This is a genomic window from Streptomyces sp. NBC_01116, from assembly GCF_041435495.1.
Taxonomy (GTDB): Bacteria; Actinomycetota; Actinomycetes; order Streptomycetales; family Streptomycetaceae; genus Streptomyces.
The window spans coordinates 4,356,124-4,413,794 of record NZ_CP108644.1 but is presented as its reverse complement, the minus strand read 5'-3'; the positions used below and the strand labels follow the sequence as shown (position 1 = coordinate 4,413,794).

General features: G+C 72.7%; 48 protein-coding genes, 3 tRNA genes and 1 pseudogene (2 of these 52 only partly in view). 27 read left to right on the top strand and 25 right to left on the bottom strand.

Features of this window, described 5'->3' with window-relative positions; genetic code table 11:
* The 9 genes from cas6e to OG245_RS19185 form a co-directional block, all read left to right on the top strand.
* Window positions 1–151: the 3' end of a type I-E CRISPR-associated protein Cas6/Cse3/CasE gene (gene cas6e / locus OG245_RS19225; RefSeq protein WP_371624727.1), read on the top strand. 584 nt of this gene lie to the left of the window's left edge; 151 of the gene's 735 nt are visible here — the last part of the coding sequence; its start codon lies off the left edge, out of view; it ends in the stop codon at window positions 149–151.
* The gene (cas1e, locus tag OG245_RS19220; RefSeq protein ID WP_371624726.1) at window positions 148–1,107 is read left to right on the top strand and encodes a type I-E CRISPR-associated endonuclease Cas1e; all 960 of its coding nucleotides are present in this window, start codon (window positions 148–150) and stop codon (window positions 1,105–1,107) included. The genes cas6e and cas1e overlap by 4 nt, the downstream gene beginning before the upstream one ends.
* Window positions 1,104–1,469 (top strand): type I-E CRISPR-associated endoribonuclease Cas2e, encoded by a 366-nt coding sequence (gene cas2e / locus OG245_RS19215; RefSeq protein WP_371624725.1) that lies wholly within the window; start codon window positions 1,104–1,106, stop codon window positions 1,467–1,469. The genes cas1e and cas2e overlap by 4 nt, the downstream gene beginning before the upstream one ends.
* 555 nt (window positions 1,470–2,024) lie before the next feature.
* Window positions 2,025–2,594, top strand: coding sequence for a Uma2 family endonuclease (locus OG245_RS19210; protein ID WP_371624724.1), 570 nt, complete (start codon window positions 2,025–2,027; stop codon window positions 2,592–2,594).
* Between the two features lie 342 nt (window positions 2,595–2,936).
* Window positions 2,937–3,101, top strand: coding sequence for a hypothetical protein (locus OG245_RS19205; protein ID WP_007446295.1), 165 nt, complete (start codon window positions 2,937–2,939; stop codon window positions 3,099–3,101).
* 10 nt (window positions 3,102–3,111) lie between these two features.
* On the top strand, window positions 3,112–3,405 hold the full coding sequence (locus tag OG245_RS19200) for a Dabb family protein (protein ID WP_371624723.1): 294 nt from the start codon (window positions 3,112–3,114) through the stop codon (window positions 3,403–3,405).
* 221 nt (window positions 3,406–3,626) lie between these two features.
* Window positions 3,627–4,490, top strand: a complete 864-nt coding sequence (locus OG245_RS19195) for an RNA polymerase sigma factor SigF (RefSeq protein ID WP_371624722.1) — start codon at window positions 3,627–3,629, stop codon at window positions 4,488–4,490.
* Between the two features lie 234 nt (window positions 4,491–4,724).
* Window positions 4,725–5,591 (top strand): RNA polymerase sigma factor SigF, encoded by an 867-nt coding sequence (locus OG245_RS19190; protein WP_018958648.1) that lies wholly within the window; start codon window positions 4,725–4,727, stop codon window positions 5,589–5,591.
* A gap of 83 nt (window positions 5,592–5,674) precedes the next feature.
* Complete coding sequence (locus OG245_RS19185) at window positions 5,675–6,529, top strand: hypothetical protein (RefSeq protein WP_371624721.1); 855 nt, start codon at window positions 5,675–5,677, stop codon at window positions 6,527–6,529.
* A gap of 321 nt (window positions 6,530–6,850) precedes the next feature.
* On the opposite strand, the gene OG245_RS19180 is transcribed toward OG245_RS19185, so the two are convergent.
* Window positions 6,851–7,066 carry a hypothetical protein gene (locus tag OG245_RS19180; protein WP_371624720.1) on the bottom strand — a complete coding sequence of 72 codons (216 nt, stop codon included), beginning with the start codon at window positions 7,064–7,066 and terminating at the stop codon, window positions 6,851–6,853.
* 224 nt (window positions 7,067–7,290) lie between these two features.
* On the opposite strand from OG245_RS19180, the gene OG245_RS19175 reads away from it, so the two are divergent.
* The 5 genes and pseudogenes from OG245_RS19175 to OG245_RS19155 all read left to right on the top strand — a co-directional run bounded on the left by OG245_RS19175 (window position 7,291) and on the right by OG245_RS19155 (window position 13,280).
* The gene (locus OG245_RS19175; RefSeq protein ID WP_371627923.1) at window positions 7,291–7,803 is read left to right on the top strand and encodes a MarR family winged helix-turn-helix transcriptional regulator; all 513 of its coding nucleotides are present in this window, start codon (window positions 7,291–7,293) and stop codon (window positions 7,801–7,803) included.
* 31 nt (window positions 7,804–7,834) lie between these two features.
* A complete protein-coding gene (locus OG245_RS19170) occupies window positions 7,835–10,423 on the top strand; it encodes an MFS transporter (RefSeq protein WP_371624719.1) in 2,589 nt (862 codons plus the stop codon).
* A 262-nt stretch (window positions 10,424–10,685) separates the two neighbouring features.
* Window positions 10,686–11,491: pseudogene (locus tag OG245_RS19165) on the top strand (YceI family protein).
* A gap of 222 nt (window positions 11,492–11,713) precedes the next feature.
* The gene (locus tag OG245_RS19160; protein ID WP_371624718.1) at window positions 11,714–12,184 is read left to right on the top strand and encodes a PPOX class F420-dependent oxidoreductase; all 471 of its coding nucleotides are present in this window, start codon (window positions 11,714–11,716) and stop codon (window positions 12,182–12,184) included.
* Between the two features lie 112 nt (window positions 12,185–12,296).
* Window positions 12,297–13,280 (top strand): NAD(P)-dependent oxidoreductase, encoded by a 984-nt coding sequence (locus OG245_RS19155; RefSeq protein ID WP_371627922.1) that lies wholly within the window; start codon window positions 12,297–12,299, stop codon window positions 13,278–13,280.
* Between the two features lie 69 nt (window positions 13,281–13,349).
* Here OG245_RS19155 and OG245_RS19150 read toward each other — a convergent pair whose 3' ends face one another.
* Together OG245_RS19150 and OG245_RS19145 are read right to left on the bottom strand one after the other, a co-directional pair.
* Window positions 13,350–14,234: a TetR/AcrR family transcriptional regulator gene (locus tag OG245_RS19150; RefSeq protein ID WP_371624717.1), complete on the bottom strand. Its 885-nt coding sequence runs from the start codon at window positions 14,232–14,234 to the stop codon at window positions 13,350–13,352.
* 128 nt (window positions 14,235–14,362) lie between these two features.
* The gene (locus OG245_RS19145; RefSeq protein ID WP_371624716.1) at window positions 14,363–16,012 is read right to left on the bottom strand and encodes an MFS transporter; all 1,650 of its coding nucleotides are present in this window, start codon (window positions 16,010–16,012) and stop codon (window positions 14,363–14,365) included.
* 342 nt (window positions 16,013–16,354) lie between these two features.
* Between OG245_RS19145 and OG245_RS19140 the strand changes: the two genes are divergently transcribed.
* Entirely contained in the window at window positions 16,355–17,242 is an 888-nt protein-coding gene (locus OG245_RS19140) for an endonuclease/exonuclease/phosphatase family protein (protein ID WP_371624715.1), read from the top strand.
* Between the two features lie 293 nt (window positions 17,243–17,535).
* On the top strand, window positions 17,536–18,699 hold the full coding sequence (locus tag OG245_RS19135) for a serine hydrolase domain-containing protein (RefSeq protein ID WP_371624714.1): 1,164 nt from the start codon (window positions 17,536–17,538) through the stop codon (window positions 18,697–18,699).
* Between the two features lie 31 nt (window positions 18,700–18,730).
* On the opposite strand, the gene OG245_RS19130 is transcribed toward OG245_RS19135, so the two are convergent.
* The 7 genes from OG245_RS19130 to OG245_RS19100 form a co-directional block, all read right to left on the bottom strand.
* Window positions 18,731–20,911, bottom strand: coding sequence for an ArnT family glycosyltransferase (locus OG245_RS19130; protein ID WP_371624713.1), 2,181 nt, complete (start codon window positions 20,909–20,911; stop codon window positions 18,731–18,733).
* Window positions 20,908–22,296, bottom strand: a complete 1,389-nt coding sequence (locus OG245_RS19125) for a glycosyltransferase (protein ID WP_371624712.1) — start codon at window positions 22,294–22,296, stop codon at window positions 20,908–20,910. Before OG245_RS19125 ends, OG245_RS19130 begins: the two co-directional genes overlap by 4 nt.
* Window positions 22,297–22,321: 25 nt before the next feature.
* Window positions 22,322–24,088, bottom strand: coding sequence for a sensor histidine kinase (locus OG245_RS19120; RefSeq protein WP_371627921.1), 1,767 nt, complete (start codon window positions 24,086–24,088; stop codon window positions 22,322–22,324).
* 19 nt (window positions 24,089–24,107) lie between these two features.
* Window positions 24,108–24,854: a response regulator transcription factor gene (locus OG245_RS19115; protein ID WP_371624711.1), complete on the bottom strand. Its 747-nt coding sequence runs from the start codon at window positions 24,852–24,854 to the stop codon at window positions 24,108–24,110.
* Between the two features lie 88 nt (window positions 24,855–24,942).
* The gene (locus OG245_RS19110; protein WP_371624710.1) at window positions 24,943–25,824 is read right to left on the bottom strand and encodes an amidohydrolase family protein; all 882 of its coding nucleotides are present in this window, start codon (window positions 25,822–25,824) and stop codon (window positions 24,943–24,945) included.
* 23 nt (window positions 25,825–25,847) lie between these two features.
* Window positions 25,848–26,840, bottom strand: a complete 993-nt coding sequence (locus OG245_RS19105) for a DUF2797 domain-containing protein (protein ID WP_371624709.1) — start codon at window positions 26,838–26,840, stop codon at window positions 25,848–25,850.
* Window positions 26,841–26,979: 139 nt separating this feature from the next.
* Window positions 26,980–27,522 (bottom strand): hypothetical protein, encoded by a 543-nt coding sequence (locus OG245_RS19100; protein WP_371624708.1) that lies wholly within the window; start codon window positions 27,520–27,522, stop codon window positions 26,980–26,982.
* A gap of 105 nt (window positions 27,523–27,627) precedes the next feature.
* Here OG245_RS19100 and sigJ point away from each other — a divergent pair, with 105 nt between their 5' ends.
* A complete protein-coding gene (gene sigJ / locus OG245_RS19095; RefSeq protein WP_371624707.1) occupies window positions 27,628–28,572 on the top strand; it encodes an RNA polymerase sigma factor SigJ in 945 nt (314 codons plus the stop codon).
* Between the two features lie 93 nt (window positions 28,573–28,665).
* On the top strand, window positions 28,666–29,877 hold the full coding sequence (locus OG245_RS19090; RefSeq protein WP_371624706.1) for an NAD(P)/FAD-dependent oxidoreductase: 1,212 nt from the start codon (window positions 28,666–28,668) through the stop codon (window positions 29,875–29,877).
* Here the strand turns inward: OG245_RS19090 and OG245_RS19085 are convergent.
* The 3 genes from OG245_RS19085 to OG245_RS19075 form a co-directional block, all read right to left on the bottom strand.
* Window positions 29,837–30,406 carry a hypothetical protein gene (locus OG245_RS19085; RefSeq protein ID WP_371624705.1) on the bottom strand — a complete coding sequence of 190 codons (570 nt, stop codon included), beginning with the start codon at window positions 30,404–30,406 and terminating at the stop codon, window positions 29,837–29,839. The genes OG245_RS19090 and OG245_RS19085 overlap by 41 nt on opposite strands.
* 609 nt (window positions 30,407–31,015) lie before the next feature.
* Window positions 31,016–31,088, bottom strand: a tRNA-Arg gene (locus OG245_RS19080).
* 239 nt (window positions 31,089–31,327) lie between these two features.
* Window positions 31,328–31,418, bottom strand: a tRNA-Ser gene (locus tag OG245_RS19075).
* Between the two features lie 298 nt (window positions 31,419–31,716).
* Here OG245_RS19075 and OG245_RS19070 point away from each other — a divergent pair.
* A complete protein-coding gene (locus OG245_RS19070; protein WP_371624704.1) occupies window positions 31,717–32,292 on the top strand; it encodes an SSI family serine proteinase inhibitor in 576 nt (191 codons plus the stop codon).
* Between the two features lie 303 nt (window positions 32,293–32,595).
* On the top strand, window positions 32,596–36,849 hold the full coding sequence (locus tag OG245_RS19065; RefSeq protein WP_371624703.1) for a PAS domain-containing protein: 4,254 nt from the start codon (window positions 32,596–32,598) through the stop codon (window positions 36,847–36,849).
* Window positions 36,850–36,962: 113 nt separating this feature from the next.
* On the opposite strand, the gene OG245_RS19060 is transcribed toward OG245_RS19065, so the two are convergent.
* From OG245_RS19060 to OG245_RS19025, 8 genes are all read right to left on the bottom strand, one after another.
* Entirely contained in the window at window positions 36,963–38,615 is a 1,653-nt protein-coding gene (locus tag OG245_RS19060; RefSeq protein WP_371624702.1) for a long-chain fatty acid--CoA ligase, read from the bottom strand.
* 179 nt (window positions 38,616–38,794) lie between these two features.
* The gene (locus OG245_RS19055; RefSeq protein WP_012380021.1) at window positions 38,795–39,358 is read right to left on the bottom strand and encodes a SigE family RNA polymerase sigma factor; all 564 of its coding nucleotides are present in this window, start codon (window positions 39,356–39,358) and stop codon (window positions 38,795–38,797) included.
* 169 nt (window positions 39,359–39,527) lie between these two features.
* Window positions 39,528–40,694: a lipid-transfer protein gene (locus OG245_RS19050; protein WP_371624701.1), complete on the bottom strand. Its 1,167-nt coding sequence runs from the start codon at window positions 40,692–40,694 to the stop codon at window positions 39,528–39,530.
* Complete coding sequence (locus tag OG245_RS19045) at window positions 40,691–41,119, bottom strand: MaoC family dehydratase (RefSeq protein ID WP_371624700.1); 429 nt, start codon at window positions 41,117–41,119, stop codon at window positions 40,691–40,693. The genes OG245_RS19050 and OG245_RS19045 overlap by 4 nt, the downstream gene beginning before the upstream one ends.
* Entirely contained in the window at window positions 41,116–42,159 is a 1,044-nt protein-coding gene (locus OG245_RS19040) for an acyl-CoA dehydrogenase family protein (protein WP_371624699.1), read from the bottom strand. Before OG245_RS19040 ends, OG245_RS19045 begins: the two co-directional genes overlap by 4 nt.
* 1 nt (window position 42,160) lies before the next feature.
* Window positions 42,161–43,243, bottom strand: a complete 1,083-nt coding sequence (locus tag OG245_RS19035) for a bifunctional MaoC family dehydratase N-terminal/OB-fold nucleic acid binding domain-containing protein (RefSeq protein WP_371624698.1) — start codon at window positions 43,241–43,243, stop codon at window positions 42,161–42,163.
* On the bottom strand, window positions 43,240–44,445 hold the full coding sequence (locus OG245_RS19030) for an acyl-CoA dehydrogenase family protein (protein WP_371624697.1): 1,206 nt from the start codon (window positions 44,443–44,445) through the stop codon (window positions 43,240–43,242). Before OG245_RS19030 ends, OG245_RS19035 begins: the two co-directional genes overlap by 4 nt.
* Before the next feature lie 237 nt (window positions 44,446–44,682).
* Window positions 44,683–44,997 carry a hypothetical protein gene (locus OG245_RS19025; RefSeq protein ID WP_371624696.1) on the bottom strand — a complete coding sequence of 105 codons (315 nt, stop codon included), beginning with the start codon at window positions 44,995–44,997 and terminating at the stop codon, window positions 44,683–44,685.
* A 335-nt stretch (window positions 44,998–45,332) separates the two neighbouring features.
* On the opposite strand from OG245_RS19025, the gene OG245_RS19020 reads away from it, so the two are divergent.
* Window positions 45,333–46,292 (top strand): bifunctional DNA primase/polymerase, encoded by a 960-nt coding sequence (locus OG245_RS19020; RefSeq protein ID WP_371624695.1) that lies wholly within the window; start codon window positions 45,333–45,335, stop codon window positions 46,290–46,292.
* Between the two features lie 181 nt (window positions 46,293–46,473).
* Entirely contained in the window at window positions 46,474–47,553 is a 1,080-nt protein-coding gene (locus OG245_RS19015) for a hypothetical protein (protein ID WP_371624694.1), read from the top strand.
* Between the two features lie 126 nt (window positions 47,554–47,679).
* On the opposite strand, the gene OG245_RS19010 is transcribed toward OG245_RS19015, so the two are convergent.
* From OG245_RS19010 to OG245_RS19000, 3 genes are all read right to left on the bottom strand, one after another.
* The gene (locus tag OG245_RS19010) at window positions 47,680–48,057 is read right to left on the bottom strand and encodes a hypothetical protein (RefSeq protein WP_371624693.1); all 378 of its coding nucleotides are present in this window, start codon (window positions 48,055–48,057) and stop codon (window positions 47,680–47,682) included.
* Between the two features lie 111 nt (window positions 48,058–48,168).
* A tRNA-Ser gene (locus OG245_RS19005) sits at window positions 48,169–48,258 on the bottom strand.
* 86 nt (window positions 48,259–48,344) lie between these two features.
* Entirely contained in the window at window positions 48,345–50,033 is a 1,689-nt protein-coding gene (locus tag OG245_RS19000) for a S1C family serine protease (RefSeq protein ID WP_371624692.1), read from the bottom strand.
* A 201-nt stretch (window positions 50,034–50,234) separates the two neighbouring features.
* Between OG245_RS19000 and OG245_RS18995 the strand changes: the two genes are divergently transcribed.
* From OG245_RS18995 to OG245_RS18985, 3 genes are all read left to right on the top strand, one after another.
* Complete coding sequence (locus OG245_RS18995) at window positions 50,235–51,071, top strand: glycerophosphodiester phosphodiesterase (RefSeq protein ID WP_371627920.1); 837 nt, start codon at window positions 50,235–50,237, stop codon at window positions 51,069–51,071.
* A gap of 94 nt (window positions 51,072–51,165) precedes the next feature.
* The gene (locus tag OG245_RS18990; RefSeq protein ID WP_371624691.1) at window positions 51,166–51,840 is read left to right on the top strand and encodes an ATP-binding protein; all 675 of its coding nucleotides are present in this window, start codon (window positions 51,166–51,168) and stop codon (window positions 51,838–51,840) included.
* Between the two features lie 149 nt (window positions 51,841–51,989).
* Window positions 51,990–52,955, top strand: a complete 966-nt coding sequence (locus OG245_RS18985; protein ID WP_371624690.1) for a DUF5926 family protein — start codon at window positions 51,990–51,992, stop codon at window positions 52,953–52,955.
* Between the two features lie 804 nt (window positions 52,956–53,759).
* On the opposite strand, the gene OG245_RS18980 is transcribed toward OG245_RS18985, so the two are convergent.
* The gene (locus OG245_RS18980) at window positions 53,760–54,503 is read right to left on the bottom strand and encodes a bifunctional DNA primase/polymerase (protein ID WP_371624689.1); all 744 of its coding nucleotides are present in this window, start codon (window positions 54,501–54,503) and stop codon (window positions 53,760–53,762) included.
* 629 nt (window positions 54,504–55,132) lie between these two features.
* Here OG245_RS18980 and OG245_RS18975 point away from each other — a divergent pair.
* Entirely contained in the window at window positions 55,133–56,620 is a 1,488-nt protein-coding gene (locus OG245_RS18975; protein ID WP_371624688.1) for a PP2C family protein-serine/threonine phosphatase, read from the top strand.
* A 214-nt stretch (window positions 56,621–56,834) separates the two neighbouring features.
* Window positions 56,835–57,671: the 5' portion of an aminopeptidase P family protein gene (locus OG245_RS18970; protein WP_371624687.1), read on the top strand. It continues 642 nt past the right edge of the window; 837 of the gene's 1,479 nt are visible here — the first part of the coding sequence; it begins with the start codon at window positions 56,835–56,837; its stop codon lies off the right edge, out of view.

The window sequence follows — 57,671 nt, the reverse complement described above, 5'->3', positions numbered from 1 at the left end:
ACAGATCACCAAGGTCACCTTCGACGGCCGCCTGCGCGTCACGGATCCGGACCTCTTCCGCCGCACGCTCACCCACGGCCTGGGCAAAGCCAAGGCGTACGGCTGCGGCCTGATGACGCTGGCCCCGGTACGGGTGAAGGGGGAAGGTTGAGCACGGTCGGCCGTCGAGGAGCCTCCACTCCTCGCGAGCTCACACGGGTCGGCGATCGGCTTTCGTTCGTCTACCTGGAACGGTGCACGGTGCACCGGGACTCCAACGCGATCACCGCCGAGGACGCGGACGGTGTCACTCACATCCCGTCTGCCACGATCGGCACGCTCCTGCTCGGCCCGGGCACCCGCGTCACCCACCAGGCGATGGCCCTTCTCGGCGACAGCGGTGCCGGCGTGGCCTGGGTCGGCGAGCACGGAGTCCGGTATTACGCGGGCGGCCGGGCGCTCACCCGGTCCTCGGGCCTGATCGAGGCCCAGGCCACCTCCTGGGCGAACCGGCGCACCCGGCTGGACGTGGCACGCGCCATGTACCGGCTGCGGTTTCCCGGCGAGGACACCACGGGCCGCACCCGAAAGGAACTCCTCGGCATGGAGGGCACGCGGCTGCGGGAGTGCTACAGACGGGAGTCCCAGCGTACGGGCGTCCCCTGGCGCAAGCGGGAGTACCACCGCGACGACTTCTCGGCGGGCGATGCCCCCAACCAGGCCGTCACCGCTGCCGCGCAGTGCATGTACGGCGTATCCCATTCCGTCGTCGCGGCCCTTGGCTGCTCGCCGGGGCTGGGCTTCGTCCACTCCGGACACGAACGCTCGTTCGTCATGGACGTCGCGGACTTCTACAAGACGGACATCGCCATTCCCGCCGCCTTCGACGCGGCGGCCGAGGGCATGGACGACATCGCGGCCCGGACCCGCCGCATGCTCCGGGACCGGATCAACCGCATGGGCCTGCTCGACCGCTGTGTCCGGGACATCAAGGACCTGCTCGGCTACGACGGCACCCGCGACACGACCCAGGCGGACGGCACGCCGTCGGACCGGGTCACGCTCCAGTCCGACGGAGACGTCATGGTCGAGGGCGGGCGCAACCACGGGGACGAGATCATCTGGTGACCGTCATCGTCCTCACCAACTGCCCCGTCGGCCTCCGCGGCTTCCTCACCCGCTGGCTGCTGGAGATCTCGCCGGGCGTCTTCCTCGGCTCTCCGTCCACCCGCATCCGCGACCTCCTGTGGGCCGAGGTCCGCGAGTACGCCGGCCAGGGCCGCGCCCTGCTCGCCTATCAGACGGACAACGAGCAGGGCTACGCCTTCGAAACCCACGACCACACCTGGCACCCGACCGCCCACGAGGGCCTCACGCTGATCCACCGCCCGAGCAACCGCGCCCCGCAGGCGGGGAGCGCGGGGGCCGATGTTCCCCGCCAGGGCTGGAGCAAGGCGTCGAAACGGCGGCGGTTCGGGGGCGGGAGGTAGGTAGGTGCGGCTTCGGGGGCAGAGGCGGGTCGGCGTACGCCACAACGAAGTCGTCCCCGCGCGTGCGGGGTTGTTCCCGGGTCGTTGATGCTGATCGGGCCGTGCTCGTCGTCGTCCCCGCGCGTGCGGGGCTGTTCCCAGCGGATTCGGCCGCGGGCCGAGCATGCCGAGGTCGTCCCCGCACGTGCGGGGTTGTTCCCGACGAGCGCGTCTAGCCGGTGCGGTCCTCGTCGTCCCCGCACGTGCGGGGTTGTTCCCGAGAAGACCGTCCTGTGGCAGATGGGCGAGTCGTCCCCGCGCAGGCGGGGCTACTACCACGGCCCCGTCCAGGGCGGGGCCGTCACGCTGGTCGTCGACGCGGTGCGGGATGCAGCCCTGCTTTACAGTGTCGAAAAGGTGAGGGCAGGGCCTTCCCCCGCGCGCGCGGGGGTGACCGTCAGCTCGCAGAGCCCTCGAACGGGTGACAGACGTGGTTCCCGCACACCCGCTGGTTGCGCTCGGCCACGGCGGGATGCGTCACAACCCTGTCTCGGACCTTGACGGAAGCAGGATGTAATGACCAGTGCGCCGGACTACAGCCAGGGCATCGACACCGAGCGCGCCCTCAAGTTCGCCGTGCAGCGCATTCGCGGGGACCGTGTCCAGATCATTGAGGGGATCATCGAACCGGTGTCACCGACGTGGGACCACGAGCGCGCTGCCAAGCTCGTACGCCGCCAGATCGAGAGGCGAGTCGACGAACTCGGGTGCGTGGAAGGGTCCGGGAACCTGGATCTGCCCGGGTCCTCCAACTGGTACGTCCCGGACATCGCGGTTGTGCCGGAGGATCTGGCCAGAGGTGGCAGCGCCCTTCTTCCCGACCAGACCCTGCTGATCGTGGAAGTGACATCCGAATCGAACGCGGAGACGGACCGGGTCGTCAAGCGGCGTAGGTACGCCGAGTACGGGGCACCGCTGTACCTGCTTGTCGACCGCGTCGATGGCAGCATCACGCTCTTCTCAGAGCCGCAGAAGCTGGGGTACACGCGCGTGCAGGGTCCCTACCCGTTCGGCGCCGTCGTGCGGCTTCCCTCGCCGTTCGACCTCGACATCGACACGAGCGGGCTCGTCCGAACGACGGCGTGACCGCCGGAAAAGCCAGGTCGGGGGAAGCGGCATCGGGGGGACAAGCCGCTTCCCCCGGTGAGAACAGGGCCTGCTGGTCCTCCGCCGCGGTCAGGGGGGATCGCGCGGCGGGTGACCCCACAGAGAGGCCCTGTTCCGGCCCTCCGGGTCCTGCCTGGTCCCGTTGGGCTCGGTATCCATTGTGCCGCGCGGCAGGATGCTCGGGGTCGGGCAAAAGACCTTGATGGCGGGGTCATAGGTCCTTAAAGGCCGCATCAGTGATCAGAAACAGCCACCCGGATACGACCATGCGTGCGGATACAATCGCCCGATCGCACGTGGGGTCGATGGAGGGGCAGGATTGTGGCCAAGGCAAAGACGATCATCATCTACATATTGGTGGTCTTCGTGCTGTACACGATCATCATGTCTCCGCAGCGGGCCGCCGAGCTGGTCCAGGTAGGGTTCGAGGGCATTTCCACCGCCGCGCAGAGCGTCGGTGACTTCATGTCAGAGCTGGTGAAGTAGGAGTAGTGCGATGATCCGCCACCTGGTCCTTTTCAAGCTGAACGAGGGCGTCGAGCGGGACGACCCGCGGGTCGTCGCCGGGGACCTGGCCTTCCGGGAGCTGGAGGGGCGGGTTCCGGAGCTGGAGTTCTGGGAGTGCGCCTGGAACATCACCGACCGGCCGATCGCGTACGACTACGCCATCAACTCCGCCGTCGCCGACGAGGACGCGCTCAAGCGGTACATCGAGCACCCGGCCCACCAGGCCGCCGCGGGACAGTGGCGGGAATTCGCCACTTGGGTGATCGCCGACTATCCCTTCTGACGCCCCCCGGCACCGGTTCGTCCCGGTTCCAGCGACCCCTCGCCTGTCAGGCGAGGGGTTTCTTTGTTCTTTTTAAACCCTTATGACCTCAACACGGCACTATGAGGTGCTTGCACACAGTGGACATGTCTTGTGATGCTATGACCGCTTTTGACGGATGAGTTGACCGTAGTTGACCGCGAAGGGGTGGCGTCACCGTGCCGGCCAGTACAGCGCCTCAAGTGCCTCCCCAGACCGCACAGACCGTCCAGACCGCGCAGACCGTCCGGGCCGAGGACATCCAGACCGAGACCCCGGACCCCTCGGACAGGCCCGCCAGGGCCCGCGGTGCCGATACCAGGGCGCTCACGCAGGTCCTCTTCGGCCAGCTCAAGAACCTGGAGGCGGGCTCTCCGGAGCACCGCCGGGTCCGGGCCGCCCTCATCGAGGCGAACCTGCCCCTCGTGCGGTACGCCGCGGCGCGGTTCCGCAGCCGCAACGAACCGATGGAGGATGTCGTCCAGGTCGGCACCATCGGCCTGATCAACGCCATCGACCGGTTCGACCCGGACCGCGGGGTCCAGTTCCCGACGTTCGCGATGCCCACCGTGGTCGGCGAGATCAAGCGGTACTTCCGCGACAACGTGCGCACCGTCCACGTCCCCCGCCGGCTCCACGAGCTGTGGGTCCAGGTCACCGGCGCCACCGAGGACCTGACGACCGCCCACGGCCGGTCCCCGACCACCGCCGAGATCGCCGAGCGGCTGAGGATCTCCGAGGACGAAGTCCTCGCCTGCATCGAGGCGGGGCGTTCGTACCACGCCACCTCCCTGGAGGCGGCCCAGGAAGGCGACGGACTGCCCGGCCTCCTCGACCGGCTCGGCTACGAGGACCCCGCACTCGCGGGCGTCGAACACCGCGACCTCGTCCGGCACCTCCTCGTCCAGCTCCCCGAGCGCGAGCAGCGCATCCTCCTCCTGCGCTACTACAGCAACTTGACCCAGTCTCAGATCAGCGCGGAACTGGGCGTTTCCCAGATGCATGTGTCAAGGCTTCTCGCCAGAAGTTTCGCCCGACTGAGATCCGCAAACAGGATCGAGGCGTAACCGGAACGGGTAGACCGTCCAGAGAGCAGTTCTGACGGCATAAAAGGCCTACACCCCCTGTTTCCAGGGCGGATTCGGCGCTGACTTGTCGACATGTCACTACAGCGTGTTGCCGACATGTGACATTCTGCTCGAAGCGCGTTTGCCGCAGCCCCGCCTCCGGTATTCAGGTGGAGGCTGCGTTCCTCCGATGGTCGCGGCCACCGCGACCGTCCGCGACCTCAAGGGGGTGGCATGTCCGAAGAACAGGGCAGCTCGAAGGTGCTCACGCTCACGAAGAGCGTGCCGGCACCCGCCGTGCTCACCAGCTCGCCGGAAGCCATCGACACCCGCACGCTGTCCCGCTCCCTGTTCCTGCGGCTCGCCGCGCTCGGCCCCGCCTCGGGCCCCGAGGGAACGGACAGTCCGGAGCGGACCTACGTGCGGGACACGCTGATCGAACTGAACCTCCCGCTGGTGCGGTACGCCGCGGCGCGGTTCCGCAGCCGCAACGAGCCGATGGAGGACATCGTCCAGGTCGGCACGATCGGCCTGATCAAGGCGATCGACCGGTTCGACTGCGAACGGGGCGTCGAATTCCCGACGTTCGCGATGCCCACCGTCGTCGGCGAGATCAAGCGCTTCTTCCGCGACACCTCCTGGTCCGTGCGGGTCCCCCGTCGCCTCCAGGAGCTGCGGCTCGCCCTGACCAAGACCAGCGACGAGCTCGCGCAGAAGCTCGACCGCTCGCCGACCGTGCCGGAGCTGGCCCGCGCGCTCGGGGTCTCCGAGGAGGACGTGGTCGACGGCCTCGCCGTCGGCAACGCCTACACCGCCTCCTCCCTGGACTCCCCCTCCCCCGAGGACGACGGCGGCGAGGGCTCCCTCGCGGACCGCCTCGGGTACGAGGACTCGGCGCTGGAGGGCGTCGAGTACCGCGAGTCGCTCAAGCCGCTGCTGGCCAAGCTCGCCCCGCGCGAGCGCCAGATCATCATGCTGCGGTTCTTCGCGAACATGACGCAGTCCCAGATCGGCGAAGAGGTCGGCATCTCCCAGATGCACGTCTCCCGGCTGCTGACCCGCACGCTCGCGCAGCTCAGGGAAGGACTCATCGCGGACTGAGGCCGGTCGGCGGAGTTCGGCCGGACTCCGCCGGTCCCTGCACCAGGGTTCAGATTTGACGGACCGTCAGCCACACTGGCGCGATGCGACGTCAGACATTCGGCTCCACCCGCCGCCGAGGCACCGTCATCGTCGCCTCGGCGGCCGCGCTGTGTCTGGGCGGCGGCCTCCTGGCCGCCTGCGGCAGCGGACCGGGCGACGACGGATACGTGGCCGTGGGCGCCGCCGCCGATGGCGGGGAGCGGTCTTCGGGCGGCGACGGGAAGCCCCCGGGCAAGGTGACGCTGGTCCCGCTGGACGGGAACGGCGGCAGCGGCGGCGGTGAGCGCGAACCCGGCGGTCACGGGCCCGGCAGCCCCCCGTCCGCGCCCTCCTCCCCGGGTGCGAGCGAGCCTGGGCGCGCCCAGGACGGCCCCGGCGGGGCCCGTACGGAGACGCCGGGCGGCCAGGGGGGCGGATCATCCGGCGGGCCGGGCGCGAGGCCCTCGAAGCCCGCTGAGTCCTCGAAGCCCGCTGAGTCCTCGAAGCCGGGCAGCGGCTCCCGGCCACCGTCCCCCAACGGGCCCGGTACCCCTTCACCACCGGGCGACGGTGGTCCCGGAACCCCGGAACCTCCGGCTCCGCCCGCCACCCCGGCCGCACTGACGCTGAGCGCCCCGCAGCGAGCGGCGGCGGACAAGCGGTGGTGCGAGAAGGTGACCGTGGAGTTCCGCAACACCGGCGGTTCCCCGGCCCGCTCGGGGACCGTCACCTTCGCCACGCACATCATCGGCACCCTCGGCGTCGACTGGGCGACCATCACCTCCGCCCAGCCCCTGCCCGCCCCGATCGGCGCGGGCTCGGCGCGCTCGGAGACGTACACCGTGTGCGTGGAGTCCTGGCGGGTCCCCCCGGGGATGCGCGTCGAGACGCAGGACGTCTCCGCCGTGTGGAAGTGACCTGCCCTGTCTGACCGGTCTGACCTGCTGACCCTCTGACCTGCTGGCCTATCGACCGGACGGCGGGAAGCCCGTCACGCACGACGGCCGCCCGGAGGTGGAGCGGCGGCCGGCTGCGCGGCTCCGCTTCCCGTCCCCCGTGCGGCCGGATCGTACGGTCGTACGCGTTCGCATCAGTCGTACGCGTTCGCGTTCGCATGGTCGCACGCGAGCGTGCGGTCGCACTCGTACGTGCGGTCCTGCTCGTACCTACGTCGTACCTGTTGTGCGTGTCGTGGGCGCGCACGCACCGTTCCCCCGGCGCGGCCGTGCGAGCGCGGGTCAGCCCAGGGCGAGCCAGGCCACCGCGCCGAGGACGACGACGACCGCGATCACCGCCGCGATCACCCCGGTCTTCGGCCCGGAAGAGGTCGCCGCGGGCTGCTGCCGGCGCTGCGGCTCGCCCTCGTCGACGAAGGCGCGGAACATCTGCGTACTGCCCGCCGGGTCCGGGGTGCCCTCGGGGCCCGGCTGAGGGGCGTGGGGGTTGTGTGCCATGGGGCAGGACCCTAGCGAACTCGCGCCCACGGCCCAACCCCCGGGCCACCCGGCACCCCGTCCGACCTGCGTCGGCGCGGGCGGACGGCGGGCTTGACCCGGACCCTACGGAGGCTTTTGGGTTCCTTTACTTCTGCAAGGCCGTTTTCGTTTGCCTGTAGCAACCAACGGCTTCTATCGTTGCCCTAAGCAACAACATCGTCATGAGTGTGCTGGGGGTTCCCGTGGCCGCACGGAGTAGTTACGAGGAACTGGCCCGGCAGCTCAGCGCCGTCGGGGCCGTCAAAAGGGGGCTCGCCCGCGCACTGCCCCACGAATGTCCCGCGGGATCCGCCGCCGTCCTGACCCTCCTGGACCGGCACGGCGAGATGCGGATCAGCCGGCTCGCCGAGCTGCTGTCCGTGGACATGTCGGTGACCAGCCGCCATGTGGCCCATGTGGCCGATCGCGGCTGGATCGAACGGTCTCCGGACCCGGCGGACAAGCGGTCCCGCATCCTGCGGCTGACCCCCGGCGGGCACGAGCAGCTCGACGAACTGACCCGGCGGACCACCGAGGTGTTCGCCCACAACCTCCAGGACTGGTCCGACGACGACGTCGGCCGGCTCATCGCGCTGCTGTCCCGGCTGCGCGACAGCTTCGCCTGTCGCGGCGCCGGCGGCTGCGCCCCCGGACGTCACACCGGCGAGTGCAGGGCCCGCCTCGGCGACGAGGCTCACACCCGTACACCTGTGTAACAGAAGCAAATTCGCACGGATAAGGAACTCAATGGCTACGACCACACCCACCGGTGTGCGGGGCGGCCACGCCAAGCACGGAGGGCACGGGGGCACCACCGCCTCCGGCGCCTCCGACGGCACGCCGATGACACACCGGCAGATCATGGAAGCGCTGACCGGGCTGCTGCTCGGCATGTTCGTCGCGATCCTGTCGTCGACGGTCGTCTCCAACGCCCTGCCCGAGATCATCTCCGACCTCGGCGGCGGCCAGAGCGCCTACACCTGGGTCGTGACGGCCTCGCTGCTGGCCATGACCGCCACCACCCCGCTCTGGGGCAAGCTCTCGGACCTCTTCAGCAAGAAGCTGCTGGTCCAGATAGCCCTGATCATCTACGTCCTGGGCTCGGTCGTCGCCGGTCTGTCGACCAGCAGCGGCATGCTCATCGCCTGCCGCGTCGTCCAGGGCATCGGCGTCGGCGGGCTCTCCGCCCTCGCGCAGATCGTCATGGCCGCCATGATCGCCCCGCGCGAGCGCGGGCGTTACAGCGGCTACCTGGGCGCGGTCTTCGCCGTCGCCACCGTCGGCGGTCCGCTGCTCGGCGGCGTCATCACCGACACCAGCTGGATGGGCTGGCGCTGGTGCTTCTACGTGGGCGTGCCGTTCGCGATCATCGCGCTGATCGTGCTCCAGAAGACCCTGAAGCTCCCGGTCGTCAAGCGCGAGGGCGTCAAGGTCGACTGGACCGGCGCGTTCTTCATCAGCGCCGCCGTCTCCCTGCTGCTGGTCTGGGTGACCTTCGCGGGCGACAAGTACGACTGGCTGTCCTGGCAGACCTACGTGATGCTCGCGGGCTCCGTCCTGCTCGGCCTGATCTTCGTCTTCACCGAGTCGCGGGCCGCCGAGCCGATCATCCCGCTGCGCCTCTTCCGCAACCGCACCATCACGCTGGCCTCGATCGCCTCGCTGTTCGTCGGCATCGCGATGTTCGCGGGCACCGTCTTCTTCAGCCAGTACTTCCAGCTGGCGCGCGGCAAGTCGCCGACGATGTCCGGCGTGATGACCATCCCGATGATCGCGGGGCTCTTCCTCTCCTCCACCATCTCCGGCCAGGTCATCACCAAGACCGGGCGCTGGAAGGCGTGGCTGGTCACCGGTGGCTTCCTGGTCACGGCCGGGCTCGGGATGCTCGGCACGATCCGGTACGACACCACGTACTGGCACGTCGCGGTCTACATGTTCGTCATGGGTCTCGGCATCGGCATGATGATGCAGAACCTGGTCCTCGCCACCCAGAACCAGGTCGCTCCCGAGGACCTCGGTTCCGCGAGCTCCGTCGTCACCTTCTTCCGCTCCCTCGGCGGCGCGATCGGCGTCTCGGCGCTCGGCGCGGTCCTGGGCAACCGGGTCACCCACTACGTCAAGGAAGGCATCGCCGACCTCGGCCCGGAGGGCGCGGCGTTCGGCCACGGCGGTACCGGCGGCGGGGGCATCCCCGACCTGGACAAGCTGCCCGAGCCCCTGCGCCTGGTCATGGAGGCCGCGTACGGGCACGGCGTCGGCGACGTCTTCCTGTACGCCGCTCCGGCCGCGCTCGTCGCCTTCGTCGTGACGCTCTTCATCAAGGAGGTCGCGTTGAAGAGCAGCGTGACGAACGACGCCTCCGCAGACGCCCCCGCCGACGCTCCCGCCGAGGCCTCGGCCGCCGTCGAGACGGCCGAGCTCCCTGTGCCCGCCGCCGTCGGCGCGGTCACGGGTCCGGTCTCCGAGGGCGCGGCCGGGGCCACCCCGGTCGACACGGCGCAGGTCGCTGCCTCCGGCCCCGCCCCCGCCTCCGCCTCGTACGACACCGTCGACAGCGGCGGCGTGCAGGGCGGCACCCCGGTGCACGGTGTGGTGCGCGGTGCGGAGGGCGCTCCGGTCGCCCGCGCCGCCGTCACCCTGATCTCGCTGGGCGGCCGGCAGCTCGGGCGCTCCGTGGCCCGGCCCGACGGCGGCTACACCCTGGACGCCCCCGGCTCCGGCAGCTATGTGCTGATCGCCTCCGCCGACGGCTTCCAGCCGCAGGCGTCCACGGTGGTCGTCGGCGAGGAGCCGCTGGCCTTCGACATCCTGCTCTCCGGTACGAGCGGACTGGCCGGGACGGTCACGGCCGCCGAGTCCGGCGCCCCCGTCGACGGCGCGATGGTCGTCGTGACCGACGTCCGGGGCGACGTGCTGGCCACCGGCGTGTCCGGACCGGCCGGTGCGTTCGCCTTCGGCGAGCTGATCCCGGGCTCCGTGACCGTCGCGGTCAACGCCGCCGGCTTCCGTCCGCTGGCGCTGCCGGTGGAGATCGGCGGCCAGGGCGTCACCCGCGTCGAGGCCGCGCTGCGGTCCGGCGCGCTGGTCCGGGGCGTCGTACGGGCCGGGTCCGCCCGGAGCCCGCTGACCGACGCGCGGGTCACGCTGATCGACGCGGCGGGCAACGTGGTCGCCACCGCGACGACCGGCGAGGACGGGGCGTACGCCTTCACCGACCTGGACGCGGGCGAGTACGCGGTCATCGCGACCGGCTACCCGCCGGTGGCCGGATCGCTGACCGTGAGCGGCCCGGGGGTCGACGGGCACGACATCGAGCTCGCCCACCCGGGCGAGTGATCGATCCCCACGGCACGGGCGCGCCCGCGTCCGGCGCGCGTGCGCCTATAGGGATGCGCGCGAGCACGTGAAGGGATCGCGAAGACCCCTGGTCGGACGGCACTTCCAGCGGAGAGGCTGTGGCGACCGGGTGGAAATGGGCCCCGGTGGCGGGTACGGCGAGCAGGGGACGGCCTGCCGTGACCGCCCCGGGGCCCGACCCATGTGGCCCCGGGTCCCTTCGGGCCGGCCGCGGGTCATCGAGCTAGGAGAGAGATACGGGATGGGACTTCGCGCACAGGTACGGACGCGGGACGGCTGGGCGGTCCAGCACGCCGTCGTCACCGTCACCGACATGACCGGCGCCCAGGTGCTGCGCGCCGCGGCCGACGAGGACGGGGCCGTCCGCACGGACGGTTCCCTGACGGCCGGCGCGTACACGGTGATCGTCACGGCGGTCGGGTACGCGCCCGCCGCCTTCACCGCCCTCGTCACCGCGAGCGGCCGGATCGAGGGCGGCCAGATCGTGCTGGCCCGCCAGGGCGGGGTCGAGCTGCCGCCGCCGGGCGTCTGGTCGCTGGACCCCGCGCACTCCTCGGTCGGCGCGGTCGCCCAGCACCTGGGGATCTCCAGCGTGCACGGCCGCTTCACCGACTTCGGCGGCCGGATCGAGATCGCCGAGGACGTCTCCCGCTCCCGGGTCGACGCGGTGATCAGGGCGGCCGGCATCGACACCGGCAACGAGATGCGGGACAAGCACCTGCGCTCGCCCGACTTCCTGGACGTGGAGCGGTACCCGGAGATCGCCTACCGCTCCACCGCGCTGGACCCGACCGCTGGACCGTGCACGGCGAGCTGACCATGCACGGCGTCTCGCGCCCCGTCGACCTGGACCTCAGCTACCTCGGCACCGGGCCCGACCCGTGGGGCGGGGTCCGCGCGGCCTTCCACGCCACCGCCGAACTGCGCCGCGCCGACTTCGCGATGAACTACAACCAGGTCGTCCAGGCGGGCATCTCCGCGATCGGCACGACCCTGCGCGTGGAGCTGGACATCCAGGCGGTACAGGGCGAGTCGCTGCCCGGTTAGGGCGTGTTTCGAAAGTCCCGCCTGCTCGGCGACGCCTGGCACGCACGCTCGCCGCGTTGTCGGGTTCGCCCCGATACATCCAGTATCGGGGCGACCCTCCGCCTTGCGATCGCACGCACCAGACGCCGCCGAGCCCGCCCTCCGGGCGGACGGCGCTACTTTCGAAACACGCCCTAGGGCCTCTTCCCGGCCCCGGCCCGGGCCGGTCATAGGGTGGTGGGCATGGCACCGAACATCGCGACCAACACCGCCGTCGAGCTCGACGAGTTGCTGGCGTTCGTACGCCCCCGGCACCGGGCGGTCCTGCTCACCACCCGGGCCGACGGGCGCCCCCAGGGCTCCCCGCTGACCTGCGGCGTGGACGACGAGGGGCGGATCGTCATGTCGACGTACCCCGAGCGCGCCAAGACCCGCAACGCGCGGCGCGACGAACGGGTCAGCGTGATCGTGCTGTCGGACGAGTGGGACGGGCCGTGGGTGCAGGTCGACGGTTCGGCGGAGGTCATCGACGCCCCGGACTCCGTCGAGCCGCTCGTCGCGTACTTCCGGAACATCTCGGGCGAGCATCCGGACTGGGACGAGTACCGGGCGGCGATGGTGAAGCAGGGCAAGTCGGTCATCCGGGTCACCCCGGAGCGCTGGGGCCCCGTCGCCACCGGCGGCTTCCCCGCCCACCTGGCCCCGGGGAGCTGACCGCGTGGTGACCGGAGAAGCCACAGGGGACGGGGCGCAGGAGAACGGGAACGCCGAGGCCGTTCCGCCGGTATCCGTCCCGGGCCGGCCCCACTCGCTCCTCGGGTGCGGGTTGCCCGTCCCGGCCCCGCTGCCCGCGCCCGACGCCCTCGCGCAGGCCCGGCTGCTGGTCGCGCCCTCGCTCGACGGCGGCCTGGTACGGGAGCTGGAGCGGATCACCGGGCGGGACGCGGGGACCCTGGAGGACGTCCCGCCGCCGTCCGACGCTCCCCTGCTGTGCGTGGGCGAGACGCTGCCCGACGCGCTGCGGACGAGCCGGCTGCTCTGGTTCCACAGCGTGAACGCGGGCACGGACCCGCTGTTCGCCGGGGGGCCCTGGCCGGGCTCGGCGCTCCTGACCCGGACCGTGGGGCGGATGGGCGAGCGGATCGCCCAGTACGTCCTGGCCTGGATGCTCGCCGAGTGCCAGTCCGTACCGGAGTTCACCGCCCTGCACGCCCGCGCGCACTGGGAGCGCCTCCCCTCCGAACTCGTCGCCGGGCAGACCGCCCTGGTCTACGGGACCGGCCGCATCGGCGCGGCTGTCGGGCGGCTGCTGGGAGCCTGCGGGGTACGCGCCGTGGGCGTCGCCCGTACGACACGCTCCGGGCCCGAGCCCGGCACCGTCCGGGTGGTCCCCGGCTTCGACCGGGTGATCGGGGCCGCCGAGGACGGCGACGTGCTGGGCGAGGCCCGTTGGGTGATCTCCACGCTGCCGCTGACCGGGGCCACCGAGGGCTTCTTCGGGGCCTCCCGGTTCGCGGCGGTGCGCGGGGCGACGTTCGTCAACGTGGGGCGGGGCGCGACCGTGGACATGGTGGCGCTGGAGGCCGCGCTGCGGGACGGCCGGGTGCGGCGGGCGGTGCTGGACGTGCTGCCGGAGGAACCGGCGGCGCCCGGCGACCCGGTGTGGGAGCTGCCCCGTACGGTCGTCACCTCGCACTCCTCGGGGATCACCACCGACGAGGACGTCTCCGCCGACTTCACCGCCTGCTGGGAGGCCGTGACGGCGGGCCGCCGGCCCGAGCTGACGGTGGACGTGGGGCGCGGCTACTGAGCGTCCCCCGAAGGGCTGGAACGCGGGGCTGAGGGCCGGAGCGGAAGACCAAGGGCCGGAGCGCGGGTTTCAACGAGCCGCTGACCCGCTCCGGTCGCGCACCGCCTCGATGCCGGCGACCAGCAGGTCCAGCGCGAAGACGAAGTCCCGCTCGCGCATCTCCTCGACCGTCTTCCCGCCCCGCGCCGCCATCAGGTCGTCCGACGCCTCGACGATCTGCCGCAGGTGCGGCTGCGCCCTGATCGTGCCCATCGCCTGGCGGTGGTACTCGTCCTGGGTCAGCCCGGTGGCGTCGCACCGCGCCTTGAAGTGGCCCTCGACCGTGCCGAATCCGTACACGAACTGGAAGACCGCCGAGAGCGCGCCCGTCTGCCGCTCCAGGGGCAGCCCGGTGGCCCGGACGACGTCCTGGACGGCGTACGAGAACAGCATGGAGTTCGGGCCGATGTTGAGGAACGTCCCGGCCAGCGGGGAGACCCAGATGTGGCGGACGAGGAGTTCCCGGTAGCTGCGGGCCAGCTCCCGCAGCCGGTCCTGCCAGCCGGCGTCCTCGCGGGGCGGGGCGATCTCGGCGTAGACCGAGTCGAGCGCCAGCTCCAGGAGGTCGTCCTTGGTGTCCACGTACCAGTAGAGGGACATCGCGGTGACGTCCAGCTCGGCGGCGAGGCGGCGCATCGAGAACTTGGCGAGGCCGTCGGCGTCCAGCAGCCGCACCGACGCCTCGGTGATCCGGTTGCGGTCCAGGCCGGCCGGGGACTCGGACCTGCGGGAGCGTGAGGGGGTCTGCCGGTCCAGCCACACGCTGGTCCGCGCGGCGTCGTTCGCGCGGTCGGCTCCGGACAGGGGCTCCGGCTCGGACCCGCGGCCGGACTCGCGGACGGACCTGCGGTCGGCCCCGGACTCGCGGACGGACCCGGACTCCGGCTCGGGCTCGCGGTCGGACTCGGACACCATGGCGCACTCTCCTCGTCTTGCGCGGACCGCTCCGCCGCTCGATCCTGCCGGAAGGCGGGACCGATCCGTCCTGCCGGAAGGACGGCGTACCGGACGCTGACGGTCCGGTACGCACGCCCTGTCCGATGCTATGCCGCCGGTCCGGACGAGTCTGCCCGGTCCCCGGCCTTCGAGGCCCCGGCCACCGGTGCCGCGGTGGCCCCGGCCACCGGCGTCGCGGCCGCGGCCTCCGTCACCGGCGCCGAGGCGGTCCCGGCCACCGGCACCTGTGCCGGATCGGCTTGCTCGGCCCGCTCGGCACGCCGCAGCAGCAGCGCGGCGAGCAGTCCGCCCGCCAGCACCGCGACCGCACCGGCCAGTTGACTGACCTCAAGGCCCGAGGCGAAGGCGTCCTTGATCTGCTCCCGGGCGGCGGGCCCGTCGGCGGCGGCCAGGGCCGCGGGCAGCGAGGCTGCGCCGACGGCGGCCGGTACGAGAGCGGCGAAGCGGGCGTTCAGCACCGCGCCGAGCACCGCGACCCCCAGTCCGTTGCCGAACTCCGCGAGCATGCCGTTGACGCCCGCGCCCACCCCGGCCTTCTCCGGCGGGATCGCGCTCATGATGGCGTTGGCCATCGCGGGCATCGCGAAGGCGACGCCCACACCCATCACGACCAGGCCGAACAGCATGCCGCCGTACCCGCCGTCGCCCCCGCCGAGCACCGCGATCGCGGCGAGACCGGCGGCCAGGCAGCTCATCCCCGCCGCGATGACGACGGGCGTGCCGAACGTCCGGACCATGCGCGCGCCGAGACCCGCGAGGTTGAGGACGACCACGGTGAGGGCCATCGGAGCCGTCCGCAGACCCGCCTCCAACGGCCCGTAGCCGAGGACGAACTGCAGATGCTGGGTGAGCAGGAAGAGCGAGCCGGTCATCCCGAAGGCGACCAGGATGGCCCCCGCCACCGCACCGACGAACTTCTGGTTCCGGAAGAAGTGCATGTCGAGCATCGGGTGCGGAATCCGCAGCTCCCACAGCACGAACCCGGCCAGCACGGCGACGCCGACGCACACCGTCAGCAGCACGCGGCCGGACGCCCAGCCGTGCTCCGGCCCGGAGATGATCGCGAAGACGACAGCGGTCATACCGATCGTGGAGAGCAACGCGCCCAGCAGGTCCGGCCGCTCCCCCCGGCCGCTCTTCGACTCCGGTACGAGCCGGGCGACGGCGACCAGACCGATCAGCGCGACCGGGATGTTGATCAGGAAGATCGCGCCCCACCAGAAGTGGTCGAGGACGAACCCGCCGAACAGCGGCCCCGCCGCGAAGCCGAGGGAGGCGACGGTCGACCAGATCCCGATCGCCTTGACCCGCTCGGTGTCGTCGAAGATCTGGACCACGACGGCGAGCGTGGTGGTGAGCAGCAGCGCGCCGCCGACCCCCATCCCGGCACGGGCCGCGATGAGCTGGGCCGAGGACTGGGAGAGCCCGGCCACGAGCGAGCCGACGCCGAACAGGGCGAGGCCCACGATCAGCATCTTCTTGCGTCCGTAGCGGTCGGCGGAGCTGCCCGCGGTGAGCAGCAGACCCGCCTGGACGAGCGAGTAGGCGTTGATCATCCACTGCACGTCGGAGGTGGAGGCGTCCAGCTCCGACGTGAGGGAGGGGATCGCGACGTTCAGGACGGTGTTGTCGAGCAGCACCGTGAGCTGGGCCAGGCAGATGACGCCGAGGATCAGCCAGCGCTGCGGATGCCCCTGGGGGGTGAGGTCTGGTCGCTGTGCGGCGGGCGCCGTCATGCGGGCTCCGTAGGTTGTCGGGCGGCCCTGGAGGGGACCGGAAAGTTGTCGGGTGGCTCGGGGGAGGGCCGGAGGTGACGTATACGGGCCACGGGTCAGGTGCGTGACCGCTCGCTCCGGAGCGGCCGTAGTGAGCGGCCGTAGTGAGCGGCCGTACGGCGATCGGCACTGTACGGCGTACGAGGCGTCTCTGACATACACCGTAAGGCAGTCCCTGTACAACGTACAAGTCGATTTCCGCGCCACGGATCGGCCGCGCCGGTGGGGCGGCACGACGACCGGGCGGTACGGTTCTCGACGCTGACCTGACAAAGTGCGCGATTTTCGGCCGGTTGGAGAGCCATGTCGCTGCGTCGCCGTACCTCTCGTATCCCTCAACTCCTGTTCGCCGCGTCCCTCTTGGGCGCCCTCATCGCGCCGCCCGCCGCCGCCGTCACCACGACCCGCCCACCTTCCGGCGGAGACGTGCCGCTGCGGGTCGCCACGTACAACATCCATGCCGGGGCGGGCGCGGACGGCGTCTTCGACCTGGACCGCCAGACGGACGAACTCCGTTCACTCGACGCGGATGTGATCGGCCTTCAGGAGGTCGACCGGCACTGGGGCGAACGCAGCGGGTGGCGGGATCTCGCCGGCGAGCTGGCGCGGCGGCTGCGCATGCACGTCTCCTTCGCCCCGATCTACAGCCTGGACCCGGCCCGGCCGGGCGGCCCCCGGGCGGAGTACGGGGTGGCCGTGCTGTCGCGGCACCGGATCGTGAGCGCCCAGAACCACGAGATCACCCGCCTCTCCACCCAGGACCCGAACCCGGCCCCCGCTCCCGCCCCGGGGTTCGGCGAGGTCGTCGTACGGGTGCGGGGGCTGCCCGTGCACGTGTACGTGACCCACCTCGACTACCGCCCGGACCCCGCCGTCCGCGTCGCCCAGGTCGCCGACACCCGGCGGATCATGGCCGAGGACCGGGGCCCCCGGATCCTGCTCGGCGACCTCAACGCGGAGCCCGCCGCCCCCGAACTGGTCCCGCTGTGGCGGGAGCTGACGGACGCCGACCCGGGCGCGCCCACCTTCCCGGCGCAGGACCCGGTCAAGCGCATCGACTTCGTGGCGGTGTCGAAGGGCGGTCCGGGCTCCGGGATCAGGGTGCGGAGGGCCTGGGTGCCGGACACCGTCGCCTCCGACCACCGGCCGGTGGTGGCCGACCTGCTGGTACGGGGAGGAAGGGGCCGATGAGCCCGCCGACAGAGGTGGCCCGGGGGGGGATGAGCCCGGACGGGGCGGGCGGGACCGGAGCGGGACCGGAGTGGAGCCGGAGCGGGCCCGGAGCGGAGCCGGAGGGCCGATGAGTCCCGGGCGGTCCGGGAGTCATCACCTTCGGCCCGAATGCCTCCTCCAGGGCCGGCGCGCGTCCTCCCGTCCGAGGGCCGCGCCCGGCCCACCTCCCGCGGACGCGCACCACGGGGCACCTCCGGGGGGGGTGTGGCAGGCCTCCGACAGCACACGCCGTACCGGACGAAGGACGACCCATGACCACCCCCTCCCTGCACGAACTGCTGGACGCCCACATCGCCGAGGGCTCGATGCCGGGCGCGGTGGCCCTGGTCGCCCGGGGCGGCAGGACCGAGGTGGTCTCGGCCGGTACGGCCGTCCTCGCCGGGTCCGTGCCGATGCGGCGGGACTCGCTCTTCCGTATCGCCTCGATCACCAAGCCGATCGTGGCGGCGGCCGCCATGACGCTCGTCGAGGACGGCCTGATCGCCCCCGCCGACCCGGTCGCGGCGTGGCTGCCCGAGCTGGCCGCGCCCCTGGTCGTACGGACCCCGCAGAGCCCGGTCGAGGACGTGGTGCCGGCGGTCCGCCCGATCACCCTGCTCGACCTGCTGACCTTCCGGGCCGGATACGGCTTCCCGTCCGACTTCTCGCTCCCGGCCGTCGCCCCGCTGTTCGCCGAGCTGAAACAGGGGCCGCCACAGCCGCAGGCCGTCCTCGCGCCGGACGCCTGGATGGCCGCGCTGTCCCGTATCCCGTTGCTGCACCAGCCGGGCGACGGCTGGCTCTACAACACGTGCTCCGACATCCTCGGCGTCCTCATCGCCCGGGTCGCCGGCCGCCCGCTGCCCGCGTATCTGGCGGAGCGGCTCTTCGAGCCCCTCGGCATGACGGACACCGGGTTCGCCGTGGAGCCCGCCGCGCTGGACCGGTTCACGGGCTACTACCGGGCCGGGGCGGAGGGCGGCGGTGACCCGGTCCTGATCGACGCGCCGGACGGGCAGTGGAGCAGCCCGCCCCCCTTCCCGTCCGGCGCGGGCGGCCTGGTCTCGACCGTCGACGACTGGGCCGCCTTCGGCCGGATGCTGCTCGCCGAGGGGCTGAGCGACGCCGGTGCCCGGGTCCTGGCCGGCGAGTCCGTCCGCCAGATGATCACGGACCACCTGACCCCGGAGCAGCGCGCCGCGAGCGGGCTGTTCACGGAGGGCCAGGGCTGGGGGTTCGGCGGCGCGGTGGACGTCGAGATCGCCGCCCCCTGGAACGTGCTCGGCCGCTACGGCTGGGTCGGCGGCACCGGCACCACGGCCCACGTCATCCCCGCCACGGGCACGGTCGCCGTCCTGCTCACCCAGATGGAGATGGGCGGACCGGCCGCGCCCGAGGTGATGCGGGACTTCTGGACGTACGCGGCCGGGTTCTGATCCCGATCCCGGCCACGTACGCCCCGGTCCCTCAACTCGTGGGCCGCGTCAGGTCGTAGAACGTGACGCTGCCGACGGTGACCTCGGTGAAGTTCGCCGTCACCCAGGAGGAGATCCGGGAAGAGGTGCCGGAGGAGCCGCCCATGCCGCCCCCTCCTTCCATCCCGCCGCCCGTGCCTCCGCCCATTCCGCCGCCCGAGACGAAGTAGTGGATCCTCCCTTCCGCGACGTACTCCTTGAACCGGGCCAACGTCGGTGACGGGTCGCTCCCGTTGAAGCCGCCGATCGCCATCACCGGTTCGCCGGTCGCGAGTTGGTAGCCGGCCGCGTTCTGCGCGCCGACGGCCGCGGCGACCCACGTGTAGTCGTCCGCGCCCTTCTCCAGCAGCGCCTTCGCCTCGGCGTCGACGGACGTGCCGTTGAGCAGTCCGCCCATGCCGCCACCTCCGCCGCCTCCGCCGCCACCCCTCATGCCTTCGCCGAAGCCGGGGGCCGTGCCCCTGCCCGTCCCCGTACCCGTACCCGTACCCGTACCGCCGGGCGAGGTTCCTCCCGGTGCCGTCCCTCCAGGTGCGGCGCCTCCGGGCAACGCAGGCATGCCGCCCTGCGCCTGACCCTGGCCCTGCGCCTGACCGGGAGGCTGTTGCAGGCCGCCGCGCTGCCCGCCGTCACCGCCGCCGGGTCCACCGGGGCCGCCCCGGCCGCCCCCGCCCCCGGGTCCGCCCATGCCGAAGCCGGCCGAAGGACCGGCGGTCACGATCGAGCCCTGGTGGCCGCTGTTCAGGGTGGAGACGGTGTACGCCGCCGGCCCCGCCAGCGACGCCGCGCAGCTCAGCCCCACCACGGCGGCCGCCAGGCCCCGGCCGCCGAACCGGCCCACGGCCGACAGCCCGAGCGCACCGGCCAGCCCGGCCGCCAGGACCGCCCACCGCAGCCACGGCAGGTAGTCCGGGGTGCGGCCCAGCAGGACGTACGCCCAGACCACCGTCGCGACGACCGTGCCCGCGAGCACCGCGCGCGGCCACCACGCGCCCCGCTCCTCCCACAGCACCGCGACACCCATGGCGACGAGCGCCGCGACGTACGGGGCGAGGGCCACCGTGTAGTACTGGTGGAAGATCCCGGCCATGAAGCTGAACACGGCCGCCGTCATGATCAGCGCACCGCCCCACGCGACGAACGCGGCCCGCGCGGAGTCGGTCCGCGCCGCCTTCCGGGTCAGCCAGAGCCCGGCCGCCAGCAGGATCAGCGCGGCGGGCAGCAGCCACGCGATCTGGCCGCCGATCTCGGAGTCGAACATCCGGCCGATGCCGGTCTCACCCCAGCCACCGCCGCCACCGCCCCCACGACCGCCACCGCCACCGACGCTCCCGGTCTCCTCGCCGTTGATCCGGCCGAGCCCGTTGTAGCCGAAGGTCAGCTCCAGGAAGGAGTTGTTCTGCGAGCCGCCGACGTACGGGCGTGAGGAAGCGGGCATCAGCTCCACGATCGCGACCCACCAGCCACCTGCGAGGACCATCGTCAGTGCGGACAGGGCGAGTTGGCCGAGCCGCCTCATCACGGGAACGGGTGCGCACACCGCGTACAGCACGGCCAGCGGCGGCAGGATCAGGAACGCCTGGAGGGTCTTCGTCAGGAACGCGAGGCCGACCGCCGCGCCCGCCCAGAGCAGCCACGTCGTCCGCCCCCGCTCCAGGGCACGCAGCACGCACCACACGGTGACGGTCATCAGCAGGGCCAGCAGCGCGTCCGGGTTGTTGAAGCGGAACATCAGCGCCGCCACGGGCGTCAGCGCGAACACGCCCACCGCGATCAGCCCGGCGGCCGGCCCGAAGCGACGGCGTACGGCGGTGTTCAGCACGGCAGCCGTGGCGAGCGCCATCAGGACCTGGGGGGCCAGGATCGCCCAGGAGTTGAGCCCGAACAGCCGCACCGACAGGGCCATCGGCCAGAGCGCGGCGGGCGGCTTGTCGACGGTGATGGCGCCTGCGGAGTCCAGCGAGCCGAAGAAGAGTGCCTTCCAGCTCTGGCTGCCCGCCTGGACGGCGGCGGAGTAGAAGGAGTTGGCGTACCCGGAGGCGCTGAGGTTCCAGAGGTACGCGAGCCCGACCGCCAGCAGCAGCCCGTACAGCGCGGGGCGCGCCCAGCGGGGGCCTTCCCTCCCGGTCGGCGGCGCGGCGGCGGGGAGCGCGGGGGCGGCGGTCGTGGTCATCGGACATCCTCGGGTTCGTCGCGGACCGGGAGGGCGGTCGCGGCGGGCAACCGCGCCTGACCGTCTCCCCGTTCGGTGGCGCGGCGCTCCGGGAAGACCCAGGCGCGCAGGAGCAGGAAACGCAGCACGGTGGCCGCGAGGTTGGCGGTGATCAGCACGGCCAGTTCCGTGGTGTGCGAGGGCGCGCCGGACGCCGCCCCCAGCGCGGCGAGCGAGCCGCTGGTCAGCGCGAGGCCGATGGCGAAGACCACGAGCCCCTGCGCCTGGTGGCGGACGGCCCCGCTCCGGCCGCGTACACCGAAGGTCAGGCGGCGGTTGGCGGCCGTGTTGGCGACGGCGGAGACGAGCAGCGCGCCGCCGTTGGCGAGCTGCGGGCCGACGCCGAGCCGGAAGAGGGAGTACAGCGCGAGGTAGAACAGCGTCGACAGCGCGCCCACGAAGCAGAACCCGACGAGCTGGCGGGCCAGTCCGCGCTCCACCCCGGTCAGCGCCCGGTCGCGCGGGTCGTCCCCGAAGGGCCGGGCCAGCCGGTCCAGCGGCAGCGCGCCGACGGCCAGCGCCCGCCCCACCCGCCACACCCCTTTCAGGTCCTCGGCGGCCGTCCGCACGATGCGGACCGTCGAGTCCGGGTCGTCGATCCAGTCGACGGGCACCTCGTGGATGCGCAGCCCGGCCCGCTCGGCGAGGACCAGCAGCTCGGTGTCGAAGAACCAGCCGCTGTCCTCCACCATCGGCAGCAGCCGCTCGGCGACCTCGCGCCGGATCGCCTTGAACCCGCACTGGGCGTCGCTGAACCCGGCGGCCAGCGAGGAGCGCAGGATCAGGTTGTAGGCGCGCGAGACGAACTCCCGCTTCGGCCCCCGCACCACCCGCGAACTCCTCGCCAGCCGGGAGCCGATGGCCAGGTCGGAGTGGCCGGAGATCAGCGGGGCGACCAGCGGGAGGAGGGCGTTGAGGTCGGTGGAGAGGTCGACGTCCATATAGGCGAGGACCGGTGCGTCGGACTCCGCCCAGACCGTGCGCAGCGCCCGCCCGCGGCCCTTCTCCGCCAGCCGCACGTACCGCACCCCGGGCAGCTCCGCGGCGAGCGAGGCGGCGACGGCGGGAGTGGAGTCGGTGCTGGCGTTGTCGGCGACGGTGATGCGGAAGGGGTACGGGAAGGTCCGCGCGAGATGGCCGTTCAGGCGCACGACGCAGGGGCGGAGGTCCTTCTCCTCGTTGTACACGGGGACGACGACGTCGAGCACGGGGACGCCGTCGGCGGCGGCGGTGGCCGGGACACGGGCCGGGAGGTGCTCCCTGTCCGGCAGAGGGGCGCCGGGCCCGCCGTCCCCGCTGCTGCGGCCGGTCGTGCCGGGGCCGCTCCGGAGGCTGTCGGTGGTCATGCTCCGACGTTCGCCAACCGTGCTGTCACACCGGTGTGCTGAGCCTGTCCCTGCCCTGTGAGTCCGCGCGGGGCCCTGCGTCCGCTCCCGCCGGGTCCGCGCGGGGCCCTGCGTCCGCTCCCGCCGGGTCCGCGCGGAGCGCCTCGTCCGCTGCCGTCGGCAGCTCGATCACGAACACCGTGCGGCCCGGCTCCGACTCCACCCGTACGCGCCCGCCGTGCGCGGAGACGACGGCCTGCACGATGGCGAGGCCGAGACCGGTGGAGCCGGTCGCCCCGCCCGTGCCGTCCCCGCGCGAGCGGGAGGCGTCGCCACGGGCGAACCGTTCGAAGACGTGCGGCAGCAGCTCCGCCGGGATGCCGGGCCCGTCGTCGCCCACCTCCAGCGTGACCGGCCCCCCGGCGCGCGCGGACGGCCGTACGGACACGGTGACGGTGGTCCCCGGCGGAGTGTGGGTGCGGGCGTTGGCCAGCAGGTTGACGAGCACCTGCTGGAACCGGTCGGGATCGGCGCGTACGGTCACGGGCTCGGCGGGCAGCTCAAGCCGCCAGCGGTGCCGTGCGTCCCGGCCCGGCACGTCCTGGCCCGGCGCCCCGGCATCCCGGCCCGGCGGCCCGACATCCTGGCCCGGCGGCCCGACATCCTGGCCAGGCGGCCCGACATCCTGGCCAGGCGGCCCCTGGTCCGCCGCGCGGGCGTCGCTGATCGCGTCCACGACCAGTGGCAGCAGATCGGTGCTCCCGTACGAGAGCGGACGCCCGGCGTCCAGCCGGGCCAGCAGCAGCAGATCCTCCACCAGGCCCGTCATCCGGTCCGCCTCCGACTCGATCCGGCCCAGCGCGTGCCGGGTCACCGGGCCGGGCTCCGGCGCTTCCCGGCCCCCGGTGGCGCGCCGGGTCAGCTCGGCGTAGCCCCGGATCGAGGCCAGCGGGGTGCGCAGCTCATGGCTGGCGTCCGCGACGAACTGCCGGACCCGCGTCTCGCTCTCCTGGCGGGCGGCGAGCGCCGAACCGACGTGCCCGAGCATCCGGTTGAGCGCCGCGCCCACCTGCCCGACCTCCGTGCGCGGGTCGGCCTCGGCATCCGGGACCCGCTCCAGGAGGGCCACCTCGCCGCTGTGCAGGGGGAGTTCGGATACCCGGGTGGCCGTGGCGGCGACCCGGCGCAGCGGCCGCAGGGCGACCCCGACGAGCACGGTGCCCGCGATCGACGCGGCCAGCAGCCCGGCGGCGGTGACGCAGACCTCGACGACGATCAGGGTGGTCAGCGCACCGCTCACCTCGGCGCTGGGGATGCCGACGAGGACGGTGTACCCCTCGGCGGTGGTCGCGGCCTCGACGCGGTAGCCGCCGAGCCCCGGGAGGTCGACGCTCCGGGCCCGCTCACCGGTGGTCGGAGCGGCCGCCTCCAGGGCACGCCGCTGCTCCCCGGTCAGCGGCTTCGCGCTCTCCTGGACACGCAGCCCGCTGTCCTCGACGACCTTCGACGCGGTGACGTCCCCGTCCTCGCCGAGGAGCGCCCCGAACGTGCCGAGCGGCTGCCCGCCCCCGCCGACGAAGCCGAGCGGGCCCGCCGCGCGCAGCGCCTGGGGCACGGGCGCCGGCACCGGCCCCGGCCCGGGCGGGCGCTGGGCCCGCTCGGCGACGGAGCGCAGCTGGTCGTCGAGCTTGCCGTACAGGTAGCTGTGGAAGGCGATCGCGGTGACGGACCCGATGACGGCGGCGACGACCGCGATGAGCGAGACGGCGGACACGACGAGCCGGGTCCGCAGCGTCCAGGGCCGCCGCAGCACCCTCGCACGGCCCCGCCCCCTACTCACCGGGCTTGATCAGATACCCCGCACCGCGCCGGGTGTGGATCATCGGCGTACGCCCGGCGTCGATCTTCTTGCGGAGGTAGGAGATGTAGAGCTCGACGACGTTGGCCTGGCCGCCGAAGTCGTAGTTCCAGACCCGGTCGAGGATCTGCGCCTTGCTGAGCACCCGGCGCGGATTGCGCATCAGGAAGCGCAGCAGCTCGAACTCGGTGGCCGTCACGTGGATCGCGTCCCCGCCCCGGCTCACCTCGTGGCTGTCCTCGTCGAGCACCAGGTCCCCGACGACGAGCGTGGACTCGCTCCGCCCGGCGGCGACGGCCGAGCCCGAGCGGCGGATGAGCCCGCGCAGCCGGGCCACGACCTCCTCCAGGCTGAACGGCTTGGTCACGTAGTCGTCGCCGCCGGCGGTGAGCCCGGCGATCCGGTCCTCGACGGCGTCCCGGGCGGTCAGGAAGAGGACCGGCACGTCGTCGTACTCGCGGCGCAGCCGGCCCAGCACGGACAGCCCGTCCATGTCCGGGAGCATCACGTCCAGGACGACCGCGTCCGGGCGGAAGTCCCGCGCGGCCCGGACGGCCCCGGCCCCGTCCCCGGCGCTGCGCACCTCCCACCCCTCGTACCGCAGGGCCATCGAGAGCAGCTCGGCGAGCGGAGCCTCGTCGTCCACAACCAGGACCCGCACGGGGGTACGGTCCGGCCTGAGCAGTTCGGTACGCCCCTGGGGCGAGGTCGTCGTCGTCATGGGGACCACTCTGTGAGGCACCCGTGAGAGGAGCCTGACCCGTTCCTGTGAATTCCCTGAGAAAGCCGACCGTCCCCCCAGGGAATCGTCAGGCACTCGTGGGGAACAACACGGCGGCGTTCCCGTGACAGACCGCCCGCAACCACGCGTCCCCGAGCCCGAGCCGCTCCAGCGCCCGGAGCTGATGGACGTACGGGTAGGGGATGTTCGGGAAGTCGGTCCCGAGCAGGATCCGGTCCCCGAGGTCGGCGAGCCGCCCCCGCTCCGCCGCCGGGAAGGGGCTGAACCCCTCGCTGAAGTCGGTGAACGCCATCGTCGTGTCGAGCCGGACCTCCGGATACGCCTCCGCCAGCGCCAGGAACTCCGCGTACTCCGGCATCCCCATGTGCGCGACGACCAGCCGCAGCCGGGGATGACGCGCCAGCAGCCGCCCGATCGGCTCAGGCCCGGTGTACGCCCCCGGCGCGGGCCCCGACCCGCAGTGCGTGACCACCGGGATCCCGGCCTCCGCGAGCAGCCCCCACACGGGGTCCAGGAGCGGGTCGTTGGCGTCGTACGCGCCGACCTGGAGGTGCGACTTGAAGACCCGCGCCCCCGCCTCGACGGCCTCCTTCACGTACACCTCCACGCCGTCCTCCGGGAAGAGGGTCGCGGTGTGCAGGCAGTCGGGGGTCCGGGCGGCGAAGTCGGCGGCCCAGCCGTTCAGCCAGCGGGCCATGCCGGGCTTGTGCGGATAGAGCATGGAGGTGAAGCGCAGCACCCCGAAGGACCGCAGCAGCTCCAGCCGCCGCTCCTCCTCGTACCGGTAGGTGATCGGCCACTCCAGGCCGGTGAGCGGTCCGGCGGCGTCGAAGTAGGCCCACACCTTGCGCAGGACCTGCTCCGGCATGAAGTGGGTGTGCACGTCGATGATCCCGGGCAGCCCGAGCCGCTCCCAGAACCGCACCACGTCATCGCTCTCCGGCCCCACGGACGCTCTCCCTCGGTCGGCGGTCAGAACAACCCACCCTGCACACCGCCGCCGCCGATGTCGATGAGGGGGACACGTACATCACTCTCCGCCACGGCGGACGCGGCCCCCGCAGACGCGGCCCCCTCGGACACGGCTCCCTCGGACACGGCTCCCTCGGACACGGCCCCCTCAGCCGCCGCCTTCGCGGGCACGGCCTCCGCCGGCACGGCGGCGAGGTCCCACCCGGTGATCAGCCGCGTGTCCAGGACGACCACGCCCACCCCGTCCACCGCAAGGTGCAGATCGGGCCCGGCCGCCGCCACCAGCCGCCCCGCGACGACGCCCCCGTCGACCAGCTCCCGCACCGAGCGGACGGGAGCGGGCGCCCGGTCCAGCCCGAACAGGGCGACCTGATCGACGACTTCGAGGGGCAGCCGCTCCAACGACTCGGGCCAGCCGTGCCCTTCGAGCCGTTCGGCCCGCCCGTACAGCTCCGCCACCTCGGCGGCCCGCTCCTCGCGCCCGGGAAGCCGCCCGCGCACGGCCCGCTTCCTGGCGTACGGGATCCGGTCGGGCACCTTGAGGGCCGCCCGCAGCACCTCCTCGGTCCGCCGGGCCGCCATGAGGGGCCCGCGCCCCAGCCAGCTGAAGACCACGGCCCCCTGCTCCCGCAGCCGGGCCGCCCCGCGCTCCTCCCCGGTGATCCCGACCTTGACCATGCCGGGCCCGAACCAGGCGAGGTACACGCGGTACGTCCGGGGGTCGTCCACCATCGTGTCGGCGGCCACCGAATGCGCCCGGTCCAGCCGCGCGCACTCCGCGCACCGCCCGCCGGTGGAGCGCCCCGGCACCACCGCGCCCAGCGGGCACACGTTCCCCCGGGCTCCCACGCAGTGCCGCTCCCCGAGGGCCCGGAACCCGAGGCCGGACCCGTACGCGAGGACACTCACCCGCCGGTCGCGGCCCCTGCTCCACCCCAGCTCAGGGGCCTCGCCGGGCCACCGCACCCCGGCGCACCACCACCCACCGGACACCCGGACCCCGCTCTCTCCGCCACCGCCACCGGCACCGAATCACCGGCCGAACCGATCGAACCGGCCGACCCGATCGCGCCCTGATCGCCCTGACCGCCTCGGCCGCCCCGGCCGCCCTGACCGCCTCGGCCAGGCGATGCTACGCGTAGCCTCCGACACCCTCGATCCGCCGCCGCATCGCGGCCATGCGCCGTTCGAACCGCCGGTTGAACCAGCTGATCCAGCCCATGAACCCCACGCCGAAGCCGAGGCCCCACAGCCCGACCGGCACGTTGCCCGCGGCGAACCAGAAGAACGGCATCCCGACGAAGAGCAGCCCGAGGAAGGGAAGGGCCCACCACCGGTTGCGCCGCAGCTTCTCCTCCCGCCGCCTGATCAGCCGGACCATGGCCGCCTGTTCGGCCGGATCCTCGGGCAGTTCGCCGTTCTTCGCGATGCGCCGCTCCAGCTCCGGCACCCGGGCGGCCTCGGTACCCACCGCACGCGCGTCCCGCCGCCGGCGCCGCATCAGCAGCCACGTCATCAGACCGGCGTAGACGAACCCGCCGACCAGGATGCCCGGCCACCCCGACCATCCGTAGAAGGCCAGCTGGATGCCGACCCACACCACCAGCACCAGCAGCCCCATCGCCCACCACCGGTCCTGCCAACGCTCTTCCCGCCCGTGCCCGTTCGACCTCATCGCCGACCTCCGAGAGGAACGCGACCGTCACGCCCCGTACTACGTCGGCTACCCCGCCACCGGCCCTCCGAACGACCGCCGGGGACGGCCGTTATGATCCGGCCCATGGCGCTGACCGGGAACCAGGTGGATCTGTTCGAGGCTTCCATGCCCCGGCTGAAGGCCATCGCCTACCGCCTCCTCGGCTCCGCGAGCGATGCCGAGGACGCCGTCCAGGACACGTTCCTGCGCTGGCAGTCCGCCGACCTCGACCGCATCGTGGTCCCCGAGGCCTGGCTGACGAAGGTCCTCACCAACCTCTGCCTCAACCAGCTCACCTCGGCGCGCGCCCGCCGCGAGACCTACGTGGGCCAGTGGCTGCCCGAACCGCTGCTCGCCGGGGACCCGATGCTCGGCCCCGCCGACACCGCCGAACAGCGCGAATCGGTCTCGTACGCGGTCCTCGTCCTCATGGAGCGCCTCTCCCCCGACGAGCGGGTGGTGTACGTGCTGCGGGAGGCGTTCGCGTATCCGCACGGGAAGATCGCGGAGATCCTCGACACCACGGAGTCCGCGAGCCAGCAGCTGTTCCACCGCGCCAAGAAGCACATCGCGGCGGGCCGGACCCGGACCGAGATCGACGAGGCCGCCGCCCGGCGGATCGTCGAGGAGTTCCTCACGGCCGCCACCAGCGGCCGGACCGAACCGCTCGTCCGGCTGCTCACCGCGGACGCCGTCGCGATCGGCGACGGCGGCGGAAAGGTACCGGCCCGCACCAGGCCGTTCGAGGGCGCCCTGGCCGTCGCGAAGTTCATGCGGAGCCTGTTCACCCCCAACCAGGCGGCCCGCAACCTCCTCGGCGGCACGGCGGAGGTCCACGTCTCGTACGCCAACGGGCTGCCCGCGCTCGTGGTCACCGTCGAAGGCCGGGTCATCGGGGTCCTGTGCCTGGAGATCACGGCGGACGGCATCGCCGCGTTCCGCAACCAGGCCAACCCCGACAAGCTCGACCGCGCGACGCGCCAGTGGGCGGCGACGAACCACGGAGAACCGGCCCTCCGCATCACCTAAGCCTGCGTGACGCGCATCACACCACTCTCCTGTCAGGAATCGACGGGCTGCCCGGTTCAAGGGGCGAAACCGCGCGAGACAGGAGTGCAGGACATGCAGCAGAACATCCAGCAGCACCGCGTCGTCGTCATCGGAGCCGGCTACACCGGAGCGAGTGCGGCCGGACGCCTCGCCAGGCGTCTGCGCAGCGAGGACGTCTCCATCACCCTCGTCAACGCCGAACCGGACTTCGTCGAACGCGTCCGGCTGCACCAGCTCGCGGTGGGCCAGGACCTCCGCCCCCGCCCCTTCGACGAGATGTTCGCCGGTACGGGCGTCCGGCTGAAGCTCGCGAAGGTCACCGCGGTCGACGTCGACCGCAGAACGATCTCGGTCACCGACGCGAACGGCGCCGGGGAGCGGGAGGACCTGGAGTACGACACCCTCGTGTACGCCCTCGGCAGCGCCTGGAACACCCAGGACGTCCCCGGCACCACGGAACACGCCCACGAGATCGCCGGCCGCACCGGAGCCCTGCGCCTGCGCGAGCGCCTGGCCGCCCTCGCCCCCGGCGCGCCCGTGGTCGTCGTCGTCGGCGGCGGCCTCACCGGCGTGGAGGCCGCGACGGAGCTGGCCGAGACCCGCCCGGACCTGGACGTCTCCCTGGCCGCCCGGGGAGCACTGGGCGACTGGCTCTCCCCCAAGGGGGCCGGACACCTGCGGAAGGTCTTCACCAGGCTGCGGATCACCGCCCACGAACACGCCGAGGTCACCGCCGTGCACGCCGACCGGGTCACCACCACCGAGGGCGACATCCCGGCCGCGGTCACGATCTGGACGACGGGCTTCGCGGTCCACCCGATCGCCCGGGCCACGGCCCTGGAGACCGCCGACAACGGCCAGATCGTGGTCGACTCCACCATGCGCTCGACCTCGCACCCGGACGTGTACGCGATCGGCGACGCGGCCCTGGTCGCGGGCCCCGGCGGCAAGCCGCTGCGCATGTCGTGCGCCTCGGGCGTCCCCACCGCCTGGCAGGCCGCCGACGCCATCGCGGCCCGCCTGACCGGCGCCGAACTCCCGACGATCTCGGCCCGCTACTTCAACCAGTGCGTCTCCCTGGGCCGCAAGGAGGGCCTGATCCAGTACGTCACCGCCGACGACCGAGCCGTCAGCGCGGCCCTGACCGGCCGCGTGGCCGCCCTCTACAAGGAACTGGTCTGCAAGGGCGCGGCCTGGGGCGTCGCGAACCCGACGATGGGGCTGCCGACCCGCCGCCGCCGGGTCACGGCGGACCGGACGCGGGCGACCGCCACAGCCTCCTGAGGTTCCAGCCCAGGATCGCCCTGAGCCGCTCCACGTCCTCAGGGCCCTGGGCTCCTCTCTTGGGAACCACGGCGATTCCGGCCGAACGCCCACCGCCGAGCAGTACGAAGAAGCGGGCGGTCTCCAGATACTCCCGGTGCATCGCCCACGCGACGGTGAAGGACACCCGCTCACCGGTACTGACCGCGCCGCTCTCATGGGCCACCATGCGGCACTGTCCGTACGGCTCCACGATGCTGAACGTCCTGCGGGCCTGGGTGCGCAGGGCGCCCCAGGACACGACGGCCGCGCAGACCACGAGCCCGCCGAACAGCACGGGCGCCGACAGACCGACGACCACCCCGAAGACCGCCAGAGCGCCGACGGACGCCACCGGCACCGCGAACGCCTGGAACCGCCCCGCCCCGGTCCGCAACGCGCGCGCACGAAGCGCCTCTTCGAAGTAGTCGGCGGTCGCCCGGTAGACGAACTCCACGCTCCCCACCCGGTCCGCGTCCGCCGCGAACGCGTCCCCGCCCTTGGTCTGCATGGCCGGGATCCCAGCGAGGGACGGCGAACGCCCACGCCGCCACCCGCACGCGGGGAAGGGCCCGGAACACCGAGCGAGAACGCGAGAAGCCCCTTGGCGTGTGCAAGGGGCGGTTGCCGTGGTCGAGGTACCGCGACTGCTGTACTGCTGCCGCGCTATTGCGCCGACTTGGCGGCCCTGCCGTTCCGGCGGTCCATCCCGCGGTAGATCACCCAGAGGCTGACCAGAACGAGCACCGCTCCACCGATGGGCCAACCCAGGGAGCCCCCATCCCGGTACTCCAGAATGCCGGTCGCAAGAATGAGGACCGAAACGGACAACCCCACCCAGTCGAGGGCCCTGTCGAATCTCTCGAACACCGAAGGCTGATTCACAGCTCGATCCTGGCCGACGCCTGCGCCCTCCACCAGCCCTGAGCCCACCACGTGTCCGGAGGTTCATCCCCCGTTCACGCCCCGTCCTCGCCCGAACTTCGAAGGCCCCCGACAGCAGCGACACGGCCGACCACGAGCCGCGGCCGACCCCCTGCGACACGGTTGCCGCACTCCGCCGCCGTACGGGCAACGCGAGAGGCCCCCAGGATTTCTCCTGGGGGCCTCTGGCCTGCTGTGCACTCGGCAGGATTCGAACCTGCAACCTTCTGATCCGTAGTCAGATGCTCTATCCGTTAAGCTACGAGTGCTTGGCGTTCCGGGCTTTTTTCTCCCCGGTCGGCGTTGCGAGAACAACATTACATGACCTGCGCCGTGACGCGAAATCCATTGGCCGCACCGCTGCCGACCTGCGGAAACGGCCCCCCGAGGCCCGCCTTGGCCACCCTCCCGAACCAGCCACGAACCGGCTCCGGCGCCCCCTCCGCGCCCCCGCGCGCTCCGGAACGGCCGAAGCCCCGTGCCAGGGGCACGGGGCTTCGGGGTGGAGCGGAGGCGGAGGGATTTGAACCCTCGATGGGCTTTAAGACCCAAACCGCATTAGCAGTGCGGCGCCATAGACCGGACTAGGCGACGCCTCCTCCACACACCTCGCGCGGACGCGAGTGGTGCGTGCAGATGATGACACAGTCGAGCGTCGTGCCACCAATCGCCGCCAACGTTACTAGGCCCCCGGGTGCCAGGGCAAAGCAGTTCGGCGTGGTGCCGCAACGTCCGGGCGTGGCGCGCGTTAGAGAGGGGTGGGGGCCCCGGTCTCCGTCAGTCGTCCTGTCGTCGTCGCCCTCAGCCGTCCGTCAGCCGTGGCGCCCGGACGGGTCGGTGATCACCCGTGACCGCCGCCCGTGGCCGACCCCGCCGCAGAGATCCTGGAGCTTCCGCATGATGCGCCGTCTCGCCCTCACCGCCGTCGTCTCGCTCGCCGCGCTGGCCACCGCCGTACCGGCGTCCATCGCCACCGCCTCCGGCCCCGTGTCCTCCGGTCCGACGCCCGCCGCAGTGCCCACCTCCGGGCCGTTCGCCGCCGCCCGGCCGGCCCTCGGGCCGCTGCCCATGCCCATCCCGCTGCCCGGGTTCCTGGGGGGCGGCGACGGGAAGGACGCGGGTGGGGCGAGCGAGGTGCTGACGCGGCTCACCGTGTCCGTCGAGAACACCGGGGTCGCCGGGGCCGACGGCACCTTCGAGCTGGAGTGCGGGCCCACCGGGGGCAGTCACCCGCGGGGGCAGGCGGCCTGTGACCGGCTGGCGGAGGCCGGCGCCACCCGGGCCGGGCGGCAGGAGCTGTTCCGGCCGACCCCCGAGGGCACGATGTGCACGATGATCCACGGCGGCGACGCCACCGCGCGCATCGTGGGCACCTGGGAGGGACGGGCCGTGGACACCACCGCGAGCCGCCGCGACGGATGCGAGATCGCGCGCTGGAACAGCCTCGTGCCGGTGCTCCCGGATGTTCGATAGGCCGGCGGCCACGGCGTAAAAGCGTTTGCCTCCGCGTATCCGCCGCAGATGGCTCCGGGGCCCCGCGCGCCCCGAAGGGGCCGGGCTCGTCGCGCGTCCGCGCACGTCACAGGGTGCGCGGACGCTCACGACATGGGCCCGCGGCATACACGGCGCGCACAGAACCTTGGTGAGAGCTCCCCCTCATCCGCCGCCCCCGGGGCCTCCCCTGCCCTTAGACTCCTCCAGTGACAGTCTGCGGCCCGAGGGGCAAGATGGGGCCCGCTGTCGGCAAGGTGCGGTAATCAGGGAGGAAGCGTCGTCGTGAGCAGCAGGCCATCCCGAGGCACTGCTCGCCTCGCAGCCATACTCGATGCCCTTCCTGACGGGCTTCTGCTCGTCAATTGCAACGGCACGGTCGTCAACGCCAACGCCATCGCCCTCGAAATGTTCGAGACCCCGGGCACCGCGCTCGTCGGTCGCGGACTGCTCGATCTGCTGCCGGAGTTCGACTCCAAGCTGATCCCGGGTTCGATGCGCCGGCCCGAGGCTGCGGACGAGCAGGGCAGGACCAAGCCGACGCGGATGACCGCGCGGCGCACCGACGGCCACGAGTACCCGGTCGAGGTCACCAGCGCGAGCCTCGACAGCGGGCAGGCCGCGTACAACGACATCCACTCCAGCTACACCGGTGACGAGCTGCTCATGCTCGTCGTGCGGGACCTCTCCGGCACCGTCGACACCGAGGCGGAGCTGGCCCGTTCGCAGCGGCAGACCGAGATGATCCTGCGGGCCGCCTCCGAGGGCGTCGTCGGCACGGACACCGAAGGGCGCGTCGTCCTCGTCAACCCGGCCGCCGCGCAGATCCTCGGCTTCCGGGCCAGTGACCTCGGCGGCCAGGAGCTGCATCCGCTGATCCTGCACTCACGGGCGGAGGGCGAGCCGTTCCCGTACGAGGACTCCCCGCTCGCCGACACCCTCAAGTCCGGGCGCAAGCACCGGGTGCGCGGGCAGGTGCTGTGGTCCAAGAGCGGCGCGCAGGTGCCGGTGGACCTCACGACCGCGCCGGTACGGGACGGGGACCAGCTCGTCGGCGCGGTGATGACGTTCACCGACCGCCGGCCGTACGAGGAGTTGTCGGCGCAGCACGAGAGCGTCGTCGCCGAGCTGACCACGAGCCACTCCGCCGAGGTCGCCGCGCTCAAGGAGGCGCACGCGGCCGAACTGGAGGCGCTGAAGGAGGCCCACGCCGCCGAACTCGCCGACCGCAGCGAGCGGTACGCCGCCGAGATCGAGGGTCAGGCCGAGCTGCTCGCCTCCCTGGGCGCCCAGCACTCCCAGCTCACCGCCGTCCTCGGCGGTTCGCTGCGCGGGCCCCTGGAGGAGCTGCGCGGCGAGCTGTCCACGCTCGCCTCCGACCCGGCCGGGCAGCTGTGGCCCGAGGCCAACCAGATCCTGCACCATCTCGCCGCCGGGTACGCCCGGATGACCACGCTCGTCGACAACGTGCTGGGGTACCAGCGCCTGGACGCGGGGGCGGAGGGGCTGCACAAGGCCCCGGCGATGGTGGACGGCATCGTCACGGGCGGTATCGACGGGGCGGTCGAGCTGATCGGGCCCGGGCGCGCCCAGTTCGCCGTGCACGCCCCGCCGATCGAGGCCGAGGTCGACGCGCCCCGGCTCGCGACCGCCATCGCCCACCTCGTCGCGGATGTCTGCGGCGTCGATTCGACCGGCAAGACCCGGGCCGTGCCCGGGGGCGGCTATGTCGACTCCACCGTGGTCGTGGCCGCCGCCCAGCGCGGTGACGTCGTACGGATCGAGGTGCGCGGCCCGTTCGCCGGGGGCGACCCGGTGCACGGGCCGATCGTGCGCGGCATCGTCCGGGCGCACGGCGGGGTCCTCCAAACGCACGAGATGCCGGGCATGAGCGGCAGCGCGTACGTGCTCGACCTGCCCATCGGCACCGCGTCCGGCACGATCGCGCCCCCGGAGACGGACGGCAACGCCCTGCTGCCGGAGCCTCCCCCTGTCGCCTCCTCGCCCGAAGGGCTGGGAGCGCCGGGCGTCACCAGTGGCGGCCGGCGCCGGGCGCGCAGGTCCTCCACCGACGCGTTCCTGGGCAGCCCCGGCGGTACGCCGGAGAGCGTCGGCGACAACGCGGTCGGTGTCGCCGCTCCCGCTCCCGATGACCGTCCGGCCGCCGAGCCGACCGGGCGGCGGCGGGCGCGCCGTGGACCGGCCGCGCCCGAGGAGCAGCAGGCCCCCGAGCTGATCCCGGCCCAGCAGGGCGAGGGTTCCGGGCGTCGGCGCGGCCGTCCCAGCCCGGCCGAGGCGGCCCCGGGCACGGTTCCGGCGGACGCCGGGCCCGCCGTACGCGAACAGCCCCAGCCGCCGCAGCGGGGGGCGCTGGCCCTGACCTCCGCCCCGTCCGCGGCGCCCGGCGCTCCTTCCGAGGGGTCGGTCGTCACCGCGGCCGAGAACGCCCAGGGCGGCGGTCGCCCGCAGCTCGGGCAGACCGTGCCGCCGCAGGGCGTCCCGGTGGACCCGCAGCAGCCCGTACCGCCCACCGGACGGCGGGCCCGTCGCGAGGGCGAGCCCGCCCGCCCCGCCCTGCCCGCCCTCGCCTCCGGAAGCAACGGCAACAGCGGCAACAGCGGCACCGAAGGCGATGGCGGTCACCCCGGTCCGGAGCAGTCCCAGCAGCCCGGGGGACGGCGGGCCCGGCGTGCGCTGGCCGCCGCGCAGGAACGCACCGCTGCCGAGGCCGGGCCGCGTACCGCCTTCGCGCTGCCCCCGGCCGACGCGGACCGGGCGCCGCTCGCTCCCGACGCCCCGGCGGCCCCCGGCGACGGGGCGGGCACGCACCACGCGCGTACCGCACCGGAGGCCGGTCACCCGCCTCCGCAGGCGCACCCCGTCGCCCCGACGCACACCGGCCCGCAGACGGACGGGACCTCCGGGCAGGGCTTCCCGGCCGCGCCCGAATCGGGCCACGCGCCCCACGCCCCCGGAGCGGTGTCCCCCGCCCCCGGGGCTCCCGGCCCGCACGAGGGCGGCGTACCGCAGGTTCCGGGCAGCCCGGCGCCGGACCTCGTACCGTGGGGCGACACCGGGCAGAACGTCCCCTCCGACACCGGGCAGAGCCCCCGCCCCGACGCCGGGCCGAGCGTTCGTCCCGGCACCGGGCGGACCGCCCACACCACCGGCGTCGCGGCCGTCGCCGATCCGGTGGCGCACCCGGCCGACGGTGACGCGAGCGCCCCGGGCGCACGGCGGCAGCCCCTGCCGGCCGAGGAGCCGATGCCGGACGGCAGCAACCCCGACTCGACGCAGGGGAGGGCCTTCAGCGTGCGGACGCTGGGCCAGGGCGTGCCGTTCGCCCAGCACCTCGCGCATCAGCAGAACCAGCCGCACCAGAGCCTCGGCGGGGCCGGCCGGCGCCGCAAGCTCGCCGCGCCGCCGGAGGACGACCGCGCCGCGGCCCGGACCGCCGACGACCGGCCGGGTCCGGCGCAGCCGACGGGCCCCGGGCAGGCGGCCGGACCGCAGCAGAACCAGACCCGCACCCATCCGCAGGACCAGGGCCAGGGCCACGGGCCGGACCAGGGCCCGGTCGAGGCGCAGGAGTCCGGCCGTGCCGGTCAGCCCGGTCAGCCCGGTCAGCCGCTGCACGGTGGGCCCGGTGCCGCCTACGGCGAGGGGCAACTGCTCGCGCCGCCGGTCGCGGAGGGGCGCGCGTACGCCATAGGGGCGCCCGACGAGGGCGCCGAGGGTCCCGAGCCGCTGGACGGGCCCGGGGGCGCGGTCGAGGTCGCCAACCGGCCGCACCCGCACCCGGTCGACGACGAGCTGCCGCCCGAGCCGCTGGACAACCCGCGTCGGCTGCTGGTCTGGCCCGCACCCGACGTACCGACCCAGCAGGCGCTCAGCGACCGGGGTTACCGCCCGGTGATCGTGAACTCCCGCGAGGAGGTCGACGCCCAGATCGCCGCGTTCCCCGCAGCGCTCTTCGTCGACCCGCTGACCGGCCCCATCACCCGTACCGCGTTGCAGTCGCTGCGCCAGGCGGCCGTAGCGGCCGAGGTCCCGGTGCTGGTCACCGCCGGTCTGGGGCAGGCGACCCGGGAGGCGGCGTACGGCGCCGACCCGGCCGTCCTGCTCAAGGCGCTGGCCCCCCGCGACAGCGAACAGCATCCCTCGCGGGTGCTCCTGATCGAGGAGCACGAGGAGATCGCGGTGGCGCTGACGCAGACCCTGGAGCGGCGCGGGATGCAGGTGGCGCGTGCCTCGACGGACAGCGAGGCCGTCGACCTGGCGGGCCGGATGCGGCCGAACCTCGTGGTGATGGACCTGATGCAGGTACGCCGCCGGCGCGCGGGAATCATCGACTGGCTGCGGGCCAACGGGCAGCTGAACCGCACTCCGCTGGTCGTCTACACCTCGGCCGGGATGGACCGGGCAGAACTGCCGCGGCTCGCATCGGGTGAGACCGTCCTCTTCCTCGCGGAGCGGTCGACCAGCGACGAGGTCCAGTCGCGGATCGTCGACCTGCTGGCGAAGATCGGCACCAACTAGACGGACGCGGGAAGCAGAACAGGGTGGGGCGGTACGGGGCACGGGGACGGGTGTCCCGTACCGCCCGTCCCGCCCCGCCCTGTTTCACGTGAAACAGAAGAGGAACCGAAGCCTCAGAGCTGGGTGACGTCCAGCTCGCCTTCCGCGTACTGCTTGCGGATCACCTTCTTGTCGAACTTGCCGACGCTCGTCTTCGGTACGGCGGCGATCACCGACCAGCGCTCCGGCAGCTGCCACTTGGCGATGCCCGACTCCGCGAGGAACTCCTTCAGCGCCTCGTAGTCGGTTCCGGTGACGCCTTCCTTGAGCACCACCGTCGCGAGCGGCCGCTCGCCCCACTTCTCGTCCGGCACGGCGACGACGGCCGCCTCCGCGACATCCGGGTGGGCCATCAGCGCGTTCTCCAGCTCGACGCTGGAGATCCACTCGCCGCCCGACTTGATGACGTCCTTGGCCCGGTCGGTGAGGGTGAGGTAGCCGTCCGCGCTGATCACACCGACGTCGCCGGTCTTCAGCCAGCCGTCCTCGCTGAACTTGTCCTCGGGGCGCAGGTGCTCGCCGTCGGCGCCGCCGTAGTAGGCGGCGGCGATCCACGGGCCCCTGACCTCCAGCTCACCGGCCGACTCACCGTCCCACGGAAGGTGCTCGCCGCCGGGACCGACCAGCCGCGCCTCGACCCCGGCCGGGAAGCGGCCCTGGGTGACCCGGTACGGCCACTCCTCCTCGGCGGTCAGGCCGGCGGGCGGGTGGGCCATGGTGCCGAGCGGCGAGGTCTCCGTCATGCCCCAGGCGTGGCAGAGCCGGACGCCGAGCTTGTCGTACGCCTCCATCAGGGAGGGCGGACAGGCCGCGCCGCCGATGGTCACGTTGGCCATGGAGGTGAGGTCGCGCGGGTTGGCGGTGACCTCGGCGAGCAGTCCCTGCCAGATGGTGGGAACAGCGGCGGCGTGCGTCGGGCGCTCGCTCTCGATCATGTCGGCGAGCGGAGCGGGCTGCAGGAAGCGGTCCGGCATGAGCATGTTGACGCCGCTCATGAACGCGGAGTGCGGCAGCCCCCAGGCGTTCACATGGAACTGGGGCACGACGACGAGCGTGGTGTCCTTCTCGGTCAGCCCCATCGACTCGGTCATGTTGACCTGCATCGAGTGCAGGTAGATCGAGCGGTGCGAGTAGACGACGCCCTTGGGGTCGCCCGTGGTGCCGGAGGTGTAGCACATGGCCGCGGCCTGGCGTTCGTCCAGCTCCGGCCAGTCGTACGTGGTGGGGCGGCCCGCGATCAGTTCCTCGTACTCGTGCACGCGCGGCGTGACGCCGGCGAGGCCGGAGCGGTCGCCGGGGCCGGACACCACCACGTGCTCGATGCTCGGCAGGTGGGGCAGCAGCGGCACGAGGAGCGGCAGCAGCGAGCCGTTGACGATCACCACCTTGTCGTCCGCGTGGTTGACGATCCAGGCGAGCTGCTCGGGCGGCAGCCGGAGGTTGAGGGTGTGGAGCACCGCGCCCATGGAGGGAATGGCGAGGTAGGCCTCGACGTGGGCGGAGTTGTTCCACATGAGCGTCGCGACCCTCTGGTCGCCGTCGACGCCCAGCTCGTCGCGCAGCGCGTTGGCCAGCCGGGTGGCGCGTGCGCCGATCTCGGCGAAGGTGACACGGTGCGGCTCGGGTTCGCCGGTCCAGGTCGTGACCTGCGACTTCCCATGAATCGTCATCCCGTGGTGCAGGATGCGGGTGACAGTCAGCGGTACGTCCTGCATGGTGCTCAGCACGGCGTCCTCCCGGTAGGCGCTACGCGGCAGTAAGGTTCCGCTGATTCTGCGCACATACCAAGCGGTATGTCACTACTCGCGCGAAAATATCTGTCGGGGACACCTGCCGGGAACCCCTGCTCGGATCCAGGTCAGGACCAGGTCAGGGCCTCCTGAGGGAGCGTGCCGGGCCATCCGGATCAGCGGACAGGCGTCAGCTCCGGGTCCTCGCGGAGCTTGCCGAGGGCGCGGGAGACGGCGCTCTTGACCGTACCGATCGACACGCCGAGCACCTCCGCCGTCTGGGCCTCGCTCAGGTCCTCGTAATAGCGCAGGACGACCATCGCGCGCTGGCGGTCCGGGAGCTTGAGCACCGCGCGCCACATCGCGTCGTGCAACGACTGCTGCTCGGCCGGGTCGGGCGCCGGAAAGGCCTCCCGCTCGGGCAGTTCCTCGCACGCGAACTCGTCGACCTTGCGCTTGCGCCACTGCGAGGTGCGGGTGTTGAGCAGCGCCCGCCGGACATAGCCGTCCAGCGCGCGGTGGTCCTCGATCCGCTCCCAGGCGACGTACGTCTTGGCGAGCGCGGTCTGCAGCAGGTCCTCGGCGTCGCACGGGTTCGCGGTGAGCGAGCGCGCGGTGCGCAGCAGGACCGGCCCCCGGGCCCGTACGTACGAGGAGAACGACGCGTAGGGCGCGTGGGGGTGGCCGGCGGCGGTGGCAGAGGCCGCCCTGGAGGCGCCCGTGCAGACTGGCGTGGTCATGTACTCAACGCTAGGAGCGGGCACCGCCGAGGGGATCGCCCCCAGGTCCCGAAGGCTCGTCCGCCTCAGGTTGTAGGGGGTGTGCACCCTGCACCTCCTGAAGGTGGACGGGCCTCCGCCCGGCCGTAGGGGTCCACCCCCGAGAGCCTCCGGGCACGGGCCTCGCCGCTCAGCCGTCCGCGCCGATGACCAGGCCCGACGTCGGGACGCCCGTACCGGCCGTGACCAGCGACCTCGCCGCCCCGGCCACCTGGTTCACCGAAGTCCCCCGGATCTGCCGGACGGCCTCCGCGATGCCGTTCATCCCGTGGAGGTACGCCTCCCCCAGCTGACCCCCATGGGTGTTCAGGGGCAGGGCGTCGGCCGCGACGAAGGCCCCGCCCTCGCCGGGCCCGCAGAAACCGAACTCCTCCAGCTGCATCAGGACGAACGGTGTGAAGTGGTCGTACAGGATGCCCACGTCGATGTCGGCCGGGGACAGCCCGGAGCTGCGCCAGAGCTGCCGGGCGACCACGGCGGTCTCCGGCAGGCCCGTCAGCCCGTCCCGGTAGAAGCTCGTCATCTGCTCCTGCGACCGGCCCGCGCCCTGGGCCGCCGCGACGACGACGGCGGGCGGCCGGGGCAGGTCGCGGGCGCGCTCCACACTGGTGACGACGAGGGCCTGACCGCCGTCCGTCTCCTGACAGCAGTCCAGCAGACGCAGCGGCTCCACGATCCAGCGGGAGGCGGCGTGGTCGGCGAGCGTGATCGGCTTCCCGTGGAAGTACGCCGCCGGGTTCCGCGCCGCGTGGCGCCGGTCGACCACCGCCACGTGCCCGAAGACCTCCGGCTCCAGGCCGTACGTGTGCAGGTAGCGCTGGGCCGCCATCGCCACCCAGGAGGCCGGGGTGAGCAGCCCGTACGGCAGGTTCCAGCCGAGCGCCGCCCCCTCGGCCGTCGGCTCGCGGCGCTGGACGCCGGAGCCGAAGCGGCGGCCCGAGCGCTCGTTGAAGGCCCGGTAGCAGACGACGACGTCCGCGATCCCGCTCGCCACCGCGAGCGCGGCCTGCTGCACGGTGGCGCACGCCGCGCCGCCGCCGTAGTGGATCCGGGAGAAGAACGACAGCTCGCCGATGCCGGCCGCCTGGGCGACGGTGATCTCGGGGCTGGTGTCCATGGTGAAGGTGACGAGTCCGTCCACGTCGGCGGGGGTGAGGCCCGCGTCGTCGAGGGCGGCGCGGACGGCCTCGACGGCCAGCTTCAGCTCGCTGCGGCCGGAGTCCTTGGAGAACTCGGTGGCCCCGATGCCGACGATCGCGGCCTTCCCGCCGAGCGAGTCGGCCCTGCGGATGCTCATGTTCCGGACCCTTCGTCGTCCGGGGCCGGGAGGGCCACGGTGACCGTGCCGGTGACGTGGCGGCCGATGCCGTTGTCACCGGTGACGGCGATCGTCGCGAGTGCGGGCCCCGCGCCGGTCAGCTCCGTGACCCGTCCGGTCAACCGCAGCACGTCTCCCGGGTGGTTGGGGGCGCCGAGGCGGATCGCGACCTTGCAAAGGACGGCGGCCGGGCCGAAGTGGTCGGTGATGTAGCGACCGACGAGCCCGTTGGTGGTGAGGATGTTCATGAAGATGTCGGGGGAGCCCTTCTCCCTGGCCAGGTCCGGGTCGTGGTGCACGTCCTGGTAGTCGCGCGAGGCGATGGCCCCGGCGACGATCAGGGTCCGGGTCAGGGGGATGTCCAGGGGCGGCAGCTCGTCGCCGACGCGGTGGGCGGATGTCACGACGCGTCCTCCTGACGGCCGGCGGCCAACAACAGGCCCAGCTCTTCCAGGACTTCGCTGCCGCAGCCGAGATACGCGTCGAGCTGGCGGCCCCAGAGGAAGTGCCGGTGGACCGGGTGGTCGAGGTCGGCGCCGGTGCCGCCGTGCAGGTGCTGGACCGCGTGGACGACCCGCTTGCCCGCCTCCGAGGCCCACCAGGCGGCGGTCAGCGCCGCTGCCCCGTACTCCCGCCCGTCGTCCCGCCGCCAGGCCGCCTCGTACGCGGTGACCCGGATGGCCTCGGTGTCCATGTGGGCGTCGGCGGCACGGAGCAGGACGCCCTGGTTGGTGGAGAGCGGACGCCCGAACTGCTCACGGGTGACGGTGTGCTGGACCGCTCGGGCCAGTGAGCCCGCGCACACCCCGGCCTGGAGTCCGGCGAACGCGGTACGGGCCGTGGCGAGGACGGCCGCGTACGCCTCCGGCCCGTCCCCCAGACGCTCCCCGCGCACACCGTCGAGAACCAGCCGACCCGCCGACCAGGGCGCGGTCGTCTCCACCGGCACCACCGCCACGCCCGGCGCGCCGGCCCCGACGATCCACAGGGCACGGTCGTCGTCCGCCACGAGCACCCGGGTGGCGTCGCGCAGCCAGGGCACCCAGGGCACGGCCCCGTACAGGGCGCCGCCCGAGGTGTGTACGCCGCCCCGCGCCGGGAAGGCGCCCGTCGACACCTCCGTACCGTCGCGCAGACCGGGGAGCAGGCGCTCGCGCTGTTCCGGTGTCCCGTGCCCGGCGACCGCGAGCAGCCCGTACACACAGGTGGCCGCGAACGGGACCTGGGCGGTGGTCCGGCCCTGTTCCTCCAGGAGCAGGACGAGGCCGAGCAGCCCGATGTCCTCGACCGCGCCGGGCAGTCCGGCCGCGCACAGCTCCTTCCACAGCTCCGCGTCGGTGCCGGTGCCGGCCGCCGTCAGCCGCTCGTGCGTGGACAGGTCGTCGAAGATGCGCGCTGCCAGTCCCTGTGCGGCGGACTGCTCCTCGCTCGGGGTGAACTCCATCTCAACCGCCTTCGCTCGCCCGGAAGACCGGTAGTTCCAGGTCGGGGTCCGCGACGAGGAACTCCAGGTGTACGGGCATGCCGACGCGGACCTTGTCGTACGGCACACCGATCACGTTGCTGACGATGCGGACGCCCTCGGCCAGCTCGATGAGCGCGACGGCGTACGGTCCGCCCTCGCCGGACGGGCCGAAGGCGGGGAACGGCGGGTGGTGCATCACGACATGGCTGAAGACCGTTCCCTCCCCGCCCGCCCGGACCGTGTCCCACTCCGCGCAGCCGCAGGCGTTGCATCCGGGCAGCCAGGGCAGGCGCAGGGTCGCGCAGCCGGTGCAGCGCTGGATGAGGAGCCGGTGTTCGGCGACTCCCGCCCAGAATCCGGCGTTGTCGCGATTGATCACGGGCCGGGGGCGCTGCGGAGGGGCGACGGGCCTCTCCCGCCGTGCGGGGCGGTACTTGAGGATGCGGAAGCGGTGCGTTCCGGCGGGTTCGCCCTCGGCGCGGACGTCCGTGCGGGTGGTGACGAAATAGCCGGTGCCGAGCTTGGTCGTCTTGCGCCGGGAGACGGACTCGATGACCGTGTCGAAGGTGATCCGGTCGCCGGGACGCAGCGGCCGCGCGTACTCCTGCTCGCAGTCGGTCGCGACGACGGAGGTGTAGCCGCCGCCGTCGAGCAGGGCGAACATCTCGTCGTACGCCGCGGAGCGCCCCGTGCCGTCCGTGTGCCCGGAGAGCCCGCCCATCGTCCACGCCTGGAGCATCGTGGGCGGGGCGACGGCGTCCGGGCCCCGGTAGGCGGCCGAGGTGTCGCCCATCGCCTCGCACCAGTGCCGGATCATGGGCTCGTTGACCGGGTCCTTGCCGCTTCCCCCGGCGGCGGCGGCGCGGCCTTCGTAGGCGGCGAGCCGCTCGAACAGCAGGTCCCGGCCGTCGGGCTCCCGGGGGCCGCCGTCGGACCCCTTGCCGTCAGGCTCCCGGCTGTCCTGCTCCCGGCTGCCGTCCAGCCGTCGGCCGCCACCAGGCCACCCGTCGTGGTGCTGCCGGCCGCCGTCACCCTGCCTGCCGTCACGCTCACGCCCGCTCATCGCTTGCCCCGGGCCATCCCGAGCCGGGCCGTCGCGACGATCTCCCGCTGCACCTCGCCGACGCCGCCTCCGAAGGTGTTGATCTGCGCCGCGCGGTTCATCCGCTCCAGCTCACCGCCGGGCCCGAAGCAGCCGGGAGAACCGCCCCGGAGCAGGGCGGCGTCGCCGACGGCCTCCTGGCACATCCGGTAGACCTCGACGGCGCTCTCGGTGCCCGCGAACTTCACCCCGCTGGCCTCTCCGGGTGCGGGTGCTCCGGCGCCGACGGCGTCGACCAGCCGCCAGTTCAGCAGGCGCGTCGCCGCAAGACGGGCGTACGCCTCCGCGAGCCGGGCGCGCACCCACGGCTCGTCGATCCGGCGCCTCCCGGTCACGGGGTCGGAGGTACGGGCATGGGCCAGGGCCTCCTCGTAGAAGTCCTCGGCCTGCATGCCGATCGCGGCCAGGGCGACGCGTTCGTGGTTGAGCTGACTGGTGATCAGCCGCCAGCCCTGGTTCTCCGCGCCGACGAGGTTCGTGGCCGGGACGCGTACGCCGTCGTAGTAGGTGGCGGTGGTGGTGACCCCGCCCACCGTCCGGATCGGCGTCCAGGAGAAGCCGGGGCAGTCCGTGGGCACCAGGATGATCGAGATGCCGCGGTGCTTGGGGGCCTCGGGGTCCGTACGGCAGGCGAGCCAGATCCAGTCCGCCTGCTGGGCGTTGCTGGTGAAGATCTTCTGGCCGTCGATGACCCAGTCGTCGCCGTCCCGCACGGCACGGGTCCGCAGCGCCGCCAGGTCCGTACCGGCCCCGGGCTCGCTGTAGCCGATCGCGAGGACGAGGTCGCCGGTGAGGATGCGGGGCAGGAAGTACGCCTTCTGCTCCTCGGTCCCGTACGCCATCAGGGTCGGGCCGACGGTGTTGAGCGTGACCATGGAGACCGGGGCGCCGGCCCGGTACGCCTCGTCGAAGAAGACGAACTGCTCGTCGGGGCCCCGGCCCCGGCCGCCGTACTCCTCGGGCCAGCCGAGGCCGAGCAGACCGTCGGCGCCGATCCGGCGGAGCAGCCGCCGCTGTTCGCCCGCGTCCGGCCCGGCGTCCCCGCCGCCCCGGCCCTTCTCCGCGCCCGTATCTCCGTCCGTCGCGGCGGGCATCAGCGCGCGGAAATACGCACGGAGTTCGGCGCGGAGCCGCTGCTGGCGTTCCGTCGGAGCGAGATGCACGGAGGGGCCTCCAGAGCTGCGGATACGGAAAAGCCGGAGCGCTCCCGTCCGGCGACCGGCGTACCCGGCGACCGGTGGCCCGCGTTCCGACGTTTCTGACTGTCCGTCAGATATGGACCCCTGTCAAGACGGCGGCAGCCCGCACGAGGACACCGAAGTGCCTTCATGCGGGCTGCCGTTCGAGCTGTCGGGACCCACCCCCCGGGAGGTCCCGACGGCCGCGTCAACCGAGGGCGATCACCAGAAGATGGGCGTGAAGTTCACCGCGACACTGTGGTCGGACTGGTCGATCGGCACGAAGGCCGAGTCGTTCACCTGGGCGGACGTGTTCTGGTTCGACGCACCGGTCCCGACCGCCTGCTGCTGGGTGGTGGACGAGTTGCCGGTGTTGATGCCGCCGACGCCACTGCCGTCGACCGTCGCCACAGCCGCGTTCGATCCGTCGTTCGCGAAGGAGCCGTTGTCCGCCATGGCCACCCCGCCGCAGAGCGCGACGGTCAGAGGCAGAGCAGCGACAGCGGCGAGGGCACGAGCGGTACGGATACTTGCCATGTCATTTCCTCCAGGAACGGAATTGCGGCTTCATATTCGGCTGGTCCCGGGGGAGTTGGCCGACCACCCCGGTGCTGTTCACAACGTCGCGAGACCAGAGTTGCCCAGCGCGCCCCCGGAGAACCCCTCACCACCTCCCGATTCCCTCTCACGTATGACGAAGAGCGGATAAACCTCCCGAGTCGTGCGCATGCGCAGGTCAGCGAGATGGTCACGGCGACCCGTTGGCGCGCCCGAGGAGAAGCGTTCCGTCACCCGCCCCTCCCCGAGCACCTTCGCCCCACCCCAGACCTCCCCCTCTTCCCTTCTTCGAACATGTGTACGAAAATAGTGCCATGGCCACCACCGACCGGCAGACCCCCACCCTGGCCCTCGCCCACGCCCTCGCCGCCGCCGGGCGCGGCCTCCCCGTCTTCCCGCTCTCCGCCACCAAGCTCCCCGCGCTGCGCTCGCCGCACCGCGGGGAGCAGCGCCCGGCGCACTGCCGGGGAGAGTGCGGGCTGCCGGGACACGGCGTGCACGACGCCACCACCGACCCCGCGGCCGTCCGCGCCCTCTTCGCCGCCGCGCCCCGGGCCAGTGGCTACGGCATCGCCTGCGGACGGGCCCCGCACCGCCTCATCGGCATCGACCTGGACGTCGACCCCGCGTACGGCAGCGACGCGGCGGGCGCGCTGCGGCAGCTGGCCCTCCAGCACCTGTTCACCATCCCGCCGACGGTCACGGTGCTCACCCCGAGCGGCGGCCGCCACCTCTGGCTGACCGGCCCCGCCGACGCCACGGTCCCCAACTCCGCCGGCCGCCTCGCCCCGGGCATCGACGTCCGCGGCAGCGGCGGCTATCTGGTCGGCCCCGGCTCGGTCACCGCCCACGGCCGCTACCGCCTGGCCCCCGGCACCGCCCACCTCGCCCCGGCGCCCTGCCCCCGCGCCCTGCTCCGCCTCCTGACCCCGCCGCCCGGCCGGGCCGCCCGCACGGGTACGCGCCCGGCCTCCGGCACCGCGTCCGGCTCGGCCCCCGGCACGGGCTCGGCCCCCGGCGCACCGGCGGCCGCGGCCCGTCGCGGGGAGGGCCTGGTCCAGTTCGTGCTGGCCGCCCACGAGGGCCAGCGCAACACCCGCCTGTTCTGGGCGGCCTGCCGCGCCTACGAGCACGGCTTCGGCGACGCCCTGGCGGATGCGCTCACCGCCGCCGCCGTCCGGACCGGACTGCCGGAACACGAGGCCCGCGCCGCGATCGCCTCGGCGGCACGGCTGACCTCGGGGCGGGGCGAGGAGCACGACGGCGCGGCCTGACGGGGTGTCGCCGAGAAGGGGGCCGGCGACTCCCCGCCACCGGGGCCACGGCTCCCGCCGCCAAGGCCACGGCTCCCGCCGCCGGGGCCTGCGGCCACTGCCGAATCCCGGCAGGAAGCAGCCCCAGAACCTGCGGACATCCCCCATGTCGCTTCCGCTCCCACCGGCACAGAATGCGGAGGTGATCCCGACCCCGAGCCATGAGGCAGCCCCTGCCCTCCGTGGGCCGATACGCGCCTACCTGGCAGCGGGCATCCTGTTCACCCTGGTGGCGGCCTGGCTGCTGCTCCTCACCACGCCGGACGCCCGCGACGACGGGCGCGCCTTCACCGCGGCGCCCGCGTGCACGGCCCCCGGCGGAAGCGATTCCGACTGCCTGCGAACGGTCGCCGCGGTGCTCGACCGCACCGAGAGGGAGACCGGGCGCAAGACCACGTCGTACCGGGTGTACCTGACCGAGGCCGACGGAACGTCCACGCGCACCACGATCAAGAGCGATCTGAAACGGCTTCCGGCCGCCCGCCCGGGAGCGAGCATCGAGGTCACGTACTGGCAGGACCAGATCCGGTACGTCGACTTCGGGCCGGACCGCCGCTACACGAACGCGGACCCGCGCGAGTCCTTCCGGCTGCCCCTCACCATCGGCCTGGTCCTCGGCATCCTCGCGGCGATGCTCCTGACAGCCGCGGCCGCGACCGCCTGGAGCAGCAGGAGGTCGCCCCGGGCGTACACCTGGCAGGTCGGTCTGACGATCACCGGGGGCATGTTCCTGACGCTGTTCGGCGCGGCGGCTGCCTGGAACAGCGACGACATCGGCGACGCCCTGCACCTGACAGGCGTGGCCGGCGTGGTGGTCCTGGCGCTCTGCGCCCTGGCCGCCCCGTTCCTGAACCGGCGCCATCGCGGCGACGACACGATCGCGGTGCATCTGTCCGTGCTGACCGAGGAGGCGTGCTTCCCCGGCCTGATCATGGGCGAAGTCCCGTACGCGAACCACGCCGGCTACCTGGTCGCGGGCCCCGGCGTCCTGGCCACGACTCCCGACCCCACGGGCGCCTTCCACCGCAAGGCCGCCCCGCGCACCCTGACCCCGATCCGCGTCCGCCCGCCGTACCTGACGGACCCCAGGGGCCGCCCCGACTACGACGGCCGGGCGGTGGTCGTGGAGTGCGAGGACAACGGCGTGCCGGTCCTCGTCGTCACGCACCGGAAGGACGCACCCGCCGTCCTCGGCGCGCTCGAACCGGTCTCCGCGGACTGAGACCGCTGGCCCGCCCCCACCAGAGCGAGCCCGCTCCGCCCCACCCCGAGAAGGGACACCACTCCGGCCGTTCCCGGCGGCGTAACCGGACCGGGTCATGCCCGCCCCGGCCGCCGCCCAGCGCGTTCACCGGACAGCCGCCACCCGGCGCAGCTCGGCGTCGTACCGATCGGCGTCGAAGTGGAACTCCGGCGGGGCGTCCTCCGTGTACGGGACCTCCCAGCCCGACCACTGCACGATGCCCCCGAGACGCTGAACGACCACGGTCAGAAACCCGCAGCACCCTCCGGAACACTCCGGCTCCCCCAACTCCACCCGCCGAGCCTCGCCGGTCGCCCACAGCAGACCGGGGCCCCCGGCCGGCAGCACATCGGCGACGAACGGCCCCCGGCCTGTCTCACCGACCGCGCCCGCCACCACGTCCTCGCCATTGACCAGGATCCGCAGACTGGGCGGAAACCGGCGCCCTCGCGGCAGTACACCGATCTCCAGATAATCGAACATCCGACGACGCTACGGACCAATGCCCCGGGGAATCACCCCCTTTGATGTCCCGGCGAACGACGCGCACGCGTAAGGCCCCCGACCGAGTTTCCTGGTCGGGGGCCTTACTCCTGGCGGTGGGTGTGGGATTTGAACCCACGGTCACATCGCTGCGACGACGGTTTTCAAGACCGTTCCCTTAGGCCGCTCGGGCAACCCACCCCGCGTCGGCGGTCCGGTCGCTGTGCAAGCCGATGGGCCGTCAGGCCCGTGTGGGGCCGGTTCGACGCGTGGGACAGCCTAGCCGGTCAGCTGTCGCCCTCGCGCTGGCCCAGGGTGACTTCGGCCGTGGCCGTCTTGCCGTCGCGCTCGTACGTCAGGGTCACCTTCTCGCCGGGCTTGCGGGTCCAGATCTCGCCGATCAGGGTCGGGCCGCTGTCGATCACGGTGTCGTTGAACTTCGTGATCACGTCGCCGGCCTTCAGGCCCGCCTTGGCCGCCGGGCCGTTCGGGGTGACGGCGGGGGTGCCGCCCGCGCCCTCGGCGGAGATGGCCGCGCCGCCCGTCTTCTCCTCCATCGTGACCGTCGCGCCGATCACCGGGTAGACCGGCTTGCCGGTCTTGATCAGCTGCTCGGCGACGTTCTTGGCCTGGTTGATCGGGATCGCGAAGCCGAGGCCGATGGAGCCCGCCTGGGACTGGCCGAGGCCGCCGCCGGTCGACTGGATCGCGGAGTTGATGCCGATGACCGCGCCCGTCGCGTCCAGCAGCGGGCCGCCGGAGTTGCCCGGGTTGATCGAGGCGTCGGTCTGGAGGGCGCTCATGTACGAGTTCTTGTTGCTGGAGCCGTCCCCGGACGCCACCGGGCGGTTCTTCGCGCTGATGATGCCCGTGGTGACCGTGTTGGAGAGTCCGAAGGGCGCGCCGATCGCGATCGTCGAGTCGCCGACCGCGACGCCCTCCGAGTTGCCCAGCGGCAGCGGGGCGAGGCCCGCGGGCGGGTTCTTGAGCTTCAGTACGGCCACGTCGTAGCCCTGCGCCCGGCCGACCACCTCGGCGGCGTACTTCTTGCCGTCGGAGAAGGTCGCCGACAGTTCGCCGGACTCCGCGGCGGACGCCACGACGTGGTTGTTGGTGAGGATGTGGCCTTCCTTGTCGTACACGAAGCCCGTGCCCGTGCCGCCCTCGCCCTCGCCGCCCTGCGCGTCGATGGTGACCACGCTGGGGAGCGCCTTGGCCGCGACCCCGGCCACCGTGCCCGCCGGGCGCTTCAGGTCCCTCGGGGTGTCCGACGCCGAGACGGTGGTCGAGCCGCCGCCGTTGCCGTCGTTCCGGTCGGCGGCCCAGAAGCCGAGGGCTCCGCCGATACCGCCCGCGACGAGCGCCGCGACGGCCACGGCCGCCACCAGACCGCTGCCGCGGCCCTTGCCGCTCCTGGCGCCCGGGGTTCCGGATCCGGCCGGGACCGGAGCGCCCCAGACCGGGCCGTGACCGCTGCCGTTGCCGATACCGCCGGACGCGTGACCGGCGCCCCCGTCGGCGTACGACGGGACGGCGGGCGGGGGCGGCGGCCAGGACGCGGCCCCCGGCGGAAGCCCGGGCTCCGCTCCGTATCCGGGCGTCGCTCCGTACGGGGAGTGCTGCGGCGGCGGGGTCTGGTGGGCGCCTTGGGCGTACGCGGGCGTGGCCGGGGAGGCCGGGGCACCCTGGTGCGTGGGGTCGTGGCGCGGCGCTTCGGCGTGCGCCGGTGCTCCTGGTGCCGGAGCCCCCGCGCCAGGAGCGGGCGGAGCGGCCTCGGCTGCTCCGGAGTCGTGCACGGGAAGGCGCGCTGTGTCGTGCGCGGGGTCGTGCGCCGTCTTGTGCGCGGCGTCCTGGGCCGGAGCCGGCGGCGGCGCGGCTCCGTCGGCCGCCGGTTCGGGAGTGGCGGCCGGCCCGGGAGGTGCGGACGGCACGGCCGGTACCGCGTTGCCCTCGTTGCCCTCGTTCTCGGTGCTCACAGCTCTTTACTCCTCGGTTCCACTCGGCATCCAGTCGGCGTTCGGCAAGAAATCCGCTGTGCACGTGTCTGCGGTCAGCTTTTCCCACAACACGTCGGGCCACTGTAAGCAGGACCTGTGCATCCGCACACCAATCTTCACATCCGACAAAACGGACCCCCAGGGTGACATGTGCTCAGCCTTCCCCGCGGCGGTGACACCATGGCGCGGGTGACCCACGCACGGCAGCACAGCGCGCACACCTCCATCCAGGTCATCGCCCACCGCGGGGCCTCCGACGACGCCCCCGAGCACACCCTGGCCGCCTACCGCAAGGCGATCGAGGACGGTGCCGACGCCTTGGAATGCGATGTCCGGCTCACTGCCGACGGCCACCTCGTCTGCGTCCACGACCGGCGGGTGAACCGTACGTCCAACGGGCGCGGCGCCGTGTCGGCCCTGGAGCTCGCCGACCTCGCCGCCCTCGATTTCGGGTCCTGGAAGGACCGGGAGGAGTCGCCCGACTGGGATCCGGTGCCGGGCGAGCTCACCTCCGTACTCACCCTGGAACGCCTCCTGGAACTCTTCACCGAGGTCCGGGCCACCGGGCGGCCGCTCCAGCTGGCCATCGAGACGAAGCACCCCACGCGCTGGGCGGGCCAGGTCGAGGAGCGGCTCCTGCATCTCCTGAAGCGCTTCGGGCTGGCCGATCCGCCCGCGGACGGGCCCTCGCCGATCCGCGTCATGAGCTTCTCCGCCCGCTCCCTCCACCGCGTCCAGGCCGCCGCGCCCACGCTGCCGACCGTCTACCTCATGCAGTTCGTATCGCCCCGGATGCGTGACGGACGGCTGCCCGCCGGGGCCCGGATCGCGGGGCCGGGCATGAGGATCGTGCGCAGCCACCCCGGGTACATCGAGCGCCTGCACCGTGCGGGGCACCGGGTGCACGTGTGGACCGTGAACGACCCTTCCGACGTCGACCTGTGCGCCGAACTCGGCGTCGAGGCGATCATCACCAACCGCCCGAAGCAGGTTCTGTCCCAACTGGGTCGCATTTAGTACGGATGAATACGGATGAGGAGCCGCCAGGGCCCCGACCTCGGCCGTTACAGGGTGTGCACCGGCGCACTCAGTGCGCGTCCAATCGTTACGAGTGCGTCACCGGCAGTGCGTTGGCCGGTTTCCGGTGCAGCTCAGTGGGGCATCCAACCCGTGGCGTGGGGCAAAGGAGGTCTCGGGGGTGGCGTTGGTGGTGGCACAAGAGGTGCCCGCGTCGTCGAGCATGGCCATTCCTCATGGCCCTGCCGGCGTGGGGCAGGCACGACACCGGATGCGTGAACAGTTGTGCGGCAACGGAGTGTCGGACGCGGTCGTCGACGACGCCGTTCTGATCCTGTCCGAACTTCTCAGCAACGCCTGCCGGCACGGCAGGCCCCTGGGGCGGCACACCGACGTCGGCGACGGAGACATCCGCGCCGCCTGGCGGGTGGACACCGCCGGCGCGCTCACCGTGGAGGTCACGGACGGCGGCGGCCCGACCCGCCCGGTTCCGGCCACTCCTTCGGTGACGGCACGCGGTGGCCGGGGTCTCAACATCATCAACGCCCTGGCCCAGGAATGGGGCGTACGGGACGACTCGTCCGGCGAGGTCACCGTCTGGGCCCTGGTCTCCTCGAAGAAGCCGCCCGGAATCGGCGGCAACGGCCCCGCCCCGAACGGCTCCGGCGCCAACGGCTCGGGGGCCGATCGCATCGGCGCCAACGGCATCGGCGGGCTCACCGGGTTCGAGGGGCTGGACTTCTCCGAGGCCTTCGACGACGTGGGCTGAGCGCGCGGACGACGTTGGCCGAGCGCGCGGACGACTAGGGCCGAGCACGCGGGTGACGGGGGCCGAGCCCGTACGGCGGACGAGCGGGGCTCCCCGGGCGGCTAGGCTCGCGCCGAGTCCGCACTGTCGCAATCGGGAGAATGCCCACCATGGCCAAGAAGCGCCCTCAGTCCAAGGCCGGGAAGCAGCAGCTCAAGGACGGTGAGATCCCGGTCGTCGGGGCCCGTGAGCCCTGCCCGTGCGGATCGGGCCGCCGTTACAAGGCGTGTCACGGACGCGCCGCCGCCCAGGCCGTGACCGAGCTCGTGCACCGCCCCTTCGAGGGACTCGCGGGCGAGTGCGACTGGGTCGCGCTGCGCGAGCTGGTGCCCGCCGCCACGGTCGAACTGACCCTCAAGGACGGGCTGCCCGAGGGAGTTCCGTCGGTGACGCTCGCGACGGTCCTGCCGATGGCCTGGCCGGCCCTGCGCCGCGACGACGGTTCCGTCCTGCTCGCCCTGCAGAACGACACCTCCTCCGGCGACCTCAGCCGCGACCTCGCGGACACCCTCCAGCGCGCCCTTGAAGCCGAGCCCGGCTCACCGGTCACCGCACGCCGTGTCCCGGCCGACGGCCCGCGCCTTCAGGACCTGCTCGCCCCGGACGCCACTTTCGAGCCGAACGTGCACTCCGGGTTCGAGTTCTGGGTACCGGACGCGGAGAACGCCACGCCGGAGGTGTCCGCCTCGCTGGAGCGCGCGAACGCCGCCGCGATCCCGACGACGCTGCTGTCCGGCGTCGACGCCGCGTACTGGTGCGAGACCCCGGAGAAGAACCACCTGCGCTGGGTCATGCCGCACCCCGAGGAGCAGCTCCTCGACGCGCTCGCCCGGCTGCACGCCGCCGGCACCTCCTCGCTCGGCGACGACACCCGCCTGGTCGGGTCGTTCCGGGCGCACGGGCTCGTGGTCCCCGTCTGGGACCTGCCCAGCGCGATGGAGGCCGAGGCGTGCGAGAAGCCCGCCGTCGAGTTCGCCGAGCGACTGGCGACGGCGCTCGCGTCCGACGCCCCGCTCACCGCCGAGGAACGACGCGCCCGGGGCGGTCTCACCAACCGCCAGGTGACCCTCAGCTGACAGTGACGGCGGGGCGCCGCCGACGGTGACCCGCGTCACAACTCGCCGTACTCGCAAGTAAATCGGCGTCCTTACAGGCGAGATCGAATTTGCGAACGGCAGATCTCTTGTTACGGTTCTAGAAGCCCGGTCGCTGGTGCATCCCCCGTCGCCAGCGACCGGGCGTCTTCGTTTCCGGCTCCGGCCCGCCCCGTGACACCCCCGGGCGCGCTGGCCGCACCGCTCCGCCGCACCCCTCCTGAAGCCCGCCTGCCGCGCCGGAGCTCCGCCCTCGTCAGCGCCTTTGCGGTGCCGTGCGACCCCCGCGGTCCCCGCCGCCCTGGCGGTTCATGCCGTCCATGCAGTCCATGCGATCGCCACCGCCAGAAGAGGACGAACGATCAGGCTCAGGCAGAGATCCGGCTTCTGCGCTCATTCTCGATGACGATTTCAGCAACGTCGGCGACAGGGCGGCAGTTTCATCTGCGGATAGGCCATCAGGAGCCTTTGGCTCTGCCCTTTCTGGCGATGCACCAGACGGTTTCACCTCGGCTGCCGGATCACCCGATACGGCAATCGGAGCAACGGCAGGTTCCGCGAAACGACCAGCGGAACCGGACAGGCGAACAGGACGGCGGCCATCGGACCGCTGCAATGCGCGCCGTCAGACCGCGCGGCACCCCTGATACCGGGGATCCGGCCCGGCTCACACCCGTTCGAGTGAGCCGGACACCGTGAACCGGGCTCCGAGGACCGGACACCGTGAGCCGGGCTGTGGCCCCGGGCTTCGGGCCCGGGCCCCGCGATTCCCGCCGTTCGGCCGGCTCAGTGGGCCAGCCGACTGCCGCCGCCCGGTGCGCCGGTACTCGCCTCGACCAGGGCGTCCAGGACCGCTTCCACGTCCGGGAGCCAGGGCGCCGCGACCGCGGGATCCCCGCCCTTGGAACGCCCTCGGGACACCGGGCCGTCGGTGGAGGCCACTGCCTTCGCGGGTGGCCGCTCCCAACGGACCTGGCCCGCGCCGGTCCGGGACGGCGGCAGCACGAGATAACCGCCCTCACCGTGGAACCGGAGCGAGCTGGGCACCCAGTCCTTCGCGTACAGCAGTTCGCCGAGCCGTTCCAGGCTGTACGGGGCGACCAGCAGCGACCACCGGGTGGGCGTCGCCACGACGGGGCCGAGCCGCATGCCGAGGACGTCGAGGGCGCTGAGCGCTCTGGCGCCGGCCACCGCGGGCAGGCTCACCGCGCACGGCGCGCGGCCGCCGGTCGCCAGCATCACGGGGGCCGTGGGGCGGTGGGTCCACCACCAGCGCACCATGCGTTCGTCCGTGGTGGCCGCCAGCAGGCCGGGATCGAAGGGGTGTGCGCCCGGTACGGCGCAGTCGGGTTCGGGGCAGGCGCAGCCTGGGCCGCCGCTCTCGCCGCGCGGGCCGGCCTGCGCCGTCCCCACTCCGGGGAGCACGGGCCATTGCCATACGGTGGCGCAGGTCAGGGCCGCGTCGAGCCGGGCTGCCCCCTCCTTGCGCCGGAGCCGGAGCCTGCGTCGCCTTCCGAGGATCTCGCGCATGAGCGCTCGTTCCTTTCCGTTGAACGCCGAGTCCACATGACACACGCGTGTGTGACACCACGTGCGTATCTCTTCGCTGTGCGTACGTGCTCATCAGTTCTGCGGTACAGGCGTGCCGTCGGTACCGAGCGTGAGCCGAGCCGAGCCGAGTGGAACCGAGCCGAATAGAACCGACCTGGGGTGGAACAGAGCCGAACCGAGCAGAGTCGAACCGAACGGGGCCGAACTGACCGAACGGTCCGAACCGACCGAGCGGAGTCGTGCTGCCCTGGCAGAGTCGTGCGGGTCGAACCGAGCGGGTCGAGCCGGACCGGCGATCGCTGGGCGAGGGCGGCATGCGCCTCGCCTGCCGCCCCTGGTGCGAACCCCGCCGTCCGGGGCGAGGGCGTCACCTTCACGGGTAAGGACGCCCGAACCCGCTGCCGGGTTCCGGAGCGATCACCGCCGCACCCGCGCATCACCGTTTACGTACCCAGCATGCCCGGAATGACGCTCCTCCGGCGACTTGACCCCGGAGGTACCCCTGTTGAGCAGGCTCAGTCGATCGTAAATAGCGTCCATAGGGTGCAATTTTCGGCCAAGTTAACCGACACTGGGAGAGCACGAATCGCCCAGCACCCAAAGGGACAATGCTGGACATCGGGTTACTTGTGCGTGTACATGTGGATGTATTGATAGTGGCGCAGAATCACATGGGGGTTTGCGATGCTATTCGACGAATCACACCGGTCGGAAAGCTGGCTGCCATGAGCGCCCCACACCTGCCGAAAGTGGCTGGAATCGATCCAGAAGTTCCGGTTTCAACGCACACTCCGGCACCTCTGACGGTGGTCCCGGGGCCGACCGGAGCCTTCATCCAGGACCGGCTCGCGGGCTGGGTCTCGGACCTCACGACCCTGCACGAACTCACCGAGCGGCTGGCCGGGACGAACACCCTCGACGACGCCCTGAACGAGCTGCTGCACGCCGGAGCCGCCCTCGTCGGCGCCCGGCGCGGACTACTCGTCCTGGAGCCGGCGAACGGCGAAGGGCCCTCCGCCACCCTCGGTCTCGGCCTCGGCCACGCCGAACTCGGCCACATCGAGACCGTGCCGCGCGCGGCCACCGCGCTCGGCCGCGTCCTCGACGGGCTGCCGGGCACCGCCGACGGGGTCGCCAGCCCCGACCTGCTCGGCGAGAAGGACCTGGACCCCCGGCACCGCGCAGTCGCCACCCGGCTCGGCTACGCCGCCAGCTACACCCTCCCGCTCGCCTCCGAGGCGGCGGGCCGCCTCGGCGCGGCCGTCTGGATCTACGACGAACCGGCCGAGCCCTCACAGAAGCAGTGCCACCTCGTCGGCCTCTACGCGCGCTACGCCACCGAGCACCTGGCCCGCCTGATCGAGCTGGAGCGCGCCCGCGCGGACGTCGCAGCCGTCGCCGAGGAGCTGCTGCCCAGCCGGCTGCCACGGATCCCCGGCGTCCAGCTCGCCGCCCGGCACCGCACCGGCCCCCGGGGCGGCGGCGACTGGTACGACGCCCTGCCGCTGCCCGACCGCACGCTCGGCCTCACCGTCGGCTCCGTGGGCGGGTCCGGACCGAGCGCCATGGCCGCCATGGGCCGACTGCGCGCCAGTCTGCGGGCGTACGCCGTGATGGAGGGCGAGGATCCCGTCGCCGTCCTCTCCGACCTGGAACTGCTGCTGCGGCTCGCCGAACCCGCGCGGACCGCGACCGCCCTCTTCGCCTACTGCGATCCGGCCGCCCGCAAGGTCGTGCTCGCCGGGGCCGGGCACACCCCGCCCCTGGTGCTCGGCGAGCGGCGCTGCGAGTTCGTCGAGACCACGCTCTCCGCCCCGCTGGGGATGCTCGCCTGCTGGGAGGCGCCGAGCGTGGAGTTCAGCCCGGCGCCCGGTGAAACGGTGCTGCTCTACACGGACGGTCTGCTGCGCCGCACCGGGGACGCGATGGACCGCGCCTTCGCCCGGCTGCACTCCGCCGCCGCCTCCGTACCGAAGTCGGCCCGGCACGATCCGGCGGCCGTCGCCGACCACGTCCTGCGCACGATGCTGCCCGACGGCCTCGATCGGAGTGACTCGGCCGAGGACGTCGTGATCCTCGCCGCCCACTTCGACTGACCGTCCCCACGTCGACCGACCGCCCTCACTTCGACTGGCTGTCCCCCCGTCGACCGACCGCCCCCTCGTCGGCCGCCCGCCCACGCCGCGTGACCGCCCTCGTCGACCGATCCGTCGGCAGTATCCCGATAACAGGTCCTTCGGCCCTGGGTCCTCATCCGTACGCCCGTACGATGGGTGATGGTCCAGTGTCGTACTCAAGGAGAGACAGAACGTGTCTGAGGAGCTCATCCCGGAGAACCCGGAGCAGGAGACCGAGGAGAACGAAGCAGAGGAACCGGTCAAGCAGCGGAAGAACGGCCTGTACCCGGGCGTATCCGACGAGCTCGCCGACAACATGAAGTCGGGCTGGGCCGACACGGAGCTGCACGACCTCCAGCCGATCGCCCAGGCCGAGCACACCGCCGCCCGGCGCGCCGCACTCTCCGCCCGCTTCCCCGGCGAACGCCTGGTCATTCCCGCGGGCAACCTGAAGACCCGCTCCAACGACACCGAGTACGCCTTCCGCGCCTCCACCGAGTACGCGTACCTCACCGGTGACCAGACCCAGGACGGCGTGCTCGTCCTGGAGCCGAAGGGCAGCGGCCACGAGGCGACCCTGTACCTGCTGCCGCGCTCCAACCGGGAGAACGGCGAGTTCTGGCTCGACGGCCAGGGCGAGCTGTGGGTCGGCCGACGGAACTCCCTCTCCGAGGCCGAGCAGCTGCTGAACATCCCCGCGAAGGACGTCCGCGAGCTGACCGCCGTACTGGCCGAGGCCACCGGCCCGGTCCGCGCCGTGCGCGGCCACGACGCGTCCGTCGAGGCCGCGCTCACCGACAAGGTCACCGCGGAGCGCGACGAGGAGCTGCGCGTCTACCTCTCCGAGGCCCGCCTGGTGAAGGACGCCTTCGAGATCGCCGAGCTGCAGAAGGCGTGCGACGCCACCGCGCGCGGCTTCGAGGACGTCGTCAGGAGCCTGGACAAGGCCGAGGCGACCAGCGAGCGCTTCATCGAGGGCACGTTCTTCCTGCGCGCCCGCATCGAGGGCAACGACATCGGCTACGCCTCG

What these genes read in the sequence shown, in the direction of transcription:
- OG245_RS19145 (WP_371624716.1), bottom strand. Translation starts at nt 16,012, where the DNA reads ATGACGGCGCCCGCCGCACAGCGACCAGACCTCACCCCCCAGGGGCAT.
- OG245_RS19070 (WP_371624704.1), top strand. Translation starts at nt 31,717, where the DNA reads ATGATGCGCCGTCTCGCCCTCACCGCCGTCGTCTCGCTCGCCGCGCTG.
- OG245_RS19090 (WP_371624706.1), top strand. Translation starts at nt 28,666, where the DNA reads ATGCAGCAGAACATCCAGCAGCACCGCGTCGTCGTCATCGGAGCCGGC.
- OG245_RS18980 (WP_371624689.1), bottom strand. Translation starts at nt 54,503, where the DNA reads ATGCGCGAGATCCTCGGAAGGCGACGCAGGCTCCGGCTCCGGCGCAAG.
- OG245_RS19135 (WP_371624714.1), top strand. Translation starts at nt 17,536, where the DNA reads ATGACCACCCCCTCCCTGCACGAACTGCTGGACGCCCACATCGCCGAG.
- OG245_RS18985 (WP_371624690.1), top strand. Translation starts at nt 51,990, where the DNA reads ATGGCCAAGAAGCGCCCTCAGTCCAAGGCCGGGAAGCAGCAGCTCAAG.
- OG245_RS19180 (WP_371624720.1), bottom strand. Translation starts at nt 7,066, where the DNA reads ATGGCACACAACCCCCACGCCCCTCAGCCGGGCCCCGAGGGCACCCCG.
- OG245_RS19010 (WP_371624693.1), bottom strand. Translation starts at nt 48,057, where the DNA reads ATGTTCGATTATCTGGAGATCGGTGTACTGCCGCGAGGGCGCCGGTTT.
- OG245_RS19160 (WP_371624718.1), top strand. Translation starts at nt 11,714, where the DNA reads ATGGCACCGAACATCGCGACCAACACCGCCGTCGAGCTCGACGAGTTG.
- OG245_RS19055 (WP_012380021.1), bottom strand. Translation starts at nt 39,358, where the DNA reads ATGACCACGCCAGTCTGCACGGGCGCCTCCAGGGCGGCCTCTGCCACC.
- OG245_RS19200 (WP_371624723.1), top strand. Translation starts at nt 3,112, where the DNA reads ATGATCCGCCACCTGGTCCTTTTCAAGCTGAACGAGGGCGTCGAGCGG.
- OG245_RS19185 (WP_371624721.1), top strand. Translation starts at nt 5,675, where the DNA reads ATGCGACGTCAGACATTCGGCTCCACCCGCCGCCGAGGCACCGTCATC.
- OG245_RS19100 (WP_371624708.1), bottom strand. Translation starts at nt 27,522, where the DNA reads ATGAGGTCGAACGGGCACGGGCGGGAAGAGCGTTGGCAGGACCGGTGG.
- OG245_RS19125 (WP_371624712.1), bottom strand. Translation starts at nt 22,296, where the DNA reads ATGACCACCGACAGCCTCCGGAGCGGCCCCGGCACGACCGGCCGCAGC.
- sigJ (WP_371624707.1), top strand. Translation starts at nt 27,628, where the DNA reads ATGGCGCTGACCGGGAACCAGGTGGATCTGTTCGAGGCTTCCATGCCC.
- OG245_RS18995 (WP_371627920.1), top strand. Translation starts at nt 50,235, where the DNA reads ATGGCGCGGGTGACCCACGCACGGCAGCACAGCGCGCACACCTCCATC.
- OG245_RS19130 (WP_371624713.1), bottom strand. Translation starts at nt 20,911, where the DNA reads ATGACCACGACCGCCGCCCCCGCGCTCCCCGCCGCCGCGCCGCCGACC.
- OG245_RS19140 (WP_371624715.1), top strand. Translation starts at nt 16,355, where the DNA reads ATGTCGCTGCGTCGCCGTACCTCTCGTATCCCTCAACTCCTGTTCGCC.
- OG245_RS19050 (WP_371624701.1), bottom strand. Translation starts at nt 40,694, where the DNA reads ATGAGCATCCGCAGGGCCGACTCGCTCGGCGGGAAGGCCGCGATCGTC.
- OG245_RS19190 (WP_018958648.1), top strand. Translation starts at nt 4,725, where the DNA reads ATGTCCGAAGAACAGGGCAGCTCGAAGGTGCTCACGCTCACGAAGAGC.
- OG245_RS19085 (WP_371624705.1), bottom strand. Translation starts at nt 30,406, where the DNA reads ATGCAGACCAAGGGCGGGGACGCGTTCGCGGCGGACGCGGACCGGGTG.
- OG245_RS19035 (WP_371624698.1), bottom strand. Translation starts at nt 43,243, where the DNA reads ATGAGCGGGCGTGAGCGTGACGGCAGGCAGGGTGACGGCGGCCGGCAG.
- OG245_RS19020 (WP_371624695.1), top strand. Translation starts at nt 45,333, where the DNA reads ATGGCCACCACCGACCGGCAGACCCCCACCCTGGCCCTCGCCCACGCC.
- OG245_RS19150 (WP_371624717.1), bottom strand. Translation starts at nt 14,234, where the DNA reads ATGGTGTCCGAGTCCGACCGCGAGCCCGAGCCGGAGTCCGGGTCCGTC.
- OG245_RS19040 (WP_371624699.1), bottom strand. Translation starts at nt 42,159, where the DNA reads ATGGAGTTCACCCCGAGCGAGGAGCAGTCCGCCGCACAGGGACTGGCA.
- OG245_RS18975 (WP_371624688.1), top strand. Translation starts at nt 55,133, where the DNA reads ATGCTGGACATCGGGTTACTTGTGCGTGTACATGTGGATGTATTGATA.
- OG245_RS19115 (WP_371624711.1), bottom strand. Translation starts at nt 24,854, where the DNA reads ATGACGACGACGACCTCGCCCCAGGGGCGTACCGAACTGCTCAGGCCG.
- OG245_RS19025 (WP_371624696.1), bottom strand. Translation starts at nt 44,997, where the DNA reads ATGGCAAGTATCCGTACCGCTCGTGCCCTCGCCGCTGTCGCTGCTCTG.
- OG245_RS19170 (WP_371624719.1), top strand. Translation starts at nt 7,835, where the DNA reads ATGGCTACGACCACACCCACCGGTGTGCGGGGCGGCCACGCCAAGCAC.
- OG245_RS19210 (WP_371624724.1), top strand. Translation starts at nt 2,025, where the DNA reads ATGACCAGTGCGCCGGACTACAGCCAGGGCATCGACACCGAGCGCGCC.